Raw genomic sequence first — 53,072 nt, forward strand, 5'->3', positions numbered from 1 at the left:
TTCCGCTTCTGTTGTTTGTCCTGGCATAAAGAATGAAAGATCATATGTGTTGTTTGTTTGTTTTTCGCTCATGTTTAAAAACTCCCTTTGATTTGTTTTTTTGAATACAAAAAAGCACATCCATTTTTTGAATGTGCTTTCCAATCTTTTCATGTATAATAGATATCGTACAATTGAACGGCTTACTCAAGGGTGGTCTGGCTCATCCCCGTTAGAAAGGGGGTGATGCTTATGTCAACGTTTCAAGCGATTTCGCTCATGCTTTTATTTGGGATGTTTATCCTTGCATTGTTGACTTACGTAAAGAAAAAATAGACCTCCCTTGAGCTCTGGACAAGTTAAAGGGTAGAGTCTATTTTCAAAATACTTTATCTAGCTTTCGGATTAAGCCAGCCCCTTGAAGGGCCTCATTGTACATTGCCAGGATGTTGACGCATCCTGGCTTCTTTTTATTTTATGCAAATTTCTTTGCTTGTAAACATTGCTTCTCAAAAAAATTAATGACTAACGTCATTATAACAGACGGGGTCAAATTTGTTAACTTTGTTCACACTTTTTTTCAGTTGTTTAGAAACTATCCTTCAGCTTCTCAGGAAGATCAAAGTCCTCAAACGTGAAAGGAACCTCTTCTTCAAGTGCTTCTGAATCCACATCAAGCCCCGCGATCTTTGCAGAATCAAAGTTCACATCAAACAATGTGACACGCTCAGTGCCACGAGCGGATGATTTGTCATCCAGAACAGCTTGAATAGTGAAGTATGGGTCTTCCCCTTTCTTCACATAGTTGAGCATGAGCTGTACAAAACGTGATGTGACTTTATAAAAAGTCGCTGTACCAGTACCATTCGCACCGGTTGTCTTGTGACCGGTCATGCGACGGCCCATAACGTTAACTTCTGATTTGTTTTTCTCCACGTTCGCTTCAAATGTTTTAATAAACGCCAATTCCTCACCATCGAGGAATAAGCGTCCTTCCTTACCTGAAATGGTATTCTGCGCTTTAAAAGCCATCTTATTTCACCTCTACATTGAAATAGAATTTTTCAGCTGCATCAACAGGTTGAACAGCTAGATCAATCAAGAAACCGTCACGATCTTCATTTAAAGCGATCGTAATATCTGTTTCAGAGTCAAAGCCAGTGATTCCAGATCCATCTTGGAGCTGCGTGAGATATTGCGTGATGAGTGTTTTCACCAGCTGCAGCCCATCATCAGATGCAGGAATGTCATTGCCATTTGCTTTGCGTAATTTAATCAAATTCTTCAATTCACGAGTGAGATCGTTGTTGATCGCATCGAGCACTCGAATGATTTTGTTTTTCGCAAATGTCTTGTTCTTCTCGGTTGTATAAGTCGTTAAGGAGTTAATGTCCTTCTCAACGCTCACTGTGCGATCACGCGCATCAAACGTGAACAAGAATTCGCCTTGTGATAAACGGTATTCCACTTGATCATTATCAAGACGCTCTAACGTATCAACAGCCCCTTCATATTCCACAAAGGTTAATGACTGATTGAAGTTGGCTCCTGCCGCTGCACCGGCCACCCATGCAGTTGCTTTGGCTGGTGTGATCTCTGTGCCGTCTTCTAGCAGAACGCCACTTGTGACATTGATAATTCCCTCGTGATCAGCTTCATAATTCGGTAAAACACCTTGCACTTTACGACCTTGGTCATCACGCAGACGCTTGACGAAAGCCACAAATGTCGCTTTTAACTGCTCGCTAGTGTTATTAGGTAGCGCAATTACGTCAAAGTATTCTGTTTCAGCTTTTTCAAGGAATGCTGTGTAATCTGCCACGCTTGGCACACCGTTTTTCCCACCGCTTAGTGTGACACCAGCGGTGATTGTCACTTCACCTTCACCAGAGAACGAAACATATTTGTTTTGCTTCAGCTCTTTGACATCAGTGACAACCTGCTTATCAACAATGTCTGTACCAACGTAAGTCACCACATCACGCTTGGAGCTATCCAATACGTTTTCAGTGACTTGGATCGTGACCTCATTCCCTTTCTGTCCACCATAATTAGCAAGAACGTTGAAATTCTCGCTGATCTGAGCCTTTGCAGGTTCACCCTCATTCAAGCGATATAAAAGAACCGTCTGTGCTTTTTTCTTCGCTTCTCGGAAAAGAAGAAGCGACTTGTCATCGATGTTTAATCCGACTTTTTTATTTAAGTCCTCGATGCCTGAGATAGAGATGAACGTCTTAGGCTCTCCCCAACTCATAGTGATTGGGAGTGCAACGGTGCCGCGATCACCTAACGTGATACGCTGCTGTGCTGTGGTTTTGAAATTGAAGTAGATACCAGGACGCTTTTTCTCTGATCCTGGTGTAAAAGTACCTCCATTCATGCTTAAACCTCCTTAGACAAAAAAGCATCAATCTGCTTCTTTGCTTCTGTTTTTGTAATTGGTTGATCTTTGATATAAAAAAGAGCACCTTCAAGGATTTCAGGCTTTACGCCAAACAATTCCTTGCTGTGCTCTTTCAAGGCTTCAAATGAAAATGCTGCTTCTTTAGGAATAACCGGTGCAGCTTTTTCTTCTTTCACCGGCTCGCTTTTATTCTTGGCCACTTTTTATCACCCCATCTGAAAAATTTATGTCGTCTAGGCTTGGTTGCTCGTCTCGGTTGTACCAATAGGCACTATCCCATGTGAGGACAATCGTTGCCACACCTTGATCACCACTCCTAGTTTCCGCTCTCTTAATGCGGACATAATCATCAAGCGGTTCACCTTCTTCACTGACCATCTGAATGATATTCCGATCCGCTGATAAGGCATCTACAATCGATTCAGCTGCATCATGAGCCTGTCCAGAATCTTTGTGAAACACTTTAATATGCAGCGTGTATGTTTTGAGGAACGTTGAAACAGTATCGTTTCTTGTATTGACCCATGCTGCTGGAAAGTACATGGATGGGACCTGAAATTGTTCAGGAATTTTCTTTTCGTAAACCTTCACCGGAAACTGCTTGTAACAATAATTCATGATGGCGCCGACTTCTTGATTCATCTAATCACCGCCCAAATTTTTCATCGATCCATTGCTGCAGCTTGCGATCTAGTGATTGTTCAAACATCTGCCCGAAGATGCTTAGAGCATTATCCCAATAGCCGCTGCCCTCAACCCACTGGAACTTTAGAAGCATTCCTGTTTCAGCGTTTGGATCGTATTCAAAACGATCACCAACCCATCTGCCAGGAACCCATCGTCTGTCCTGATTTTTACTAGGATCAATCGTAAAGTGTCCATCGTTTGTGTAAGATGCATATTCCAATTTGGTCCCTACATCTAGGGTGAGACCGCCACTGCTCATCGAAAAGACGTTTTCTTGGTCTCCTTTTTGGAATGAGTTAAGCAAACGCCGAGCATCTACTGTTTTTGTACGAATGACCTCATCCTGAACAATATCTAGGAACTCATAGCCCATTCCTTCAAGCCATTCTTCATATTCTGCTTGCAAGCCGCCATTCACCGCAGCATTCAAGTCCTCAATAAACTGATCTAAACCATCAATCCTCAAAGGCTTTCACTCCTCATCGCTACCACCTCAATGTGGTGATTTTTGATCTGTCTGGGCTTTTGGAGTTTCAATGTCACGCCTTCCCATACCACTTTGTCATTTAGACGAACATCAGCAGTAATAGGAAAATGAACAAGGTACGATTGATGAATGGTTGCGTTTGGCTCCTGCTGTGTGATGGATTGGTTTTTCTCCGTAAAATAACATGGCTGCGCAACTTGATCAGGCTCATCAGGATATGAAAAGAGCGGCTGCGCATCTTGGACAGGTATTCCATAGCGATCTTTTGACAGCTGCTCTGTTTGCAAGTGATATATATCGCATCGATCCGTTAATAACGATTGATAGCTCATAGCGATCTCAACCTCATTCTTACACTTGCCGGATCTTCCGGTGGATCAATTGGCTCAATGAAATCTATCAACAGGTTATACACATCTGGCTTTGTAACGGCGTTCCCGTCTGCCAGTGTGTAAGAGTAGTCGCCAATCTTTTCTGACTTATACCCTTTGATGATTGATTCATCACCGTTGATCAACGCGAAGAACTGCGCCATTTTAATCAATGCGATCTTCGCCTTTTCAGGAAGTGGCTGATATTTTTCACTTGTGAAATCATGACCTACGATCTTAAATACCTCAGCTTCAGCTTCGATGATGTCACTTTCCAATAGTTCATCCGAGCGGTTTTTCACGCTCTCGAATACGGTATACGCCCTAACATCTTCAGGAGAGATCAGCATCAGCCTTACTCTCCTGTTTTTTCTTGTTGCTGTTGATGCTCAAGGATGAAGGCAATTCTTTCACTCTTATCTTTGAGCTGAGTCGGATCGCCGCCAAGATCAATAACAATGGCTTCTTGTTCAGTTTTGTTCATGCCCTTCAGTTCTGTTTCAGTGTAAATTTTTACTTCTGATGCCGGTTCTTCTTCCTCTTTCACCGGCTCATCCGTTTTTGGATCATCAGCAGGAGCTTTTACTTCCTTACAAGCAAAAAACTCATTGCCATCGAGATATTGAAATACCTTTTTCTCAATCTCTTTCTCCTGATTTAAATGAAAGACATGCCCCATCACAGAGTATGTCTTTCCTTTGATCAAAGCCGCTGTATACATGTTTATCACTCCTTGACCTTAATGATCTTAGCAACAGCATCCTCTTCCTCAAATTTGCTGTCCAGCTTCGCAGTCAACACAATGATGAATTTACGATTACGGATGTCTTTATCAACCTCAATACGGATATTACGAGAGAAGCCCAAGATGATGTTTTTTGGATGAGTCAATAAAATGTCTGAAACATCTGTGCCGTCCGCATCATACGGTTGCATATTTGCAATTCCTTTGACTGGAACACCGAATGCAGAAGAAAGCCCACCTTGTACTGCTGCATCTCCTAAATTTGTTTGACGATCCGCTACTTTGTCTTTCCATTCGACCTCTTGCCCTGGGGAAGAATAGAAACGGAACTCTTGTGGGACTCGCAAATATTTTGGTGGAACAGCTTTGTATCCTTGTTTGAATACTTGGCGTGTAAGTGGTTCACCAGCAACATCTACGATATGAGATGTCGCTTGCTTGCGGATACCATCAAGCTGCGCAAGGTAAGTATCAGATGACGATGTATCACCATTTAAGATCAATTCTTCAATATCTACTGCAGCTCGTTCAGCCAGCATTTGCATGATGGTGTTTTGCAAAGCATCACCCTCGATGTTGTTTTCAAGTGTGTCATAAGTAATATTCACTTCTGCGATGACTTCTTTTGCATTAAGCTCCACAGTGCTTGTTGTTGGTGCAACTCGATCACTTGCTGGAACTGCTTTTCCTTCCACACCAGGACGCAGAATGCGCTGACCAAAACCGATTTTTTCGATTTTTTGTGCATCGCTATCCATCGGAATGACACGTGCATCTTGCAGCAATGTTGGTGCATTTTGCACCATACGAATAAATGTGCTAGATTGGGTTGGATTCATTAGACCGCCTGTTTTTAACGTCCCAAGCGTCACTTCCGCTTTGTTAATTACCTCTTGATTTCTCACGTTAGTTCCTCCTTTTCTCGGCTTAAAGCAAGCCGCCCCATACCGTTTCAGATTTTTGTACGTCTTGTTGTTGTTGATCTCCTACTCCATTACCTTGCGGACGTGCCTTTTCCAGTGCTTCGACTCTTTCAACAACTGGAGTCAATGCCTTTTCTACAGCTGCGGCCATTTCTTTTGCAACAGCTTCATCTGGTTGATTTTCTTGCGGATCAGTTTGCTGCTCGCCTTCTCCTTTTTCAAGGTCTTCAAGTCGTTTTACAACCGGTGCAATTGTTTCCTCTAACATCTTTTGCAGATCTTCTTTTTTCACTTCTTCGTTCTCCTCCTTCTCTTCCGCTTGACTTAACAGATTGTCGATAGCGGCTCTTGCATTTTTTAGCTCATTCAGGTTAGCAGCTGAAAACTTTCGGCCAGCTTTTGCGACTTCTTCAGGTGGGTCAGTTTGGATCCCCGCTAAGTCATCAGTAAGTAGAATCTCTTGTGTGATTTCCACAAAGTCTTCCAGTGCTGCTCTTACTTTTTCCGGATCAGTTTCTAAACCATCATCCTCGTAAGAATCCCATTTATACAAAACGGAATTCAGTGCATCTTGTGCCGCCCAAAACTCACGACGCATGCGACCTTTGTCGTATCGGTTCTTTACTTCTCCTTTAAGAAAGAAGTTTTTGAGCAAAGAAAAAAGCCCCTTCTCATCAGAAGCTGGCTTGTGATCCTCTTGTTTTCCTATATCCGCTGTTCCGGCCATTGAGTATCCGGTGATCTCACCCTTTTGAATCTGTTCCCAGATTTCATCAGATGCCTTTGTCACAAGGACCCACGATCCTTTCTTGATAACATCATCGCCCATTTCAAAGTCAGACAGAGCAATGTACGATTCAACAACTTCCCCGACACCGCCTTGGAAATCATGCTGCTTGTCGATCTCACGTGCATCCTTCAGGAACCCATGAGCGGCTTTTTCGATCTCTTCTGGTGTCATGTAATCTCCATGTGCATCTTCCACATGCGGCTCATATACAATTCCATATACAAGACGCTGCGCATCATCAGCTTTGGCAATGACCTTGATTTCTTTCTCAAAGTCATTTTCTTTTTCTGATTTCATAAAAAAGAACTGCTTTTGATTAGCAGCCTTGTCCACGTATGAAACGTGTGTGATTTTTGCATTAATCAATTCGCGTGGCAATTCATTCACCTCCTTTCATAGTATTTCTAATTGTAGGGAGATAACCTCACTTGCATCTAAAAACTTAATAGCTTGTGATTCAGATATTTGATCATAATTTGATAATATAGAAAACAATTCATGTAAATGAATAAGTGAATCTCTTGTTTTCAAGTCAATAATTCCATATTCAAATAGATCATCAGCTAAATCACGCGAATCGTGATAAGAAACATCAACATTGTGCTTCTCACATAAATCAACTAACCTACTTGTGACGTATCGATACGCTAACACGACGGGGAATCTCGGACCTTTTAAATTAATTTGTTTTCTTATTACATCGAAATCATCTTTCGCTGCTTCTAGGTTTTCCATTTCCAATTCTACGTTTGATGGAACTGAACTAATTGTAAACTCGTTCAGTTTTTTATCAATTAATTCAAGTTCAAAATCTTTGTACTTTATCTTTGCTATGTTTTTAATAAGTTCAGTAATTGGTGTCTTCAATATTAGGATCGCAACAAAAATAAATATTGGCCAAATGATCGTGTTAATAATTGATGAAATGAATTCTAAAACATTCATGTATTCCCCTCACTCCCAAAGTAATGAGGATATTATACTATTTCATTCCATGTTTTGTAAGACTCTTCTTCTAATCTCTTCTTTTTCCTCAGCTGACAAACCAAGAATAACAGGATCGACCACAGGCCCAACCGCACAATGACAATTTACTCGCTCTTTTGGTGTGAGCTGTGTATCTCTCGGAAACATGCACCGCTCTCCGCTACCTGGTATCTCAAATTCATCATCAAGCGGGATGATCGTGCCGTCCAGCTGCACATGACTTTCTCTGGACTGATTCTTTTTCCCGCCGCTATGCTTCCACTTCTTCCCCGTTACAGCTGGAGATTGCACATATGACTCATGTTGAGCGACAGAAGACGCGGTCAACACCTCTGTAATGGCTGTTATACGTGCACGTTTGCGACTGAATTCAGGTAGGCCCTTCAGCTCCAATTCAATTTCTTGGATAGAGCGGCCTTCTTTTATTCCTTCCTTCAGCGTTTGCTCAATGGCCATATGAGTATTCAGCTTCATCAGCTGCGCCAACTCCTGCGACCACGATTCAATCCACTGTTCAGTTTTCTCAGAAAGCACCTTGAATGGAATATCTGCATCGATGGAATGCATGATCTTCTCAGCCAGTTGTGTGACGGTAAGAGTCAGAAAGACAGCAGTTTCTTTTCCGAACAGCTCCGCAAATTCATCTGAAGTGAATAGATCATTATTAAAAAACGCTAGAATTGATTCTAACGTCTCCGAATCGTCCTTGGATATAAAACCATTCAGAGCATTTAAAAACGTCCTGCGTTGCAATCTGAGAAGTTTTGCGGTGGTTTTCTCGTACTCTTCCACCAAAGAGGGAACGTCCTTCAGTTCAGGGAAATCAGCTACAGCTGCTTCTAGTTCTTTAACCTCATCCGATTCCGCTTTTTGCACAAAGGTATTGATGTTTTTTATCAGCTGATCAATCTTGCTCATTTGCTGATCTCCTCTAGTTCATCCCTAACATCTTTTAAGAGATGGACCAGTTCTTCCTGAGAACCTGCTGACTTTTGAAGAACCGTATCAAGCAAGCTAGTTGATGCCTTTGGCTTCGCCTCAATTGGTCGGTGATATTCTTCCTCTGGCCATTCTTCTAATGTTTTCCCAAGAATACGGCCAGCCAGATCACGCAGGTCATTCGGTGAAACCGCTCCTGCTTGAATAAACGGTGTAAGAACCTTTGCAATTTCGAGCGGATCACGAAAATCAGGACCATTTAATATGAGTCGCACATGCCAGAGATCAAGATCAGGAAGAAAGAGTGTATTGAGCTTGCCAGTGATGATCATTCTTTCCGGCTGAAATACCTGTTCTTCAGTTGTTTTACGAGCGGTGTCAGCTGTCGCCTTGTTATAGTCCTGTGATTCGCCTGTGTAGATTGGCGGAAGACGGAATGAGGAACGTATCTTGTTTCTCGTCTTCTCATCATATTCAAGGAACAGCGCATCCTCCTGGAGAATCTCGGCCAGTGATTTTATATCCACCTTTACATTAGCCGGCTCTTCATCGTTCGATATTTCATCCTTCTTTGGAATCCCTTCAACTTCAAGTAACAGGAACTTATGTGCATTGTCTGATCCCTCAATGCCGTTCATGTATTCCTGTAACTGTTCGTACGAGGATTCAGACAACATGCCATTTTCCACTGTGATGGCGGCCGGCACATGACGACCTTGTTTAAAGTACAGATAGTTCAGTTCTTCAGCTTTGCGCGCTCCATACATATTGACGATGTTACCAATCCAACGAGGAACACCATATGTACCGCTGCCAATCTTGAAGTGGATGACTTCTGTTGCTTGAAGCGGTTCTGGTGTAGCATCATCGTACTTGCCTGTTTCACAATTTAATATGCGCGGATCACCATACTCCTTGAAAAAGACTTTCTTCTCATTGATGACCTGCACATACTTCCTGAATCTCTTCTTCCGCTTCAATGATTTCACTTGTCCACTTTCTGTGTATCGGAATTCGACATCAACAGAATCACTCAGCTTACAAACTCGTAAGTATTGTGCATCTAGGTACTCAATGCCTGCAGGCTTCCCTGTACCTTCTCGAAGCACTTCGACAAATCCATTACCTGTTTTCTCTCGGTCTTCTATCACATAACCAAGGACCACTTCGGCTGACTCATCGTAGTTCATATATCTGGCGAACTCTTCAAGTTGGGTCCATTCTTTCTCAGCTGCCTTTTTCTTTTCCTCTGATGCATTCTCAGCATTAAAGTCGAAAGTGTATTCAACTCCCAAGCCGAAACCTAGAATGTTGGTTTTATACGCATCGATGCATTGTTGAAGAATGGTAGAATACTCGGCCATTTGTTTGAGCTCTTTGATATTGTATGGCGGCTCGATCACATCATCAGCATCGTAATTAAATCCATCATCATAAATCTGCTTAGTGGTTTCAGACACATTGGCCTTCATCACTGTTGCTCTGACAGTTTTCATCAGCGTGACCTCCTTTCTCTGTTCGGGCGTGTCCGCTCTTTTGGTTTCTCTTTCAGGTCGGTTACCTCATAATCATCTAGCGCATACCAGATGGCTGAAAAAGTATGAGGATCAATCTGAAACTCGTCCTCTATGATATTGCCGCGCTTGTCTGTCTTGTACGTGAGCGGCTGAAGCTCATAGATCGTGTTTTTGCATGAGTCGGAACAAATGATTTTCTTAAACCGCTTGATCTTCTTGGTGTACTGCAAGCGTGATCCTTGGAACTTATGAGCGGCCACCATGTTGTATCCCATCTTCCTGAAGTATGCGATGGTTTTCGGTTCAGCTGCATCCGCTTTGATCAGCTCTTTTGTTTTTGTAAATTCGATGAGCTCTTGTACAGTTTCATCATCGGTTGTGCCCTTTTGATAATACTCCCAATAGATATATAGATATTTCTTCTCGTGATCGACGGCCAGTCGAATCAAAGCGTTATAAGACTCTACGAAACCAAAGTCCATGCCCGCTCTAAGCAAAGGACGATTAATATTTGATATGGCCAACATCACATCTTCATGTGGCTGCACCTCGAATTGAGGAAGAACACGAATTCCGTTAATGCCAAAATGACCTTTTCGGGCTATTCGATAAAGGTCGGGATCGTATTCCTTTAGTTCATCCAGCTGCTTGATATAGCTCACAGGTAGAAATAGGTTATCTTCGGCCGTCGAGTGGTGATAGTACGTATCATTGATAGCGATCGTTCGTTCTTTGTATAACCTTTCATCATCCAGGATGAAACGGTTGTTTTGATCGTCCTTAAAGAAATGTCTGTACGTCCAATTATCCTGCCCGACAGGGTTCGTTGATAGTATCATGTGCAAATCCAAAGTCGGGTGACGCAAACGACCAAGCAGCTCCTTGAATCCCTCATACTTAACCTCGGAACATTCCTCAATCCAAATGATCGAGATATTGTTGATCGACTTCAGCTTGGCTGGCATGTCCAAGCCTTTGAAAATGATCCGGCTGCCATTGTGAAATTTAAGCATGAGCGGTGATGTCCGGCACTGAATGACATGATCAAGCCCAAGATCATTCACGATCTCTTCAAATAAAGAAAACGTTGAATCCCTGTGTGTGTCATAGACTTCACGAATCACAAGGGCTGTCCTCTTTTCATCCAGTAACTTTAAGATGAGTTTCAAGGCAATGTGATAGCTCTTAGATGATCCATAACCGCCCACTAGGAACTGAAACTTCTGATCCCAGTCAAAAAGAAAGTCCTCAAAATGTGGATTGACTTCTTTCTCCATCATTTGAACCATCAGTCATCACCTTTATTCTTCCGCTTAATTGTTATTTGTACAGAATCATCGACAGGTCGAGCGGTGATCCGCTCCAGCTCTGCTTCTCGTGTTCTATTAGCGAGATCGAGACCACGCAGCCTCAATTCATATTCAGACATAGTTTTCATTATGTCGACTTTCTGCCTAATGGCTTTATCACGTTGTGCGGTCACACGTGTCAGAGCGTCTTCTATGCTCAATATCTTCTCCAGCAGCGGTGAGTCTGTCTCCTCGATCTGGACCACTGCTAGACGTTCATTAGTTATCGGAACAGCTTTAATCAGACCATTTTTATCTGGAGCCTGAACAACATCTTTCATTTTCCGCATTTGCTGCAAGACTGTCCGCTGCTTATCAGTCAATCCATTCTCGTATTTAGTGATCAAGCGCATCATTCTTGTTTCACGAACGCTCAACAATCGTATTGATAGATCAATTTGGTACAAAGGATCAGTCTCAACTTCAGTAAAAAGCTTCTGTTCCTTTTCATCCATGTACTCAAACATGATCGTTTCATATTCACCGGTCTTGAATGAATTCTTGTTCCCTTTAGGAGCTGCACCACCCCTATTGCCTTTAGCATTTTGGTTGCCAGGTGGCGCTTTACCTCCTTTATTACCTCTGGCGTTCTTACTCCCTTTCGGAGCACCAGGACGTTTAGTAACGTTACCATTGGATTTCCCTTTTGGTTTAGTAACGTTACCATTCAATTTCTCATCCCAAGAGTCTTGGTTCTTCCATTTTCGGATAAGCGTTTGGGAACACTCTAATTCTTCAGCAATGTCTTTCAGTAAGCGGGTTCCATTGCTTGCCTTCCACAATTGGAATGCCTGATCTCTTTTAGGATTTCTCGGTCTAGCCATTACATATCACCCACCTCCGAGCTGCTGAATTAAGTTTGAGTTTGTTTTCAAATATCGTCATGCTTCTGAAGATCGATGTCGAGTTCTATGAGCTTTTTCAAATCTTCTACTGATGATAATTTGATGTTACCTTCTTTAAAATCTCTCACCCATTGAGAGATGCAAGCCTGTGCAATTTTGCGGTAGTTCTCTTTTGATTTATCTATACCTTCAGCCTGTTCAGCTTGAAGGATCATAAGCATTTCCATCTTTTCTTCGTCAGAAAGGGAACGTGTGTTTGTATTTTCTATTGTCATTCTCCCTGTCCTCCATTACAATAGTGGATGAGAGCGTGATATTTCCTACAAACGCGGCCGCGTCTTGATCACGCTCTTAGGCAGGGAGTTTCTTTGCCTTTGAAAGGGAGGGTGTTGTCAGCACCCTCTTTTTTTATGAATAAGTTTACTGACTTCTATCCAAATTAATCCCGAACACAATAAAAAGGAGAGTTTTAAATGGAAGTCAAATATTTATCAGACAATCTAGAATTTAAAACACTTGAGGTTTCAGATCTACCCTCTTCATCTAAAAATGGTGGTGCCATAGAGACACATCCGACTGATATCTCAACAGAAGAAGAAACTTCTGCTAAAAAGGTTTGGAAATACCCATTTGTCACTATAAGTGGAGTTCCAGAAGTGAAAGTAGAGACTCGTTATAGACGCGTTAGTGTACCTGGTGACGGGCACATCGATGTTCCATATCCAGTTACCTGTACTAGGAAAGGGAAACATTGGTTAGAAGCGAAAGTTTTCTATCCCTCAGACTTAGCTGAAGATGCTATAAAAATTGTTGAAAAGTGTGCTGAACAAGCAGCTATTAAAGCCGCTGCTGTTGTTGTAGTTGGTTGCTTGGACCCAACTCTATTACCCCCAGCAATTCCATCAGCTAAGGTTATATTTATAAAAGAGTTTAAAAGCTGTTTAGCTGAAGAAACTTTTAAATTAGTCGATTATGATATTACCTATGAGCATGAATCTGGAGATTGGTCCTGCTAAATAAAGGGGGTCGCCCCCTTTATTTTAAAACCATTGCAAATATATCTGTTCCGCGATCCGTTTCATCATCACTGGAGGCACACTCATGCCGCAGACATACTGCACTGAAGCATCCATAAAGTCATAATCCAGTGGGAAAGATTGCATCAGAATAATATCCCTTTCAGAGATATAATAAGGTTCATCGTATCTAATAAAGACAGAACCGCTTGCTAGTGTTGGCGGAACTAAACTGTTTTTAACTAGAACTGTATTGAAATTCCGCTCTTTACCTTCTGTTCGTTTAGTGATATCCCCAATGTTGCCATCGGACGGCCGCCGCTTAATCCATCTTTTATACGTTTTACTAGATTCATTCAGCCTTGATCCATGACCACTTCTAAACTCTCCATATGTGATCGGCGATTCATTAAAAGCCAATTTCAATGGTGGTAAGTTCAGGTCCTTTCTGCGGCCAATGAAAAAGACCCGCTCTCTTCTCTGCGGGACTCCCATTGTGGCAGCGTTCAGCAAGAACAGCTGGACGTCATACCCTATTTCTTTTGCACGCTCTATGACAAGTTTCACATACCCTTTAGCTTTTCCTTTGATCATGCCGCTTACGTTCTCAGCTACAAAGGTTTTCGGCTTCAATCGCTCTACAGCATCCAGGTAATGAAAGAACAGATCGTCTAGTTTTTGGACAGCTTGTCCCTCTCTGAACGCCTTTTCTTTTCCCCAATCTTCTTCCCTTTTACCTGCAGTTGAAAATACGCTGCATGGTGGCGATCCATCGAACACATCAAGATTCTTTAGTTCTTCAGGAATATCTGAGAGCGGGATCTGGTTAAACTCTCGAATGTCCATGAGATAAGGATATTTCGGTTTGTGATTCTTTTTATAAATTTTCATCATCTGCGGATCGATCTCACAGTTTCCCAGCAATTCAAACCCTGATAATTTGTAGCCCATTGATGAGCCACCACCGCATGAGAATGTACTGAATACTCTCAGGCCATTGGAAGGGACGTTTTTAAGATCACTCAATTTCCATCTGTAGTTCACGCTGTCACCTACTCATTGAAAGAGAATCCGCACTTAGGACATGTATGCTCAAATTGATCATCTCCATATTCATCAAGATCGATCTCATGACTCTCAGATACTGCTCCACCTTGACCTGTATGTTCCAAATCATTCAGAACATCCTCTAATTCTGCGTCACTGAATCCAGTTAGGCTTAGATCATATCCTGATCCCTCTAAATCCTTCAGCAGTTCAGTAAGTTTATACTCATCCCATTCACCGTCTATCTTATTCAATGCGATATTCAGTGCTTTTTCATCTTGTTCATTAAGTGATACGACGGATACAGTAATATCACTTGGATTTTCCTCCATCAATACTTTGAAACGTTGATGACCTCCTACGAGATGGCCAGTCCGTTCATTCCAGATGAGCGGATCAACGTATCCAAACTTTTCTATAGATTGTTTTAGTGAATCGTACTCGGGATCTCCTGGTTGTAGATCAATTCGGGGGTTATATGGTGATGGGTTAATTTTATGTACGGGAATTGTTTTGATATTCAATGTTGTTTCCTCCTATCAAACAAATGATGCCGCCCTAGAGGCGGCATCAGCTGCTTATTTGATGTAAAATTCGCTAGTGTAGAATGTTCCAAGGGTTGCCACATGATTGCCCTTTTTGTCGTAGCGTTCTACGTCCACTCTGAATCGATAAGTGCCTTTCTTGTTACCGAATGATTCTTTGATGTCAAATTGATCATAAAGTTTTTCACCTGGGTTAAGCGGGTTCGGGGAATTTGTTTTAATTGTCTCCCACTTGCCATTAACCTTTCTTTGTGGAATAAGGTTGGGACCAGCACTAAAGTCGTTGTGGTTTTGTACCGCAATTTTTACAACCTTATCCTCTCCGATTTTGTGATTTGCTTTTGTTGGATTTGCAGATACGCCAAATCCTGATGCCATGCTCATCATCTCCCTTTTTATATCTTTGCGCTCCTATCCCTCACCAAAGCACCTGCAGCCATACACCCAAAAGACGACTGTTCCCAAAATTTATCGTTTTCTCCGGATACGGCCGCCTTGTCGTTGGTACGTTTCGCGTCTCGTTCCCATGATTTCTTCCCAATCCCTATTCGTAATGGGATCAGCATCGTTCCCCTTCTTTCTAATAGAACCAGGAGCAATGCTTTTAAATTGCTTTAATGTCTCTTTAGAAACAGAATCCCTGATCTTCATTTCACTCGCTCCTTGCCGAATAAGCACCACCTTACGCTATTCGCTTAAATAGATTTTGATAGTTTTTGAATGATGACTACACTCCGAGAGGATGCCAAGTACAGTCAATCATCTAATAAAATGAAAAACTGTCCTCGATACGGCCGCCGCAGACCAGCTGCTATCCAGGCTCAGAATGTCCCTCTCGTATGGCCACATTCCTCAACACCTTTGTTCCGTATCCAGATACGCCATTGATAAGGGAAAGGCGCGTCTCCCAATAAAAAAGCGGACACCAATCAAGGCACTTAGAGTGCTCAATGATCAGCGTCCGCAGGTTCTTCCTTCTGGACAAAATATTCACGTTCGTTTTGCTTGTCTCTATCATACGATGATCCACTTAGGAAAAAAGGTCCCCTTTTTATCCCCCTTTTTGTCGGCTTTTTATCGGTTTTTTATCGGCAATGTAAATAAAAAACAGCACTCATATGATTCCGAGTGCTGTCGAAAGGTTAAACGTCGCTTGCTTCTTCAATTTATAATATCGGTCTTTCTTCAGACCCAGTTCTTCACACACCTCCAAATCCTTTACCACACGTGATGTCAGGTATTTCATACGGATGATGTCTTGCTCTATTTCGTCTAGGCTATTTTCTAGCGCTCTTTCTATCTGCCGGACCTTCAGTTCATTTAAAACTTCCTGATTTCTAAGAGAAGGAAAAAGGCCTGTTGCACCGTTTGCCTCCTGTTCCTTTCTGTTTTCTTCCTTCACCTTTAGGGCTCTATAAACCTTCAGCTCCTTGATCAAAGCATTCCGGACTTGTTTTTCATCGATCCCTGGCAGTAAACACAATTGTTCTGCTCCCATTTCCTCAACCTCCTATAAACAATGAAAGACATAGACCAGGGCAATTTTGCACCGATCTATGTCGTTTGATTTATTCTTCTATTTGCTGAAAAGCTAATTCAATCTTTTCAAGAATCCCTTTTTCGATTTCAGTTAGGTTATGGCCGTGCATTTTTGTGTGTAGAATGTTGTCCTTGATAGCATCAAGTTCTGATCTATCAAAATTAATAAATTCCTCATCGCTAAATAAGATGATGTCGTCTTCTCTAAGCAATAGGTGATCAGCCAAATCCTCAGCAGTGGTAATAGATGCTTCTTCTATAATGGACAAAACGAATTCTCTAACCATTAAATTTGAGATTTTCATTTCCGCACCTCGAAAGCTGGCGTGTAGATATGGCCTTTAACGCCTGTCCAATTTTTATATTTATAGATGGTCATCTTGATCCGGTGCGTGCCGGATGTATGATTGACTGTGTAAAATTCCTTTGCTGGCGTGGCGGTCTTGAACGATCCAACGAGACTAAACCGTTGATCTTTCCAAGTGCCTCCTACTCGTTTTTGCAAAGTGAAGCGGTAATAGACCGTTTCACTTCCTGTTTTACGTGCTGTCACGTCGATTGATTTAGCTCTCGGCGTGTAAGAATTGGCGTCAGTTGATACGCTGATTGTGTGTCCGGCCACTGTTTTATATCCGCTCGTTACTGCCGCAGTAGACGGCGCACAAAGCACCGCAGCTACAATGATAGATAGTGTGATTAGTAGTTTTTTCATTTGTTATACTCCTTTTTCTTGTAGTTTGTATAATTTGTTAGCTTCTCTTGCACCGGCACGCATAAACGCTTCTTTTAAAACATTTTCGTTTACAGCAAGCTCTTGGCGCTTCGCTCTTTTGACATACCGATAATCAACAAAAACACCGATATGACTTGGTATCTCATCTTTTACCTTTTCGTAAAGGTCCTTTGTTAGCACATAATAGTTGTAATGACCGACAAAACTTTTTTTGGCGCTAGATCGAAAATCCGAAAGAGATACTTTGATTTCAAATGCTCTCCATATGCCTTTCGTGTCAAAAGTCAGATAGTCAATTCGCTCATATCCCGCTCGACCATACTCATAGCCGATGGTCACTTCAAAACATCCATACATACTTTGATTTTCTTGAGTTTTGGCATGTATCTGCCTCTCTAATTTCAGTGTGAGGGCTGACTTTGCCATCATTTACTCTCCCTTTTCAATTCGCCAATTTTAGAATATATAGCAGCCATCACTATGCCTGTTTTAGTGATTTCAGGATCATTAGCAATTAACTTGTTTTGATTTAACCTTGCTAATTGCTGTCTGGTGATAAGTTGCAAATTATCTAGTTCTATATTGAGCTTGTTCCCGTCTAAAAATATTAAACAGTGGCCACTTGGGATTGGTCCGTTTTCTTCTTCCCAAAGCACTTTATGTTTATGTTTCCATCGCTTTTGCCAAGGACCATCATCTGACACTTTGATCAATATATATCCGTCTCGATCCACTCTTTCAAAACCTACAGGCTTGTAATTTAAAGGCTTGTGTCCTGGCTTGAAAGATGTTTTATTCCCGCCAACATTATAAATGCCTTTTGTGCCTTTATTGAGCGGTACATGCCCTTTAGGGAAATAACCGTTTAAGCCGCTAGAGATTTTACGATTATTCTTCCATGTCTTCACTTGTTGCTTAGTAACATTTAAACCAAATTTCTGATTGATCAAATCTGCTAGTTCTTGATTGAGTAAACCTGCAGCATGTGAACGGATGAAGGATTCTTGTTCTTCATTGAATAACCTCACCTTTATCCCTCCAGCATTTTCGGTTTCTCAAGATCTTTTGATTTGTACTCTGTATGAAACTTTTGCGCCTGTAATACTAATGCTCCATTAGAAATTATGCGATTGGCCACATCAGTAACAGCTTTGGAACGTTCAATTTCTTCTTGAAGTTCCTCACCTTTTAAGTCTTCGTCACTCAACCGCTCCAGCTGCGCAAATAAATGGTTATTTAAGTCCCCTAATGTATTTCTCATCTTCATTCCCCTTCCGATTCCGTTTTCAATTCAAATCCCAGCCCTATAGCTAAGTTATAAACAGTTTTTGCATGTTCGGCATAGTTGGCAGGGGAATCATGTTTTAATTCCCAATCATTTGAATAATTCTGCTTTGCTTCTCGATATAATGACAAAAACATGTCATAATGCCTCTGCAATGTTCTTTCTTTCTGCTGTTTATATTCCTGAATATTTTGCACTAAACAATCGATGACATAATCCTGAGAAACGACCATTTCATAATCAATTCCAGGACACTTAGATGCACAAATGCCTTCGCTGTTTCGCATGATCACTTCGCCGGACGATAGAGTTATTTGAAATGCTTTATTTTTGGTCATCGTGCTTCCTCCTTTAGGTCTGCGTATTTTGCTATATGCCCGCACTGATTAACCCAAGTATGAACACTCCCATGAAATCCGTCTTCGTTATGCTGGGTGAGTTGAGGAACACCCATTTCGCATCCACATGTCGGGCATTCCCAAAGCACATTCATTTTTTTGAATCCGACCAAGCAACCATTCGAATCACGATCGGGAATAGTTATTTTTTTGGTGTTCATTTCAGTTGGCCCCTTTTCAATTTAGTTTAATGAGAATGATGGAACTGCTTGAAATTCAATTTTTTTACGTTGTCTGGACCAACCGTTTATAAACGGTTTTGAATCCCTGTAAAGACCCTCAAACATTTCTTTGAGAAAATCTCTATGAAACTGCCATATCATTACATCTTCATTCAACAATTTTGAAGGATCGTTAAGTTCCCATAAACCCCAATCATCCCATGCAACGCTTTCTAACCAGCTTGCTAGGGCATAATCTGATTCAAAGACGAAGAAAAGACCGCCATCAATTGAGTATAGTAAAAACAATTCATAGTACCTGTTAAATTCCGTAATATATTCTGGTAGCCTACCTTTTATAAATTCAACCGCTTCCCTAAGCGTTTCAAATTCCTTTAACACATGTTTACTCATACCGTGTTTCCTCCTAAGCCGCTAGGCTGTTTAATTTCCTAGTAATCCAGCGATCGTTATAATCGCTATGATAGCCAGCAGCGTGAATATGACAGGCCCGTTCGATTCATGCTTCTCCATCAATAATCCCTCTGCAAATCTTGTATATCTCCTTGATAAAAAGTCTGTTGCTTAATGACTTCAAAAATAATTGGCCGTTCTCCTAAGTGAGTACAAGAGCCGTACATATTAATTAATGCGTTTCGCATTTCGTCCTCACTAGGATAGTGATCCCATCCTCCCAAAAGTCGTATGCCTTGTACGTTTAAATAGAAAATGCTTCTCAGTTTCATAATGATCTCCCTCTCTTTTTTCACTCTGCTCGCTTGGCCTGTTCATTAAATCGGCGCAGCAGCTCATCTTTAATTGTTTCAGCTTTTGTTCTTTGTCCTTTGATGTAAGGGCTATTGATGCGATCACCAGATAGCACCGCATCCCCTATTCGTCGTTTGATGTCATCCAGAGCCATCCAAAGCCCTTCATATGACATGTTTTCAGATGGTTTAAACTCCATATGATCCTCCCTCAGAACAGTGTCAGCTGTTCCTGATGTTGTTCTTTTTGCTTTATTAAAAAATGCCTGGCTTCAAATGCTCCATAGTGTGAGCCAGGACTATCAAATTTTGATACATAATAATGAGCGGCACCGAGAGGAAAGAGAAAGTATTCTACACCCTTTTCTAGCGGTGTAAACTTATCAGTGAGACATATTCCCTTCAAGGTCATGCCACGATTTCCCATGGCAACCGTTCAACCCTTTTCATACTTCCGGCACAGCCGATTTTCCCAAGATTCCGGCGTGCTGCTGGATAGGATTGATATGTGTCATACTCGCTCCATTTCCCGTTTGCTAATAGAGTAGAACGCCAATAGGCAACATATCCGCTCGCTGTATTGACGATACAAAATTCAACATGAGGAGATTTTGAATACCAGATTTCTTTCATTTTGACTGCCTCCCTGCAGGAGCTTCCTCCTGCTATTTTATTTTGTGTGAACTCGAATAATTTAAATTTGTGAATTGGCCGTCACGTGTAGTGATTTCCGTTTTCCCGTAAATAGGTGCTTCCACCAAGAACACTTCATCGGAATGGCCATCTAGGATAATGACTTTCACTTCTCCTTTGGTCATAAAGTTATCAATGGAGATGTTAGAGTCTATATGTTTGTAAGGATTATTCATGCGCACAAGGCCTCCCATGTTATAATGAATTGTCGAGATTCATTAGAGCCGGAGCCTTGTGCTTTGGTTCTTTTTATTTGTCCTGAAGAGCTTGTAAATCACGTACACACATTCTAAATAGGTGTTCGTCATTTAAGTCTAAGGACAAGTCAATAAGAGCTTTCAAATCATCTTCAGTAATTGTTACATCTAAGTTTTTAGCCCAATGTTTAGGAACAGCTGTAGACTTACCCTTAAGCGGCTTCACTAAAATATTTTTGTCAGTAACTTTAATTACGTAACCAGATATATGAAACATTCTCCGTGCAACTTCACCCAAAGCTTCCACCCAATCGCCTTCTACAATCTGTTTCATTTCTTGAAGCTCCTTCCGCACTTCGAGCAGCAAGGACCATTAAAAACACGAGTGCTAAAATCCAGCCAATAACCACGACGCACCGAAACTATGTTTATACATTTGAAGCAGAAGAAGTATTTATGTTTGAAGAAAAACTTGATTTTATTAATCATCTGACAACCCTCCATCCTTTCCTGATCCGACTGTGTAGTTCATATTTTTTAAGTGGTTCGTAGAGGTGGACGTGCTGTCCATCCTCTTCGCGATAAAGCAAGAACCACCGTTTTGACCGTTTACGTGCCATCTTATGCAGCCCCGTCTTCCTCATCTTTTTGATCATCTTTAGGAAGATCATTTTCATCTGGAACGCTATCATCTGAACCCTTTTCGTCTTCAGATGCTTCTTCATTCTTGGTTTGCATCGGTTCAGCTTCGTTGGCTTGATCCTGCTTCCAGTCCCACCATGTTTCAGCGAGCGGAGCAACCGCTGCTCGGTAGTCATTGATCAGATCAACGATTGCACCGGAGGACATTTCAAGTTCAGTGGCCAACTTCCGGTATGATTCACCTTCAATGCGACGCTTCGCGATCTCTGACATATTTTCAGGAAAACCGTCCAGTTCTGGAGCCATACCTTCAACGATGAATTGATCCACCACTTCACGCTTAATCTCCATCGGTTTTTCTTCAATTTTTGGTTTTTCTGCAGGTAAGCCCAATTCTGCCTCTAACTGTTCCGGCTCAGGATCAGCTATGTGAACCACGCCGCTCTGGTCTACTTGATAATTTACGATCGGTCGCTCTGTGTTCGCATTGATTTGAACGTTATAGCGGACAATGTCACTTTCAATCTCCACTTTCACGTCCTTATCAATCATTTCTGCAAGGTTTTGAATTCTGTTACCTAGCTCCTTTGTTGGCACTTCCAACACTAATTCTGTAATCCCTTTAGGCTTGTGATTCATTTTTTTAACTTTTCCATTGAAATTTATAAAAGACATATTTGTTCCTCCTCATGGGTTGGTGTAAGAGTAGATACTTCGACTTCAATTCTTGGTGTGCTGCTGTAGAACTTACTTACATGCAGATCAACAATTTGACTATCATCCTGCCAAATTACTTTATTCAGGCCATCTTTTATCCCTTTGATGTAGTTATCAACATCTGGCTTCTTAGCTGGTCTCAGCTCGCCTCTTTCAGCTTCTGCGGACTTTTTCTTGCTGAAACTTTTTAGTAGGGATTTGTAAACTTTAACCCTCAATTCCAGAGGACCTGTAAGGAGTTGTTCGGGACGATGATCACTTGCAGCCAGCTTCACATAAGACTTAAAATCTCTTGATTTTTTCGGATCATACAGCCTTGTCATCCCATTTCTGTGTGCAGCCCTCGGTCTTCCTTGTGCAACTGGCTCAGCGTAAATGGTGAATGCTATTTTCATAGTTTTTCATCTCCTTGAACATAACGACTTTTCGCATGATACAAGTACCCTTCTTCATCTTCATGATCCCAACCGTTTTTCATATCAGCAGGCATGATTTTCACCTTTGTTTGACAGTTGTCACATGCGGTGTATCTAAAGCCCTTATAAACCTGCTTGTCCTCTTTCAATCCACACTCAGGGCATTGAAATTTAGTCTTCCATTTCATGCGGTCAGGTTCTGGATCTTCCTTTTGAACAAGAGCTATGCTTTTGACTTGATCCATCACGCTCATGTGTTCCCCGATGCTCGCATTCAAAGTTCGTTCATTATTCAAAAGAGCAGTTGATCTCGGTCTCACTCTTTTTGGCTCTGTTGCTTTTGAGGAAACAGGAGTAGCTTTCTTTTCATCGTTTGACTTAGACATGGATTGATCTTGGTGAAATGGCTTGCTGTGATTGGTCGCTTTGTCAGTATGAGTTGGTTCTATCGCTCTGTTAACTGATGATGTGGCAACGGCTGAAGCCCTTTGTCTTTCGTTTGGATTAAAAGAACCTCTATGCATGTACATGTCTAGTTTAGTGATCAACTGACCGAATTCTACAGCGGTGTAATTATCTGCTTCAAAATTCACTTCTTTACCCGTAGTGCTGTCTTTGATTTGTAATTTAATCACTCTGCTTCCTCCTCGATCTCCATTCTGGCGTTGTAAGTTTCAATATCGTTCCCTCGCTCACCCTTGACTGAAATGACTAGCATTTCGAGATCATAGAGTGATAGGTTTTCAAGATTTTCATTCTCACTTGGTTTATATCCAATACGCTTCAGTTCTTTGAGCAAGAACTGTTTGCGCTGTTTGCTATTGATTGACATGTTCATTCCTCATTTCACATAGCGGCTTCCATTTGCCGCGCTAGAGTCAAAAACTTTCCGTACTCTTTCACAAATGCTACGTTAACCGTTCCCGTTGCACCGTTACGATGTTTAGCAAAAATGACTTCAGCAATATTTTTAACTTCACTTTGCTTGTCATAATAGTCATCACGATAGAGGAACGTAACGATATCGGCGTCTTGCTCAATGCTTCCTGAATCTCGCAGATCAGACATCATAGGTCGTTTATCATTTCGACTTTCTACGCCGCGTGAAAGCTGCGACAACAAGATAATGGGAACATTGAAACTTCTGGCCATATTTTTAAGTTCTCTTGTAATCTCACCAACCTCATGGTTTTTGCTCTCGTATTTACCAATTGGTGTAATCAGTTGAAGATAATCAATAATGACCAAATGATTCTGATCTGGGTGATCCTTCTTTGTCTTACGGATTTTAGAGCGAATGTCTGCGACGGTTTGAGTGGGGTGATCATGAATATAAATGTCTAATTTTTCGTATTCACCCATAGCTTTGCTGGCTTTATCATAATCATCTTCACTAAAGAACCTCTTTGGATTTCTCCACTTTGTAATCTCAATGCTTCCAATGCTACTTAACATGCGATGAGTCAGTTGAGTATCAGACATTTCAAGCGAAAATATGTCAGTTACTCCACCTTTTTGAGCGTTATTACGACCAAGATTAAGAGCGAACGCTGTTTTACCCACCGATGGACGAGCAGCCACGATAATTAAATCGCTTTTTTGCCAACCGCCTGTCATGGCATTCAAATCCGCAAGACCGGTGTTGACTCCGGTCAGATCACCATGATCTTCTTCCATGCTCATATATATATCTGTTAGAACATCCATTTTCGTGCGAGTCTCTTTTACACCAACCTCTTGAGCTTCAATGGTTTTTTGATAAAGCTCAGTGATGCCCTCATCAGTAGGAGAACTGGCAAATGCTAAAGCAGCACTCTGCACATCTCTAAGTCTAAAAGCCTCGTAAATTAATGTTTCATAGGTTTCAAATGAATGAGTAGATGGAACAGCACTTGCTAGGTTAGTTAAATATTCAAATCCACCAACTTCATTCAAAGTGCCTCCCATAGCTGCAGCGATATTGGCCAATTCAACAGGCTTACCTAGCTTGTCCACTTCCCTCATCGCTTCAAAAATTTGCTTGTGACGCTTTTCAGCAAAATGCTTAGACTCTAGGGCTGTTTCCTTGATTAGATCGCCTTCAAGGATGATGCAACCCAATAAAAACTGTTCAGCCTCTACGTTTCGCAAATTTTGCATTTTGTTCCCACGCTTTCTGCTTCTCTAGAAACTCGTTTTTCTCTTGTTGATGTACTTGTATCTCCGCAATAGCAGGAGGGAAACGTTTTTCAGCAATATGTTGATCAACTTTTTTTGAAACTGCCTCAAACGGTAGTGCAGTTAAATGCTCTAACCAAATCCTGATTCTTTCTTTTCCAACGGTGTCAGTAGTAAGTTCAAATCTCGGATACGCAGCTGCTATCCTGGTTAAGATGATCATCGCTTGTTCTTCAGTCATGCTAATCCTCCTCCAAATTTAATGCCTTTTTCTTTGGCATAAGCCTCTAATGCTGATAAGTTGTCTTGTTGTTTCTTAGGTTTAAATTCAGATACGTTGCTAGGTTGATTGTTTTTGGCATGCCATCGATCAAGAATGCCCTTCTCCAGGTAAGAAAACGATTTGATGCCATCCGCTCTATGTCTTGGTCGGTATTGATCAAATATCTCGTCGATCCACACCAATATATCTTCAAGGGGTATGTGCTCCTGAATGATCCTCTCAATGGCCTGTGCATCATTAGGAGTGATCATCAATCCACCTTTTCGAGACAAGTATTTATCTTCGATTTGTTGGAAAGGAGAATCATTTCCTACTGGTGACTTCTCCTCTTCTTCTTTTAATTCTTTATTTCTTAAATTCTTTACATTCTTGTTTGTGTCTGCAATCGGTCTATGATCGGTCTGCTCGTGGTCTGCTTGCGGTCTAACTTTGGTTTCTTTTTCTTGATAAACGCTGTAATTACAAATGGTTATGGTGGTTTTCTTACGGTCTGATTTTTTAATAATCATCTCGTCGTTTTCGAGAAGTTTCAGAAAGTTTCTAGTCTTGGCTTTCCCCCACTTCCACCGATCCATTAGTTTCAATTCTGAGGTGATTAAACTTCCTTCAGGAACATGAATTATTTCCAGTCCGAGCTTCACCTTTGCGTCTTTATGATTTGCCATCATTAAAAGGTCGAGCCATGCCTCATATCTTGAAAAAGTTCTATCTTCTTCATAGAGCCAGTGATTTCTAATTGCTCTATGTAATTTAATCCATCCAGTAGACAAACAAATTCCTCCTTCCCAACTATTTGCGTTTGAGTCTACAAATAGCGTATTTGCCTTTGATGTCGATCAATTCGAGATGCGGTTCATACTTGGCCATATATGTCGTGATATACATCATCAATACCTTTTTCCGCATCTGCGGAGCGGCTGACATCGCCAACGTAATAAAACAATAGGGATAAGCTGTTTTAAAAAGCTCGCTCATTTCGGAACATAGACAACCTTTCCTGTTTGTTTTGCTAATTCTTGTTTGAATAGTTGCTCATCACTGTTTGTGTCAGATAGGTGCAACAACCATATTTCCTGCACTTTTGACAAGTCATTTGCAGCTAGGAATGTCTTTACATTCTCAAGGCTGAAATGCGACTGTATGAGGCGGTTACGCATGCTTTTGTGAATGCTTCCATTTTCGATATTTGCATCCAAAATGGACTCTGCGTAATTGCACTCAACCATGATGTGCGTGAGTCCAGGAAACTTGTATTTGATGTAATAGGTGTCAGTGGCAAAGAGGAGCTTGTCTCCATCCTCATTAGCCAATAGGAAGCCATACGGCTCTGATACGTCGTGTTGAACATCAAAGGGCATAATAAGCCACGTGCCGATCCTAAACGTCTGTCGGGCTTTTACAAGATTGATTCTGTGATGATTTTCAACTCCAAGAGCTTTTGCCGTTCCATGAGACATATAACAGTCGATTCCTGCACGCAAAACATCTTTCAATGCCTTGCAGTGATCACCATGCTCATGAGTGATGAGACAACCAGCGAAACTCATATCGAAATCAAAAGCACGTTGCATCTCTTTGAAAGTGATACCACACTCCAAAAGGAGCGGGGTTTTACTATCAGTCACCCGATAGCAATTCCCCTTACTGCTTGACGATATAGCTTTGATCTCAATCAAAATGGTGGCTCCTCGGTTAAAGCTGAAGGTTTTGAGTCAGATGGCTGTTGCTTCTCTTCTGGCTCCTTTATCGGTTCTTCTGGAACGGTATAATCCATATCAATAGTTTCTGAATTCGCATTTTCATTTACTTCACGAGCAACTGTTTCAGTTGTGTCCGGTGTTTGTGTTTCTTCGTCCGTATACATGTTTCCAAGAGAATTAGGAAAGGCTTCCCTTAAAGCATTAACAATGGCTGTTTTGCGGATCATGTTCATCGGCATCGTTTTCCAAGTTGATTGACCTTTGCTGAACTCATCAAAACTTATCCGAACCGGTGTAGGTGTTTCACGATCTTTTCGATAAACAGTGGCCCATCCACCTAACAATTTGTCATTTGGTAGTTTAATAGCACCCTCTATATCCACCATTTCACCGTCCCGTTCAACAATAATTCCTGCACGTATTCCGGCGAATTCTTCATTGTTTTCAGCACGCTTCATAAATGCTTCTTTTCCAACAATAATTTGTGCTGGCGATCCCTTAAATTTCACCAGATATGCCTCATTCAAAAATGGATTGAGTTTCTGGTATTTGCATAGGTTGATAAACATGACCACTTCTTGATCCGTTACATCTGCATTACCACGTACTAAGTAGGTTTTCACCGTATTCCCTGTGAGTTTTACCTCTTCTCCATTCACAGCAAATACTGAAGGTTTTTCCATCAATTTTGTATTTGGATTTGATTGTTGATTACTCATCCGTATCCTCCTCATAAATAAATCTGACCTTTTTGCCTTTATGCTCTCTTAGAAAGGTCTTTAGGATTTCAGCAAAATCCGATGGACCTTTTAAGTCTCTTTCCAAGATTGCATCTTCAGGACATTCAGAAAGCGGACGAACGTCCATGACCTGTTTACCATCAATCAGAAGTTTTTCACGTTTGCAATCTTCCCAACCTATACCTGAAAGAACTTTCACCTCTACCACTTCACTCATGCGATCACCTCACAATCTACAGTCAGCAAGTTGTCATCAGTTTCAACTCGCAGCTCCTTGTCTTGCTTAGAAACGATCAAGCTGATAACTTGTGCATTGACCGGTATAAGATTTGTGACCGCCTCGCTGTTATCAACGAAGATCGGAGCAGAAATACCATAATGCTCATTTAACGTATTAATGATGTCTAAACCGACGTTAATACGTGCCGCATTGTTTAGGCCTTTAGAGTAAGGCACGCCTTCATAGAGCGTTTCACAGGTTTCTGTTAAACCGCCGTTGACTTGCTCTTCAAAGAGCTTGAAGCGGGCAAATTTGAATTTGCTGTTTATCCGTTCTTCCATAAGGTTCATCTTGGTTCTGATGAACTCTTCAATCAGGTATGACTCTTTCTCGATCTCATTGTAGTCATCAGCCATTTTACGTTCTTCTTCCTTTAGCTCCTCAATTCGGTTGAGGGCTTTTTGAGCTTGATCGATGCGAGAAAGATCATTGCGGATCAAGGTCATTTCCTGCTGTTTTTCCTTGATCTGCTCGTTAATCGTTTGAACAGCTCCACTTGTCTCCTGCTCATCAGACTGGATCTCGTTATTGATCTTTTCAAGCTCCTCTACCTTGTCTAGATACATTGGATTATCGGAAAGCGGAGCAATAGACGCTTCAGCTTGTTCCATATTTTCTTTCAGTTTTTCTAAATTTGAAGCCTTAAATTTCTCTTCCAAATTCAACTTTTGAAGTTGCTCATCAACTTCATACAGCTCATTTTGCTTATTGTCATATTCAATTCCTAATTGCTTTCCCTTATCGGCTATGCGCTCAAGGAAGGCGCTTTTTTGCAAATTGAATTTCTCAATAGCAGCTTGAATTTTTTCTTCCGGCAATGATTGTCCACATGTTGGACAATCTGTTTGATGATCCTCAAACGATTCTTCGTACTTTTTAGACCATTCTTCTCGCAACTCAAAGCGCTCTTTATCTATTTGAGATAGAAAAGATGTTAAGTGCTCTTTCTTCGTGATCAAATTACTGAGATCATTCTGGATTTGAGAAAGATCGTTTTTCGCTTTGTAGTAGGCTTCTTTTTTCTCATTCACTACCTGAAATCTTTTTGAGTCATACTCATTCATAATTTGTTGCAGATCGCCTTCGAGCTGAAGCATACGCTTCTTACGATCTGCACCTGCATCAGATCTGATAGAGCGGACTTTATCTTCCAATGCCATAAGTGATGACTCAAGAGCTTTTAGCTCTTCTTTCAGTTGTTCATGGTTAAGATCACTGACATCATCAATAGAACGATTGATTTCATCGATCCGTACCGGATATTGCTCCAGGAGTTTAGTGATCTTTTTACGTTTTTCAGCAAGGATGCGCTTTTGTTCATCAAGACTTTTTCCATCTAAGATGGATTGAAGCTTTGACAATGAATTGTTTTTTGAAATAACGTCCTCATCAGTCACAGCACCACCGATCTCCATGAGAACGTTTAGGCGATCCTGCCACTTCATTTGTTCGTTGAAATAACTTGGGGACGTAATGAGTTTGAAAATATCCTCAGAGATAATGTCATTGACCTTCTCAGTGAACTCTTTTTTCTTAACCGGCACGTCATTGACGTAGTAGTCAGTCGTATGGCCAGAGAAGACTTGCTTTGCTGATCCCCGTTTCTTGGTCCATTTCTCTGAATAGACCTTTTTCAACTCAACCGACTTTCCATCAATTAGTAAGACAGCCGATACCTCATGATCCACGCCGCTTACTGCTTTGTTATCTTTTGAGAGCGTCTTGATCTCAAAGTCTTTTTTGTTTTGGCTGTCTTTATCAAAGAGCAGCCACGTGAAAGCATCAAACAACGTTGTTTTGCCTGTAGCGTTATCACCATAGACCTTTGCACTTTCTCCACCTGTTTCAAGGGTGAATGATTTAACACCCTTGAAATTTGATAGATGGAGTTCTGATAATTTGATTGTCTTATTCAATACTCTCACTGCCTTCTTTAAAATTTCTTTCAAGGTAGGCAAAACCATCGCTTGTCAGAGAAGCTCCGAAGTAAGGGAGTTGATCTACCCCTGTTAATTGAGCAACACTAGGATCATGCTTCTCTAATTCATCACCTGTAATAATTTTGATGAATGATGGATCGAAAGACTGAACCTCTCTTAACAAACGTGCCTCCATGTAGCCCCATATCGTTGCACCCGAACCGATTCTTCTCATAATTTCCAAATGATTATTTGTGAGTTTCATATCAATGCCTCCATTGATTTACAGTGTCAACCTGCTATAATAGGGGTTGACACTTTATTCTGTAATTTTTGGAAAAGGTTCACTTGTGGGAGTGAACCTTTTTAATTTGCATTCACAAAGGTAAAATCGAGTTGTTCCTTCAGATAGCGTTCCAAGTTATCAACGAGGATCATTTCACCCGCATTTCTATCAATGACATACTCATCATTTGAGAAAATCTCATCCCCGAAGTAGTCAGTTCCAACAACATCAACCACTTCAACGCCTTTTGGGTATCCAGTGGCATTTATTTGAGTGATCATTGGATGTTCAATGTTCATGCTAAAACACCAACCTTTCTTCGGATCGCATCAGCAGTGAGCTTTTTATATTCTTCAAAAGCCTCTTGATTCGGGAAAAAGAAAATAGGTTCCCCATGAAAAGTAATCACAATTGATCCTCCAACTTTCGTTAAACGGACTAGATCGTCACGTTTCTCTGAAAAGGGTTGAATAACAGGTTTTTCTCTCATTACTTTTTCCTCCTATTAGTTATTGATGCTTATTCGCATCGTCCGACTGCGGATGGTGCATGATTTGAGGGGATGGTGTGTGTGCATTGTCCATCCGCAAGCCGGACGACAAGAATAAAACTTGTCGTGCTCTTTAAAGAGCGATATAATAAATTCGATCATTTCGATATTCGATTTAAGCAGTGAGTGTAGGAGCTTGCTGCTTTTTTCTTTGTTCTAAACCCATACGTGACTTCAATTGCGTTTCAGTTTGAGCCAGTGCAATTTCGCCTTCCTCGCTGAATCGCTCATTGCATACCTCAATAACTTCCTTTGCTTTCATTAAGCGACTTGCTACGAATACAAATTTCATTTAAATCAACCCTTTCATTTTGTTTTTTAGTGATTTTGGATATGTTACTGGCTTAATCTTTGCAGCTGCCTTCAACAATTTCACCGTTGATTGTTTTTCATATTGCTGAATTTGTTTTAAAGATTTAGCAATATCTTTGTGAGCTGCTAATGCCGTATCTATATCCGCACGCTCTAATGCTTTCATTAATCTTTTTTGCAGTTGTTCAATACAGATCATTTCAGCTGTTATCCCTTCATGATCAATGCTCTTGAAAATCGCTTTTCTCATCTTCATCCTCCAAACAAAGCCATAATGGCGGTAATTTGCTGTGTGACTGCCAGTGGATCAATGCCGCATAATGTAGCAATCATTGCTTCTTTTGCATTAGTTGCTTCCATCCACCTGACGTATGTAGGAACATCAAGTACCTTCTGATCATTTTCGATCTTCGATATGCAGCTTCGAGAGCGGCTAAGCATTTCCGCAAGCTTCTCTTGGGAAATGCCTGCCTGCAATCTTGCTTTGCGAAGCACCACACCCAACTTCACAACCTCCCCACCCCCTTTCAATGTTCCTATCTGGAACATGTTCCGAATTGGAACAGCAAATCTCATATATCCGCTGTATTCTAAGGTGGTAAATTCTTAATCAATCACTGGCTGAAAGTTGGATTCCATTTGTGACATTTGCCATTCTTCAAGCACTTCTCTTTTAAAGAAAATTCTTTTTCTTACTCGAAAGAATGGTATTTGCCGCTCTTTCACCATTGTGTAAACCGTGTCATGATGGACTCCAAGAAAATCAGCCGTTTCTTGAACGTTCATAGTTGATTTTGTTGGCATTTTGAGAACCTCCTTCAGAACTTGTAAACCATAAGAACCGCAAAAATCATTTTATTAACCGGTGTTCTCTTTTTCATTTTGTAACTCTTGTGTACCACTTGACTCAAAAAAAATATCCCTTGGATCTTTATTTAAAACACTTGCAATTCTCAGCATAGTAAAACCAGATGGCTCTTGTCCGTGAAGCTCAATTTTCGTAATGTTTGCGCGAGACATTTCAGTTCTTCTTGCCAATTCAGATATTGACATTCCAACACCTTTTCTGATCTCACGTAATCTGTTAGTGAAAACCATGTGTTACACCTCCTTGAACAAATAGTAACACAAGGTTTACAGTAGTGTCAATCATGTTTTACACACTTTCTGTTTTAAAGAATTTAAATATAATGTAAACTACGTATTACAGGTGATGCTAATGTCCAAACTTGGAGAATATTTGATAAAAGCAAGAGGAAAACTGTCTCAAAGAGAAGCTGCCAAACGAATTGGCATAAGTCATACCTACCTTGGGAAAATTGAAAACGGAAAAGACCCAAGAACAGGTAAAGACATCAAACCAACTCCCGAAACACTCAAATTAATCTCTAAAGCATATCAATGTGATTACGAAGAATTAATGATCAAAGCTGGTTACATCGATGAGAATGAGACAAGTAATTCTGAAGAAGGTCCTAAACTTACTGAGCATCAAAGAAAGATTTATGAGTGGGCAAAATCCCATGACGGATTATTCTTTGATAGTAAGCCAGAAGATGTTGAGGAATTAATTGAAGAGTTTGAAGTAGTGTATGAGTTGTTTAAAAAGAGAAAAGAGAGAGAGAAAAAACAAAAAAAATAATTCCTTTTAGGGGGGCAATTATGATGAAGAAAACAATATTTATAATTTGCCTATCATTGTTCGTTCTCTTAGCTGGATGTAACTCCACTAAGACGACGGATGATGTGTCTTCAGCAAAGTCAAAAGAAACAGTTTCAGAGAAAAAGCAAAAAGAAACTAAAGAAGAACCAAAAAATGAAAGTTATAAAGATGAAGAAACAGGAGAATTATACAATTTTATAAAAAGCCAAGAACAGATAGAGCCACAAAAAATGGGGCCACTAAACATAAATTTTGAAAGTGTCAGTTTATATAAATTAACAGAAATTCCTGAAGATCGATTAAGTGATTATCAAAGTCTAACGGATATTGAATTGACAAATCCTTTTCATTTTATTGATGTTAAATTTTCTGTAGAGAATACAGATAAAGAAACAATCAATTTTTCTGGTATTAGTCACTTGATTTTAGATACTAAAGAACAGATTAAAGTCAGTAATAATAACCTTTATACTGACATGGATCAATATGATATGAAACTATTCGGGAAAGCGAAAAGAGAATATCAAATTGCTGTACCTATAGAATCTGATGTTTCTAAAATCAAAAGCGTTAGAATTGTGATGAGTAAGCCATTTGACGAAAATTTGGATAATGTCTCCGAATCAAAAGAAATAACCGTGAATTTAAAATAAATGCTCGATAAGAGTATTTATTTTTACCTAAAAATAGAACACCAGTTCCCAAAAAATAATTGAAGGAGCTTATTAAGTTGAAATATATCTATACTCATTTAGAAGATAACGTTAATAGACTTTATGCAGAAATGAAAATCTTAAGTCCTTCTGAACAATCTATTGATACTATTTCCGAAAAATTAGGAATTGAAGTTTGCTATAAAGAAATTTCATCGAGAGCGATAATAAATCAGGGTACCCAAATTATTATCTTAGATAAGAGATTAAATAAGAGCATTATATGGGAAAAGTTTTGTCATGAAGTTGGTCATATTCTTTTTCATAAGGGTAATCAACTGTTGATGCCCGACTCCTTTAGGTTATATCAAGAATGGAAGTCGAATAATTTTATGTACCATTTTGCAGTACCAACTTTTATGTTGAGATCTGCAAAGATACCTATGGATCCTGATCAAGCAATTCAATTTATAACTAAAACTTTTAAAGTTACTCCCACATTTGCGAAGCATCGGCTAAACCTTTACAATCAAAAAGTTTTTTCTCAGACAAGGAGCGTTTTATATGGCTAGCATTGAAAAAAGAGGTAGCAATTCTTTTAGATTAGTTGTTGAAATCGGATATGATGCTAATGGTAAAAGGTTAAGGAAATATAAAACTATTCGTATAGAAGATCATAAACTGTTGAAAACAAAGAGAAAATTGCAGGAATACCTCTCAGATCAGCTTTATCAGTTCAAGATGGAAGTCAATTCTGGCGAATATATCGAACCAGAGAAACTAACCTTTGAATCCTTCATCAATAAGTGGAAAGAAAAAAAGCTTTATCAAAAGAGCGGAAAACCTTACTCTTTGACAACCTCAGATGTTTATTGGCGTCACTTAAAAAATCATATTCTCCCTGTTTTTGGACATATGAGGATAGAACGTATAAAGAGTTTACATATCGTAGACTTTTTAGATGATTTATCAAAGGATGGAGCTAGAAAAGACGGTAAGCCAGGAGGATTAGGAGAAAGAACAATATTAGATATCTTTAAATTACTGCAGGTAGTTTTTAAAACCGCAGCTGAAGAATGGAAGATTATCAAGATTGATCCAATGAAGGGATTGCCCTTGCCAGTCAACGAGAAGAAAGAAATGAACTATTTTGAAGCAGATGAAGCTGCTCAATGTATTAAGATTCTATATGAAGAAGTTGATATTAAATGGAGACTTTATTTCTTAGCAGCGATGATAGGAGGATTAAGACGAGGCGAAGGTCTTGCACTTGAATGGCATTTAGATGTGGATTGGGATGCTGGTGGATTTAAAATTAATCGTTCACTTTCAAAGACAATTCAAGGCAAACCGCATGTGAAAGACCCTAAGTCTAAAAGTTCAAAACGGTTTGTGCAGATGCCAGATTGGTACATGAATGAACTGTCTCTTTACTATCATATGTGGAAAAGAGAAAAGGAAAAGCTTAATGATGCCTGGGAAGGTGGAGATCACCAATACATTTTTCATAGTGGTCTTGGTAAGCCTTATTACTTTACTACTCCAACTACAAAGTGGAACCGCATTACACAAAAGTATAAAATAAAAAATATCCGTTTACATGATCTACGTCACACTATGGTTGCTTTATTGATGGAAGCCGGCGAAAGCATAAGTGCTATTCAAAGACGTGCCGGACACGCTAGCGCCAGAACAACATCTGATATATATGGCCATGTAACAGATGAAATGAAAAAGAGTGCAGCGAATCACTTTAACAAGTTTGATCCTAAACATCTGAGAAACACAAATTCAGAGATAGGAAATTTCCGTCCCCAAGTCGTCCCCAAGGTTAAAAATAATGCATAATACAAATTTGAGAGATTTCTCATCAAAAATAAAAAAATAGCCTTCCCCCTTGTATTCTAAGGGGGAATTAAATATAATAATATTTGTTGAAACATCCCGGGGCATTAGCTCAGCTGGGAGAGCGCTACGCTGGCAGCGTAGAGGTCAGCGGTTCGATCCCGCTATGCTCCATTATCAAAAGCCTATCCAATGATGGATAGGCTTTTTCATTTGATTTTACTCATAAAAGATTATTTGTCTGGTTCTTGAATTTGATAACCAAAGACTCCTTTTATCTCAATATCCCCACAGCCTTCTTTTTTGGTCAGTTTAATACCATGGGGTCTATAAATGTAGCGCCCACTTGATAAAATTCGGTCTGTTGCACTTAGATCATATTGGTTACCTGTATACTCTTTGACTGATGACGGAAAATCCGTTCCTGATAAAGATGTTCTGTAGAGTGTCACCTCTAGAGTACACCCCTCTGCATTTAGTATTGAAAATTGGTAGCCGTGAGTAGATGGATATTGTTCAGGATTATTTTGACCTCCTGGTACCCACAGATCTTTTTCCTGTTCCGTCATGATGAAATCAACTTCTACTTCTCGATAAATGGTCTTAGCTGCAACCTTTTCCATATTAAAATGTAACATGACAATGAAACAAAGAGACATCATTACACATATCCGCTTCATACAACCCCTCCATTCATTTTTACCATTATACAACAAATAACACCAAAAATGGTTTTATTTTACTTTTTTTATAATAGATAAGGGTTGATTCATTCCATATGTGTTAACTTTCTATGACCTTACTTAATGTTTCTTTGGTCTTTGGACCATATATGCCATCCGGGGTTAACCCATGCATCATTTGAAATCGAGACACTGCATTTGCAGTCTTGGGTCCGTAGTACCCATCGATTCCATTGTTGATCGCTCCCTTATCAGGATAGAAATAAATCGATGCTAAGGCTTGTTGTACGGTTTTTACAGCTGACCCTTTTGTAAGAGGCTTCGTCACTTTTAAAATACCTGCAGGCAAACTGTATGTTTTTTTGACCTTGTTGGTTTTAGATGTTGATCTCGTTGATATGGTTTTGATAGATGTTTCTTTCACCGGTTTAGCTGTTGTCATTTGACTTGATGCTGATGCAATACCCGCCTTGAAGCCATCCCAACGATTTAACAGCTTACGCGGACACTCTTTCCCGCTCCAATGCTTATGCGGCACCACGTTTGATAAAGGAATTCCTAAATCCCCCATCAGTTTTCGAATGAGCCATTGGGCGTTTTTAACGGCTTGTTCAAAGTTACCGCCTGCATTTTCACAAATTTCAATTCCAATTGATTTCATATTGCCGGTTCCCCTGCCATCTCCTGCGTGCCAGCCATTTTCGTTTAAAGGTAAATGCTGATAAATGACCTGATCATCGACCGTGTAGTGCCAGCTAACCCCGGTACTTGCCCGAGCAACAAATGCTGCATGATTTGCCGCATCAGCCCCCCGTCCAGTGTTCGATGTATTATGCACCGTAATATAGAGCGGCTTCATCCTGTTTCCTGGTCTGTTGCGATTTTGTTTTGGGATGAGTGCTTGAATGATCTTCACCATATTGTTTCTCCTTCAAAAATTATTTTGTTAACCCTCTTTGTTTCAGGGCATCTTTTTGCAATTGACCTTTATAGGTCACATAATTATTTTTAAACCAAGCGATCACGGCAGTGACCATAGTGAAAATTGTGGAACCTGCCACATATAGTGCCTCTCCTGCGGTTTGCACTTGCTCCTCGCTAATCGGCAGCACTGTTTGTCCAAACATGACAAGCGTTTGGTTGATAAGCGCAATAAAAAGAAGCACTGTGCGAATCACAGTGCCTTTGTCGAATGTTTTCATGATGTTTTCCTCCTATTTTAAATTCCGTTCAATTTTATCGAGCTTGTCGATCACGACGTCATACTTCTCACTAAACTTTGCTAACACATCATTTTGCGCCTCGATTTGCTCATTGAGTTTGTTTTCTCTTTCCTTTGTTGTGTTGAGAACATAAAACAGAATCCAGCAAAAGAGAACGGCGAATGGGCCTTGTGTCATCAAGTTTTGAACGACATCTACTTCCATTTGAATCACCTTCTTTCCGGCAAAAAAATAAAGCCATTAGGCTTTGTATATTTCTCCAGTTATATCTTATAATCTTGTAACTACCATAGTGGAATTGCTTCATTCATTTCAATACGTGTTACCCTTGACGAATCATTTGCAATTAATCCATCTAATTTTAAACTACCATCTTTAGATAAAGACATCCTAGCAGATCCGTATGAACCAACCGTCGCACAAGTGAAAACGGTTAAAGAGGAAGGTTTATACGTTAAACGTGCAATTTCTGTTTCATTAACCGAAACTATTTCAAATGATCCTCTCAAATATAAAATATTTTGTCTGACAGAATATTTCAATGGATTAACTGAATATTGATTTATATTACTATTTAGATTTACATTATACCAGGTAGCATTTAAATCTGTAGACGTGAGATGTTTTTCCCATTCAGTCCATGTATAGTCAGTTTTCCTAATTCTATAAAATGAGTTTAGACCATTGACTGCATCATATATAGTTTGTAGCAAGGTATTCCCATAACTTATCACTATCATAAATGCTCTTTTGATCTCTTTTGGACCATTAAGGCCTGCATTATAAATGAGATACATTCCTGTTTCTATAATTTCGTTATAGTCGGTGGTCTCACCTATACTTTTATAAAAGGGTTGACCGTTATCCCTTGTTATTTTATGAAGTTGACTGTTGTTCCATTTATCTTGTTCAGCTGCTGTCGGAAGCTGTGTCCAATTGATAGATATGTGGTTAGAATAATAGTAAAAGTAATATGCACTGCCGGATGTATCTATTGCGAAACCTGTTCCAATATTATTTTGCCCCACTGTCTGTATCCCTCTAATTGCGTATTGTGAAGGGTTATCCTCAATTCCACTGGGCGCATAGAATGTACATGTTCCTTTGTCTTTAATGGAATCAAAAATTCTTGAACCAACAGAAATATTTAAAAGTTGTGTTCCATTATCACCTGTAATTTTATACAGCTGCGACTCATTCCATTTCTTTTTTTCTACTTCTGAAGAGTGTTGGCTTGGATCATTGATGTGAAGAGTTATTTGTTCTGACATACCAGTGTCGTTATGAAGCAATGTTTCCAACATATCATTGAATAGATCTGCATGAGCTTTATCACTCGTTTCAAAAGGACGAGGAGTTTTTATCTCCAATGTGTTCTCTCCTTTCTATAATTGCATAAGTTGTCTGAATGAGATTGAAACAGAATTCAGCAAAAGAGAACGGCAAAATTAAATCTATTAGGCTTCGTACATTTCTCCAGTTATATCTTTATAGTCATTTGCCGAGATCCAGCCAATGCTTACATAAAATGCAACGTCCTCTGGGCCGTAACACTGCCAGTCCCAGAATTGTTTGATATCTGCTACAGTTGGAAACATCATTCTGATCTTCCCCCTTTCTGCATAGCCAATAGCTGTGTTAATTGTTTTGACAATAAAGCATTTTGTTTCTTTAAAAGTTCTATATCACTTGGCGGGAGAGGGGCTGGTTTTAGGCTATCTATATACTCCTTTGTCGCTAATTCATACCATTGTTGTTTTTCCACATCAAATGCAGCTTTATAAAAAGAAGGATTATTGGGTGGTGCAATTGTTGTACAGTGCTCTGGAATAATATAATTTCCTTCATCATCCCTCTCATACACTTCTATTGGTCTGACCAATTCATTTTGATGATTATATTCATAGACTTGGATCATTTTGATCACTTCCTTAATTTAATGGGATGACCGTATCTAGATAATAACCAGTTACAGAAATGTCATTTTTCGACAGTAAATCAGTTATCTTTAGATCTCCTGTCTTATATATAAGTAGTTTACTATGACCAGTTGTACCTAATACTGGAACTGATACTACTAGGCCTTTATATGGTAAGCCCAGTAAGCCCGAAATTGGAATCTTTCCACAGATAACTTCTATATTTGCTTTTAGGTGGCCTCTCAACAATAATAAATTTCTTCATCTAGTATATTCGACTGGTCTATCTCCATAGAGGAACCATTGTCAAGCGTGACATTTAGCCACTTGACATTTTAAAATTCAGCATCAGTTACTATTTTTTCCATCCTTTAAAAAATACCGTAAGTATGAACCGTTCCGAACCAATGAGTGTTGTCATAACTCCTGCTGACATGAATGGTCTTTCTACCATTTATAGTTTCTAAAACGTCAATATTAAACCAAGCTGAATCATTTTCAGTAGGCATATTTACTAACTTAGATCCAACAGCAAAATAAAACCCTGAAGGTAATGTTAATATATCTGTGTCCATTCGCATAGATAATCTTGTCCCATTGGTATTCAATAAATGATGATCGTTTAGTCGCTTCCACCCACTCCATTCTTGTTTATTGCCTGTAACATCAGTTGTTGAGCGATTAACATAAATATCTCCTGTATTGTTTACACCAAGTATCTATACATATATATTTTCACTGAAAACAGATAAAGCCCTCATTGAACTAAATGTCGGTAAATCTTCATGTCCCTCCTGAATATACCAAGAATGTACACCAGGTAACGTTGTTAATCTCTCCAATATACTTGAATCATTTGCATTAAATTCTCTCATACGCTTTCCCATCGTCAGCAGTGATTTTAGATAACTGTCCTGCGTCCCATTTATTTTTTTCATTTTGTGTAGGCATTTACAGCCAATTAATCGCCATGTCTTTCACATAATAGGAAAAACAGAAAACGTTGCCTAACGTATCAATTACGATTCCAACACCAATATTATTTTGACCTACAAGCTGGAATCTCCTTAATACAGCGTTGCCAATAGCAGGAGAATCAACTACCCCAACACCTCTAGGCGCATAGAATGAACAGGCACCTAGAGTTTTAATTTCGTCATAGATACTGCCGCCAGCAGGGATACTGATCAATTGGGAGCCGTTATCATTTGTCAGTTTATACTGCTGCGAATTATTCCATTTCTTCTTATCTGTACTAGAAATGTGAGGATTTGAATCTTCTGTATGAAGGTTGAATTACTTCAACAGTTCTTGGTCATTTTCAATCAAAATCTTCACCATATTGTTAAATAAATCTTCATGCGCCTTGTCATTTATCTCAAAAGAACGCAGTGTTTTTAAAACCATATCCTCCCCCTTATATATGAATAATGAATCAAAAATCTACGTGAATTTTTATAATAATTTCAACTCTTCTATGTCACGTAATATGTGTGTCATTTGTTTTGTTAAAAATGCAATTTGTTTCTTCAATATTTCAAGATCATTAGGTAAAGGCTTTATTTTAAAGCTATTCATATACTCTTGCGTGGCTGTTTCCTCCCATTGTTTTTTTTTAGGATCAAATTTTGCAATATATGATTCAACAGGAGGTGGTATATCTGTAAAACCTTCAGGTATATCTTCATGTTCATTTACGAGTAGTTTTTCTTCACCTGGTATATAGATAAATTGATCATCATATTTATAAATCCACATATTATTACCTCCTACAACGTACTAAATTTGATTAAAAACGTAATGAATTCTGTTGGATTGGCTGTGTTAGAAGATAATTGCACACACACTCTTCCATCAGTTGTGATCAATGTCCTATGATATTGTGGTGTTCCAGATGTTCCAAGGCTAGAAGCCACTCCAACATAATAGACAGGCTGCTTTGGACGGTAGCCTTCTGGTAAAACAAAAACAGGAATTTCCCCTAATGGACCATCTCTTACAGCTCCATTAATTTCGACTTCGCCTAAAGCATTTTTACTAAACCGAATCGGTAAAGAACTCGTACTGTATAGTTTCCATCCGTTTAGTATTCTAGGTGTGGTCCACGTTACTTCTTGATCTGCTTCAGTAAGACTACGCTTCCAACCTTGCCAACCTAGATTTAAGTCAAGGTAGTTAGTAAACATGTTATTTTTATAGTCTATTGCAATGACCCAACCAAACGTACCTTTGTTGTTACTGTCGGATGAAGTAAAATGATAAAAACCTCTTGAAGCCAAAGCTGAGGGGTTGTCTTGTACACCAGCAGGTGAATAAAATGTACCAAATGTTTTTCCTGTTTCAGTTAATTTATCTAATAAATTTTCTGTCGCTCCCACAGATACACGTACGCCACCCGTGTCATTAGTAATTTTAATTAACTGACTATCATTCCATTTATTTTGATCGGACATATTTGGCAGAGGCGTCCAACTAATAGAAAGATCACTGGACCCATATAGAAATGTATAAGCATTTCCCATTGTATCGATCGCAAATCCTGTTCCTGCATTCGCTTGCCCTACCGTTTGAATGCCTCTTAAAGCATTCGTTGTTGGACTATCTTCTATTCCACGAGGAGCGTAAAATGTACATGTTCCTTTATCTTTAATAGCATCATAGATCTTACCAGAAGCTGGAATGCTGATTAAATGTGTCCCATTGTCTGCAGTTATTTTATAACTTTGAGAATCATTCCATTTTTGTTTCTCCAATCCAGTTACATGTTGAATCGTATCATTTTTATGACTAGTGAACTGTTCTAACAGCCCATGGTCGTTTTCAAGTAAGACTTCAACCATTTCATTAAATAGGTTTGCATGAGCTTTATCACTAGTTTCAAATGTTTTTGGTGTTTTCAAGTCCATTTTTGACTCCCTCCCTTAATAAATATCATCAATCTCAAAAACAAATTCGATGTCGCCGTCTTTTTGTTTGTCTGTCATGGTTCGGATGGCGGTGAATTTGCCCGCTTCGTCGACAAGGGCTAGTTCATTGATGACTTCGCCTGCGAGTTCTCCTTCAGCGATGGTGCAGGTGTAGCGGATTTTTGCCGGTTCCATGAAGGTAAACGAGTCAATATTTTTTTGAATCAGTTCTTTTTTGAGTGCTTGTTCGGTTCCGTCAAGAGAGATTGGTTTTCCATCCTTTGTTCCTCCACTTCCGAACGCCATTTTGACGACTTTTGTGAGTTTTGTTCCTTCTGCTCGTGCCTTTGCCATTTGTTGACGTGCATATAGTGTGGTTACGGTTAATTGATCAGCCATTGTGATCCTCCTTATAGGTCTATTTTTTTAGAAGTTGCTGCTAGCATTTTTGATCCATCAAGCGGAATGGATCCATCGAGAATCCAATAATGCTCCTTGATCAGTAAACTGCCGCCTTGTTCATTTTGAACATGTACTGGTAAGCGGAACGTCATCCTCTTTTTCGTTTGATGTGAAAGCTGGTTCTTTGCGCGCAAAGTCAGCGTAGCTGCTTGCTTCGTTTCATGCGATGCTCCAGTCATGACATAATTCATACGATATGCTGTTTCTTTCTCTTGTTGAAGCGGCATTCTCATCTTTAATGAATGCCGAAAACGAGCTGGGACCTCCGTAGTACCTCGTATCCCGCTGAGATAGAACGTTCCATTTAATACGAATTCACCATTGAGTAAAATTGGAATATGATCGAAAAAGCCCACTCTGCTTCGCAGTGTGAGCCGCTGGTGATGATCATTTGTTTCATGAACATCTGTATGATGAATGGCGGTGAACGTATACGCCAAATGTGCTGGCTTTAACGTTTCGAGTATTTCGACGATATATCTTGTGTTTTGCAGGTCATCTAGGTTGACACGCAATGCAAAATGATAACGGTTGATTGTAAGACGGATGATTGCACTCGGATTTTTAAGAAATCGATTCACAGATTTCTCTAATGACAGATACGTAATTGGTGGAATGTTCGACATCATATTGAGTAATCGTGCCCTGCGCAGCTCAATCGAATCATCTGACTCTCGCTGCACCTTGAGCATTCTCTCCCACCGATTCAATCCCCACGTCGCTGTTAAAGGGAAGAACTGATCCGTTACATCAAAAATGGATTCGTCCAATTGTTCAAACTCTGGCGCCTCCGTTTTTAGTAAATGATCCACATCATAAATCTCTGTGAAATATGGCGGCAAGTAGTTTTTCATTTCATCAAGTTTGCTCAATAACCTTCACCTGCCTCAGACGTGGTATCTCAATGTCCTGTAATACTAAGTTTTTTGACTCCCCATTCAATAAGACGTTTGCATAATCGGACACGCTCTCTGAATGGTACAAAATATCATTTAAGGCGGACATTCGAATCGTACTTTTTTCAAATGCGATTGATTTTAACAGTGCTTTGACCTTTTCTTCTATTTCTTTTTGCGCTCCTTCAAGTGTCCAGTCCATCTGAAGTTCGACGGACACTTCTATGTCAATATCCAGCCACTTGGCACTTTCCACGGTTGCTTTTGAACCAATAGGAGCTTGCCCTTCTCCTTCTCCCGGTACAGGGTCAATATACTCCTGGACCCTTTTGACAAGAAGCTCAGAGGCTACATCTAGATTGCCATCTGTGATGACAATTTTGACCGTTCCCTCTCCATTCCATAGCGGGAACACTTTCGCTCTGCCGACACCAACCACTTCCTCGGCCCACTTTTTGTAATGTGCTCTGTTGGCACTGACAGCCTCTCGCCTTGCGCGTATTAAATACCGATCGTATAATGACGCATCATCTTCTTCCTCTTGCCCTGGTATCACCAATTCCTTCATGATCATCGACTCTAGACCCGGAATTGTATCAAGCGATAGCAGCGGCTGACCTGTTAATTGCCCATTGCCGGCTGTACCTGTTGTCTCGCATTCTAGTGTACCGTCCTTTGAAAATTGAAAATAAACATCTTCAATAAAGAATCTTGATCCTGCTGGAATGTTTACGTTCTCTGGTTGAATGGTTACGGACCACACCGCTGTGGTGGCTGGCTTTCGTTCAATCCCTACTTCTGCTGCTCGTCGATCTAAAAATTCCCCCTGTGCTGTATCAGCAAAGACAAGCTCAAACACTTGATCAAGCCAAATATACGACTGAGCGAGTTCAGCAGCAGCAGGTGCCAAGGCATTCCAAATGACGCTGTTTTCTCTTTTATCTATGTCATCTGGCAGCCTGTCCAGCATTCTTTCCATCAACGCCTCATACGTTTGCTCCTCAAACATCTCCCTCCATCACCTCCTCTATTTCTAATGTGCCTTCATCTGTGACAATGGTTAGTTTGACTTGAAAGGCATCATTTTGCTTCGTGACCTCTATCTCTTCAATATGATCAATCCGCTCATCAACGACCAATGCTTCTTCAAGCAATCTTGGAATCTCCATTTCTTTGTATTCATCAGTTGCTTCAGTATCAGTCAATAGCTCCTGAATTTCAGTGCCAATATCGTGACTGTAAATGGGATGTGCATAGCGCTCTGTTCGCAATGTCATATAAATAAATTGACGGATCGATTCAATGCCTGTAATGGCTTCATTTGTCAGCCTGCCATTTTCAAAATCTATGCGATACGTCGTCGAGGTTTCTACCTCTTCATCTTCCTCTGTTTCCTCGATTTCTTCCTCTGGTGAAAGTGCCACGTTCATCACCTCCCTTACAATTTGTCGATGATGTAAAAGGACTGCCCTCCTGCCATTGCGAGTACCATAATGCTGTCTCCCCTTTTCAACTCATCATCCTCACCCTTATTTAAGCGTTTAGGCCAAATAAGCAGTTCTTCTGGAATGATCAGCTTACTATTTTCATTTAATCGGATGTGAAGAGGCGAAGCCATTGTGACCTCTCCAATCACCAGATCAATTGGAGAAGCTGCATCTACTGCATTGACAGCGAGTCGTTTAATTGCTTCACTTAATCTCATGCTTGATCACCCTTTGGCATGGAATTTTTCTCAACGACGTCAATTGTCATGGTGTGCTTCACTCCATTGAATTCATGCTTGTCTTGATCGATCCAGTAGGTTTTTTTGATGTTGATTTCAGGGATTTTCAAATAGATTGGCAGACCGCTTTGCAGTTCAGGGATTCCGAGTGCTTGTATGCTTTTCACTTCTTGTTTGACGCCTTTTTTTTCAGCTAGGCGTACTTTCGCTCTTTTTTGAAGCTGCGGCTGGTTGATTTGACCTGTGACCGTCTCCACATGCTGTAAAATGCCGTACTGACTCTGACCCGCTTTGTCCTGTTCGATCACCACAATATCTGATTTGCTACCTTTTTTCTTATTCTTCCCCTGTTCGTCTACAGACGTGCGCATCTTCACACGTGTTGCTGTCTCTTCAATGGAGGTGCTGTACTGATAACCGATGAGGTTGACGCCTGATTCAATGACCCACACGTCCTCTGGATCGGGCCAAGCTCTCAGCCCCATCTTGCCTTTAGCAGAATAAATTTGATAATTTCTACCGGTTTGCCGCTTCGTTTCCTTCAATGCTTTTAAAATGATGTCATATAAACTCGTGTCATTTTTAAAAACGAGAGACTTCATGATATGTCCTGTATTTGCGATGGATGTCATAGGAATTTGAAAGTCTGCCCCGATCCGCCTCAAAATTTGATCTGCCCGTTGATTTGAAAAAACATATACATCTTGGTTTTTCACTAAATATTGGAGCATATCGTATGCGGTAAAGGTCAGCTTTCCTTCAACAGGCGTCCTAGAAAACACGATGCCTCTGAACAGCTCTTTTCCTTTCCATTTAAAAAGAACCGTGTCTCCTTCTGAGACACGGTAATATGTTTGACTGCCTTGCTTTGTGATAATATTCGCCTGAATAGAGCGAGGGGCCTGATACCTTTGCCCCTGAAGTGTCACACTCTCTGTGACAAGCTCATACATCGTGCCGCTTCTGATGGCAAAAAGCTCAATCAATGTCAGCCCCCCTATTGTGGTATTTTCAATTTTTGCCCTGGAAAAATCCAATATCCCGGCTGTTTAATATTGAGTTTACTTCGTTTGATCATCGCTGCTTTATTGGCATTCCAAATACGCCGCCATTTTGTACTATCGCCATAAAAACGGCCTGAAATGGCCCAAAGAGTATCTCCTTTTTTGACAGTGTACAATTTTGGTGGTGTTTTTGAGGGTCTTTTCTTTTTGGTTTGTTTCGCTTTTTTCTTTCGTTTGATTTTCCTAGGCGATGCGGTTTTATATTCCTTTAACTCGATCGTAAATTCATGATCACCTATGTCATAAGACCCTTCCTTGTGAGTGAAGCTCTCAATGCTGCACGTCATATTGATTTTAGTCCCTGTCACAATCAGTCGCACAGACTTCTTTGAACGCATCATTCGTTCAATTTTCGCTATTGCATTCTCTGGTGATGGAATGCTTTTATATTCAGCAATTGGCGAATATTTCTTAGGAAATAATGAGGTGAATGATACTTGTTTAGCCGATGGTACATCAATAAAAGTCAGTTCTCCAAAGGAGGAGACCTTCACTGTTTCATTTTGTACATTATTTGTGATCTCAAGTTCGGATGGAAGCACAGGGAATCGCAACTTCTCCTTGCCTTGGGAAATCCACAATTGATACACTGATTTACCCATCGATCACGACCCCTTTCGTTCCTGTCTGAAGCTCTACTTCCAATTCGTCTACAAGCATTTGTCTAATTTTTTCGACCAGCGATTGCTGATCCTGTCCATTATGGAAATGCTGATCACCATTGAACTGGATGGTGATTTGTTTATTGCCTGACGTTGTTGCATTCCCAGCTGGCTGTGCTGAGGTGACTTGCTGCATCTGTGATTCTGGTAAAGGAGCAGATGCATTTGATGGATCATAGACTTGCATCCCAAGTGCCTTTGCTGCCTGCGTCAATAAATATCTCCCGCGAATGCCTCTTTCTTCTGGAATAATCCATTCGCGTTTGTTTCCTTCACCGACTCTAGCTACCTGCTCCTGAGTAATCAGACCGCCATTGGCGTAGCCTTTATAAGGACCGCCTCTTCTCATACTCCGTAATCCCGGTGTATTGAAGACTGTTCCATATCTGCCCTTAATGTAGTTAATGGCTGCTACGGCATTATGAATTGGGTTCCAAATATCATTCATGCCCTTTCCTTTATTGGAATGGAAGGTCGGTCCAATGGTTTGCATTAACCCTTTAGAAGGCGTTCCCTTCTTGGCGTTGGAATCCCACAAGTTGATGGCTTTCGGGTTACCATTTGATTCGTGCTGAGCGATTGTCATAAGACCTGGAAGCCAGCTCATCGATGTACCAGTCGCCATCAGAGCTGCCATGAGCCACTGCTGAACACTAAGACCTGAAGCACCCATACCGCTGAACGCTCCGATTAATGAACCCGCTTGATTTTCAGCAAACTTTTTCACATCAACTGAATCGAGCCCTTTGACGACACCGATCGATGCGAATTTCCCTAGACTCATCATGACACGCGAAGGAGAATGAATGTCTAGTTCTTCTCTAAACGCCTGTTCCACTTTCTTCGCCATTTCTTTGGCAGCTTGTGTGACTTCACTTGCTTTTGAACGCATGCCGCTATTGAAGGCGTCGATCATTCCTGAACCCCATCCTGGTGATTCTTGTTTGGCCTGCAGGAATGGTTGTTTGACGTGTTGGTCTACGTATTGGCTTGTGCCAATTGATGTGGCATTTTGACCTGTTGCAAAGCCACTAACCGTTCCAGAACCCCAAGTTGGTGATGCTGTCATCACTTGTTGGTATGGTGCTTTTACACGACTTTGCAAAAAGCTGTCAGTTCCTGTTGGTGTCATTTGCTGGCTAGTAGCAAATGCCGATACCGTTTGTTGTCCGTACTTTCCTGAATCTGATGTCATTTGATTAAATGGCTGCTGAATGTTTTTTTGCTTCCATTGGTCAAGTGAAACCACCTTTTGATTCAGCCCTTGTTCAAAATCATGATTAAATTGCTCACCTATGCTGGCAGATTGGATGTTTCCATTCATTGAAACCGTTCCACCAATTGAACCGGCAGAAGCAGTTGGAGCTGCTGGAGCATTTGGCGATATTGGAGCTGGAGAGCTAGAAACTGGACTTGCTGCTCCGCTGCTGCTTGGCACAACAGACATTCCAAGATGAGAAGCAGCTTGTGCAAGCAACATCTTCCCACGGCCCCGGTTATTTTGAGTTGGAATGACAAATTCGTTACCCGCTTCACCAATCCATGATAAGGTAGGTTGGGTGATATAGCCGCCTGTGGCTTTTTTATCAGGATCTCCAAATAAATGTTTTACTACAAAATTAATGCCATCGCCCGCTTTGTCAAAAATCTTTTTAACCCAGTTAAATGCTTTAGAAAAACCATCACTTATGGCACCTGCCACTTTTACGATCGGTGTCTGAATATTATCTTTAAACCATTTAGATAATCCATCCCATATATCTGTCACCACTTTATACGCTTCTTCAAACTTCTTCCCAATGCTATCTTTGATGGTTCCAACCGTTTCTACAAGCGGATTCCATACATTGTTCATAAACCAAGAGGATACTGCTCCAAAAATTGATTGAATGGTTTTCCACGCATTTGATAATGCTGTCCAAATCCCAGTAGCGACTGTAACAACTGTGCTGCTTAGCGGTGTCCACACATTCTCAATAAACCAGCCTGCTACTGCACTGAATGTTTCTTGTATCCACGTCCAGGCATTGACTAGACTTGTCCAGATCGTGGTTGCTACTGTAACGACTGTGTCGCTTAGCGGTGTCCAGACATTTTCGATAAACCAGCCCGCAACTGCACTGAATGTTTCTTGTATCCATGTCCAGGCATTGACTAGACTTGTCCAAATCGTGGTTGCTACTGTAACGACTGTACCACTTAGTGGTGTCCAGACGTTTTCGATAAACCAGCCTGCGACTGCACTGAATGTTTCTTGTATCCATGTCCAGGCATTGACTAGACTTGTCCAGATCGTGGTTGCTACCGTGCCAACCGTGCTGCTTAATGGTGTCCACACATTTTGGATAAACCAGTCTGCGACTGTAGACCACACTTCAACAATTTGATCTTTGATTTCAATGGCTTTTTGGCCAATCTTCTCAAATCCACCGCCATCAAACCATTTTCCAATTGTTTCACCGATAGATTCTCCGCCCATACTGCCAGCGATGCCGCCTACTAGGCCGCCGATGGCTGTGCCTACTCCTGGTACTATACTTCCAATAGCTGCACCTGCTGCTGCACCTGCCATCCCTCCGGCGATGCCGCCTCCAGTCGCACCGATCTTTTCACCAGCATTCTCTTTTTTCATACCAATTAGATTTGTTGCACTAAGTACACTGCCTAAAATAGGTACTTTCTTTAATAATTTGCCGCTCCCTTTACCGATATTTTTCAACGCATCCCCTAATTTACTTGGAGGTCTTCTATTCATTTCGGTTCTTGTTGTGGCATTTGGATTTCTAGGTTGTCTTGGTGATTGACCATTTCTATTTTTGGTTTTAGTAGATCCTCCCCTGCTTAAACCTCTTGCACAACAAGGACAACAACTATTGCGAAACAAACCTTTACCACCTCGCGGCTTAGATTTCTTATTGGGAGCTGAATTTGATGGTGTGGATGTTGGTGCTGTTGTTGGTGCCGTTGTTGGTGCTGTTGTTGGTGCCGTTGTTGGTGCCGTTGTTGGCGCTGTTGTCGGCGCTGTTGTTGGCGCTGTTGTTGGCGCTGTTGTTGGCGCTGGAGTGCTACTTCCATTCGATTGATCACCTGCACCAAAGAGACGATCAAATACATTGGTCACCAATTCATCTAGTTTTTTTTCAGGATTAAATTTAATCTTCTCTTTTATTCTTCCGATCACATCTTGCTTGTACTCTTCCATTTTATTTTCAACCCAAGGAAGTGCCTTTTCGTCCCAAAACTTTCTAGGACTTAATTTTTCTTTCAGCTTGTCTGCAACATCACCTGCATATTTTTGAATTTCACTTAATCCTTTATTAGCAAGGCTCTGGAGCCAACCCTGTTTAGGTTCATCCGTTTTAACTGGCGGACTAACAGCCTCAGGTTCTTTTTTTATATTTTGTTCTTTCACAACTGACTCTGCCTGATCTCGTTTTTTCAACTTACTCTTTGCATTGTCTTGAACAGATACTCTGATCTCATGTTTAGCCATTGTCAAGCTTTTGAGTGTCTTTTTGATTCGTTGAATGGCAGCGGTGGCTTGGTCAACCATGTTTAATCTCATATAGTACGTTCTGTTCATGAGCTGAAGGATTGATTTTTTGATTGATGACATTTTTCCTGACAACTGATCATTCAGTTTGAACGTCAGCAGGATTGGACTTGCTTGTGATTGTTTCAAGCGATCTATACTGGATTTAATGACATCTAGTCCTTTTGCTTGAATCGATATGATCATCTGTTTCGGTATCATGTTCAGCTGGTTTGTTAATGATTTGAGATCACGATAGATTCCTTGATCTAGCTTCATGGATAATACAGAAAACCTTCTCATCGATAAATTAAGGTTCCTTAGCTTCTTTTCATCCATTTCCAGGCTTATTTTCACCGGTTTTCTAAATGGCTTTAGCTGCTTCTCAAACGTTTGAAATCGTTTTTGAATGCGCAATAGCTTCTTTGATACTTTGTCTTCTAATTCAAATCGTGCAGTGAGCTTCGCCAGTTTATTTCCCTCCTTTCTTTGCTTCTTTTTCTAGCATGTCGAGTTTGTAGCTGATGAGTCCGAATAAGAATGCCTTAAATTGTCTTGGTGCTTCGTATAAATCGAGGAGTTCTGATGGGGAATAGTGAAGCTCGTGCATGGCGTAATATAAAAACACCGCTTCCTTATCCCCATCTTTTATTAGTTTTTTGCTGCGTCTTCTAAATCTTCAATTTCGTCTTCGAATCCATTGATTTCAATGGCCTTGTTTAACCAGTTTGCGTATTCACCGCCGACAGATAAAACACGTTTTGCAACTTCAACTGGATCTTGTGTGCTGTAGGCTTCTCTTAATTCCTTTGAGCGGAAATCTGGATAAATCGTCGATTCAATGGCAATTCGTGCGTAGAAGCGCTGGCTGTCTAAGTCTTTCACACGGCCTCTGCCTTTGACATTTTTGAACGTGGTGTTCTCTTTTTCCAGTTCATCAATACGTTCCGTGGTAATCGCTTTGAAGACAAAAGGAATGACATTCCCTTTTTTATCAACAAAACGCTTAGAAATTGGTACTTTGACCTCTTCCGCTTCTACTGTTTGTCCTGGCATAAAAAATGAAAGATCAAATGTTTGTTTTTCGCTCATGTTTAAAAACTCCCTTTTGTTTGTTTTTTGAATGTAAAAAAGCACATCCATTTTTTGAATGTGCTTTCCAATCTTTTCATGTATAATATAACTCGTACAATTGAACGGCTTGCTCAAGGGTGTCTGGCTCATCCCCGATAGGAAGGGGGTGATGCTCATGTCAACGTTCCAAGCGATTTCCCTAATGCTTTTATTCGGGATGTTTATCCTTGCTTTGTTGACGTATATAAACAAAAAATAGACTCCCCCTTGAGCTTTGGTAGGTGAAAGGGAAAGTCTATCCTTAAAACTATCTAATTGATAAGCCAGCCCCTTGAAGGGCCTCATTGTACATTGCCGGGATGTTAGCGCATCCTGGCTTCTTTTTATTGTATGCAAATCGCTTTGCATGTAAACATCATTTTGTGTGTCATTGAATGCAATGTGCATTACAAATGCATTCATTTTTCATTACATTTGCATTATAGCATATTTGGTTTTTATTTAGCTAATTAATTAGCTAATTTCCTCCACATTTCTTAGAAAGAATTCTTCAGCTTTTCAGGCAGATCAAAGTCTTCAAATGTAAATGGAACTTCTTCTTCAAGTGCCTCTGAATCGACATCTAGTCCAGCAATTTTAGCTGAATCAAAGTTGACATCGAATAATGTCACACGCTCTGTGCCTCGGCCTGATGATTTATCATCAATTACCGCTTGAAGAGTGAAATAAGGATCTTCCCCTTTTTTCACATAGTTGAGCATGAGTTGAACGAAACGTGACGTAACTTTATAGAATGTTGCCGTTCCTGTTCCGTTTGCCCCAGTTGTTTTATGGCCAGTCATTCGGCGGCCCATTACGTTCACTTCTGATTTATTTTTCTCCACGTTTGCTTCAAACGTTTTGATAAAGGCAAGCTCCTCACCTTCTAAGAAAAGACGACCTTCTTTACCTGAGATTGTATTTTGTGCTTTAAAAGCCATCTTACTTCACCTCCACATTGAAATAGAATTTTTCTGCTGCGTCTACTGGCTGTACTGCTAAATCGATGATAAATCCATCACGATCTTCATTGAGGCCAATGACGATGTCTGTTTCTGAGTTAAAGCCTGTAATGCCGCTTCCATCTTGAAGTTGTGTGAGATACTGTGTAATCAGTGTTTTCACAAGCTGCACACCATCGTCTGATGCTGGAATGTCATTGCCATTGGCTTTGCGTAATTTAATCAAATTTTTCAGTTCAAATGTTAAATCATTGTTGATTGCATCTAGCACACGGATGATTTTGTTTTTCGCCATTTGCTGGTTCTTTTCAACCGTGAAGCTTGTCAAAGAGTTAATATCTTTTTCAACGCTCACCGTGCGGTCTCTTGCATCGAAAGTGAAAAGAAACTCTCCTTGTGATAAACGGTATTCTACTTGATCATTATCAAGACGCTCTAATGTATCGACTGCGCCTTCGTATTCAACAAAGGTCAGTGACTGATTAAAATTCGCTCCTGCACTTGCTCCTGCGACCCAAGCTGTTGTTTGAGCAGGCGTCAGTTCTGTTCCGTCTTCTAAAACAACACCGCTTGTGACATTGATGATTCCTTCTTGATCAGCTGCATAGTTAGCCACAACGCCTTGCACCTTACGTCCTTGCTTATCACGTAAACGCTCAATAAATGACGCGAATGTTGCTTTTAATTGCTCACTATTATCGACTGGTAGTGCAATGACATCAAAGTATTCCGTTTCAGCTGCTTCTAGGAAAGCTGTATAATCTGCGACACTTGCCACACCGTTTTTCCCGCCGCTTAAAGCCGCTCCAGCAGTAATGACCGCTTCGCCTTCACCAGAAAATTGAACGTATTTGTTTTTCACAAGATCTTTGACATCTTTGACCACCTGTTTATCGACAATATCTGTTCCAAGATAGGTGATGACGTCACGTTTTGTGCTGTCGAGTACATTTTCTGCCACTTGAATGGTGATCTCATTTCCTTTTTGACCACCATAATTGGCTGTGACCACAAAGTTTTCTGCGATTTCCGCTTTGGCTGGCTCTCCTTCGTTTAGACGGTAAAGCAAGACCGTTTGCGCTTTTTTCTTCGCTTCACGGAAAAGAAGAAGTGACTTATCATCAATGTTGAGCCCGACCTTTTTATTTAAGTCTTCCATATCGGAAACGGAAATAAAGGTTTTTGGTTCTCCCCAGCTCATGACAAGAGGAAGTGCAACTGTTCCTCGCTCGCCTAAAGTAATTCGCTGCTCTGCTGTTGTTTTAAAATTAAAGTAAATGCCAGGACGCTTTTTCTCTGTACCTGGTGTAAAAGTGCCTCCGTTCATCCTTTAAACCTCCTTGGACAAAAAAGCATC

Annotated in this window: 84 protein-coding genes and 1 tRNA gene (2 of these 85 only partly in view); 9 read left to right on the top strand and 76 right to left on the bottom strand. The window is 40.5% G+C overall.

The features are described from left to right. Positions 1-72 carry the 5' end (the start) of a phage tail assembly chaperone gene (locus LCD34_RS05265; protein WP_056702424.1) on the bottom strand. The gene continues 378 nt to the left of window position 1, outside the view, so 72 of the gene's 450 nt are visible here — the first part of the coding sequence; the start codon lies at positions 70-72; its stop codon lies off the left edge, out of view. A 186-nt stretch (positions 73-258) separates the two neighbouring features. On the opposite strand from LCD34_RS05265, the gene LCD34_RS05270 reads away from it, so the two are divergent. Then, positions 259-315: a putative holin-like toxin gene (locus LCD34_RS05270; protein ID WP_234712501.1), complete on the top strand. Its 57-nt coding sequence runs from the start codon at positions 259-261 to the stop codon at positions 313-315. A 252-nt stretch (positions 316-567) separates the two neighbouring features. On the opposite strand, the gene LCD34_RS05275 is transcribed toward LCD34_RS05270, so the two are convergent. The 16 genes from LCD34_RS05275 to LCD34_RS05350 are packed head-to-tail and all read right to left on the bottom strand — an operon-like array spanning position 568 to position 12,298. After that, the gene (locus LCD34_RS05275) at positions 568-1,011 is read right to left on the bottom strand and encodes a phage tail tube protein (RefSeq protein ID WP_008361958.1); all 444 of its coding nucleotides are present in this window, start codon (positions 1,009-1,011) and stop codon (positions 568-570) included. Position 1,012: 1 nt separating this feature from the next. Continuing rightward, a complete protein-coding gene (locus tag LCD34_RS05280) occupies positions 1,013-2,359 on the bottom strand; it encodes a phage tail sheath family protein (protein WP_224558618.1) in 1,347 nt (448 codons plus the stop codon). Positions 2,360-2,361: 2 nt separating this feature from the next. Continuing rightward, positions 2,362-2,559 carry a hypothetical protein gene (locus tag LCD34_RS05285; protein ID WP_165379370.1) on the bottom strand — a complete coding sequence of 66 codons (198 nt, stop codon included), beginning with the start codon at positions 2,557-2,559 and terminating at the stop codon, positions 2,362-2,364. Positions 2,560-2,569: 10 nt separating this feature from the next. Continuing rightward, positions 2,570-3,025: a DUF6838 family protein gene (locus LCD34_RS05290; protein WP_224558619.1), complete on the bottom strand. Its 456-nt coding sequence runs from the start codon at positions 3,023-3,025 to the stop codon at positions 2,570-2,572. Positions 3,026-3,029: 4 nt separating this feature from the next. Next, positions 3,030-3,536: an HK97 gp10 family phage protein gene (locus tag LCD34_RS05295; protein WP_224558620.1), complete on the bottom strand. Its 507-nt coding sequence runs from the start codon at positions 3,534-3,536 to the stop codon at positions 3,030-3,032. Then, positions 3,533-3,889 (bottom strand): DUF3599 family protein, encoded by a 357-nt coding sequence (locus LCD34_RS05300; RefSeq protein ID WP_224558621.1) that lies wholly within the window; start codon positions 3,887-3,889, stop codon positions 3,533-3,535. The genes LCD34_RS05295 and LCD34_RS05300 overlap by 4 nt, the downstream gene beginning before the upstream one ends. Further along, positions 3,886-4,278 (bottom strand): DUF3199 family protein, encoded by a 393-nt coding sequence (locus LCD34_RS05305; RefSeq protein ID WP_224558622.1) that lies wholly within the window; start codon positions 4,276-4,278, stop codon positions 3,886-3,888. Before LCD34_RS05305 ends, LCD34_RS05300 begins: the two co-directional genes overlap by 4 nt. 5 nt (positions 4,279-4,283) lie before the next feature. After that, entirely contained in the window at positions 4,284-4,649 is a 366-nt protein-coding gene (locus LCD34_RS05310; protein ID WP_224558623.1) for a YqbF domain-containing protein, read from the bottom strand. A 5-nt stretch (positions 4,650-4,654) separates the two neighbouring features. Beyond that, positions 4,655-5,578 (bottom strand): phage major capsid protein, encoded by a 924-nt coding sequence (locus LCD34_RS05315; RefSeq protein WP_216889094.1) that lies wholly within the window; start codon positions 5,576-5,578, stop codon positions 4,655-4,657. 22 nt (positions 5,579-5,600) lie between these two features. Next, on the bottom strand, positions 5,601-6,764 hold the full coding sequence (locus LCD34_RS05320) for an XkdF-like putative serine protease domain-containing protein (RefSeq protein ID WP_224558624.1): 1,164 nt from the start codon (positions 6,762-6,764) through the stop codon (positions 5,601-5,603). Positions 6,765-6,779: 15 nt separating this feature from the next. Continuing rightward, entirely contained in the window at positions 6,780-7,331 is a 552-nt protein-coding gene (locus tag LCD34_RS05325) for a hypothetical protein (RefSeq protein WP_224558625.1), read from the bottom strand. 42 nt (positions 7,332-7,373) lie between these two features. After that, positions 7,374-8,291, bottom strand: a complete 918-nt coding sequence (locus LCD34_RS05330; RefSeq protein ID WP_224558626.1) for a phage minor head protein — start codon at positions 8,289-8,291, stop codon at positions 7,374-7,376. Further along, positions 8,288-9,808: a phage portal protein gene (locus LCD34_RS05335; protein WP_224558627.1), complete on the bottom strand. Its 1,521-nt coding sequence runs from the start codon at positions 9,806-9,808 to the stop codon at positions 8,288-8,290. The genes LCD34_RS05330 and LCD34_RS05335 overlap by 4 nt, the downstream gene beginning before the upstream one ends. Beyond that, complete coding sequence (locus LCD34_RS05340; RefSeq protein WP_224559361.1) at positions 9,808-11,106, bottom strand: PBSX family phage terminase large subunit; 1,299 nt, start codon at positions 11,104-11,106, stop codon at positions 9,808-9,810. Before LCD34_RS05340 ends, LCD34_RS05335 begins: the two co-directional genes overlap by 1 nt. An 11-nt stretch (positions 11,107-11,117) precedes the next feature. Beyond that, on the bottom strand, positions 11,118-12,002 hold the full coding sequence (gene terS / locus LCD34_RS05345; protein ID WP_224558628.1) for a phage terminase small subunit: 885 nt from the start codon (positions 12,000-12,002) through the stop codon (positions 11,118-11,120). Positions 12,003-12,049: 47 nt separating this feature from the next. Continuing rightward, a complete protein-coding gene (locus LCD34_RS05350; protein WP_224558629.1) occupies positions 12,050-12,298 on the bottom strand; it encodes a hypothetical protein in 249 nt (82 codons plus the stop codon). 198 nt (positions 12,299-12,496) lie between these two features. Between LCD34_RS05350 and LCD34_RS05355 the strand changes: the two genes are divergently transcribed. Continuing rightward, the gene (locus tag LCD34_RS05355) at positions 12,497-13,039 is read left to right on the top strand and encodes a hypothetical protein (protein WP_224558630.1); all 543 of its coding nucleotides are present in this window, start codon (positions 12,497-12,499) and stop codon (positions 13,037-13,039) included. A gap of 24 nt (positions 13,040-13,063) precedes the next feature. Here the strand turns inward: LCD34_RS05355 and LCD34_RS05360 are convergent, their stop codons facing one another. The 36 genes from LCD34_RS05360 to LCD34_RS05535 form a co-directional block, all read right to left on the bottom strand. Continuing rightward, positions 13,064-14,032 carry a DNA cytosine methyltransferase gene (locus tag LCD34_RS05360; RefSeq protein ID WP_263490756.1) on the bottom strand — a complete coding sequence of 323 codons (969 nt, stop codon included), beginning with the start codon at positions 14,030-14,032 and terminating at the stop codon, positions 13,064-13,066. Between the two features lie 59 nt (positions 14,033-14,091). Further along, a complete protein-coding gene (locus LCD34_RS05365) occupies positions 14,092-14,610 on the bottom strand; it encodes a ParB N-terminal domain-containing protein (RefSeq protein WP_224558632.1) in 519 nt (172 codons plus the stop codon). Positions 14,611-14,664: 54 nt separating this feature from the next. Further along, the gene (locus LCD34_RS05370) at positions 14,665-15,009 is read right to left on the bottom strand and encodes a structural protein (RefSeq protein ID WP_224558633.1); all 345 of its coding nucleotides are present in this window, start codon (positions 15,007-15,009) and stop codon (positions 14,665-14,667) included. Between the two features lie 90 nt (positions 15,010-15,099). Continuing rightward, the gene (locus LCD34_RS05375; protein ID WP_224558634.1) at positions 15,100-15,282 is read right to left on the bottom strand and encodes a hypothetical protein; all 183 of its coding nucleotides are present in this window, start codon (positions 15,280-15,282) and stop codon (positions 15,100-15,102) included. 463 nt (positions 15,283-15,745) lie between these two features. Beyond that, positions 15,746-16,129, bottom strand: a complete 384-nt coding sequence (locus tag LCD34_RS05380) for an ArpU family phage packaging/lysis transcriptional regulator (protein WP_148960592.1) — start codon at positions 16,127-16,129, stop codon at positions 15,746-15,748. A gap of 70 nt (positions 16,130-16,199) precedes the next feature. After that, positions 16,200-16,475 (bottom strand): hypothetical protein, encoded by a 276-nt coding sequence (locus LCD34_RS05385; protein WP_224558635.1) that lies wholly within the window; start codon positions 16,473-16,475, stop codon positions 16,200-16,202. Next, the gene (locus LCD34_RS05390; protein WP_224558636.1) at positions 16,472-16,882 is read right to left on the bottom strand and encodes a hypothetical protein; all 411 of its coding nucleotides are present in this window, start codon (positions 16,880-16,882) and stop codon (positions 16,472-16,474) included. Before LCD34_RS05390 ends, LCD34_RS05385 begins: the two co-directional genes overlap by 4 nt. A 3-nt stretch (positions 16,883-16,885) precedes the next feature. Then, positions 16,886-17,329 carry a hypothetical protein gene (locus tag LCD34_RS05395; protein ID WP_008360825.1) on the bottom strand — a complete coding sequence of 148 codons (444 nt, stop codon included), beginning with the start codon at positions 17,327-17,329 and terminating at the stop codon, positions 16,886-16,888. Then, positions 17,329-17,931 carry an HNH endonuclease signature motif containing protein gene (locus tag LCD34_RS19630; RefSeq protein ID WP_008360823.1) on the bottom strand — a complete coding sequence of 201 codons (603 nt, stop codon included), beginning with the start codon at positions 17,929-17,931 and terminating at the stop codon, positions 17,329-17,331. Before LCD34_RS19630 ends, LCD34_RS05395 begins: the two co-directional genes overlap by 1 nt. A 2-nt stretch (positions 17,932-17,933) precedes the next feature. Beyond that, entirely contained in the window at positions 17,934-18,164 is a 231-nt protein-coding gene (locus LCD34_RS05405; RefSeq protein ID WP_008360821.1) for a hypothetical protein, read from the bottom strand. Between the two features lie 2 nt (positions 18,165-18,166). Then, positions 18,167-18,526, bottom strand: a complete 360-nt coding sequence (locus tag LCD34_RS05410) for a hypothetical protein (RefSeq protein ID WP_008360819.1) — start codon at positions 18,524-18,526, stop codon at positions 18,167-18,169. 242 nt (positions 18,527-18,768) lie between these two features. Next, positions 18,769-19,161 (bottom strand): hypothetical protein, encoded by a 393-nt coding sequence (locus tag LCD34_RS05415; protein WP_008360815.1) that lies wholly within the window; start codon positions 19,159-19,161, stop codon positions 18,769-18,771. 119 nt (positions 19,162-19,280) lie between these two features. Beyond that, positions 19,281-19,493, bottom strand: coding sequence for a hypothetical protein (locus LCD34_RS05420; protein WP_008360812.1), 213 nt, complete (start codon positions 19,491-19,493; stop codon positions 19,281-19,283). Between the two features lie 20 nt (positions 19,494-19,513). Then, the gene (locus LCD34_RS05425) at positions 19,514-19,714 is read right to left on the bottom strand and encodes a DUF6877 family protein (RefSeq protein ID WP_008360810.1); all 201 of its coding nucleotides are present in this window, start codon (positions 19,712-19,714) and stop codon (positions 19,514-19,516) included. 208 nt (positions 19,715-19,922) lie between these two features. Then, positions 19,923-20,147, bottom strand: coding sequence for a hypothetical protein (locus LCD34_RS05430; protein WP_224558637.1), 225 nt, complete (start codon positions 20,145-20,147; stop codon positions 19,923-19,925). A 32-nt stretch (positions 20,148-20,179) separates the two neighbouring features. Next, positions 20,180-20,383, bottom strand: a complete 204-nt coding sequence (locus LCD34_RS05435) for an XtrA/YqaO family protein (protein ID WP_138277977.1) — start codon at positions 20,381-20,383, stop codon at positions 20,180-20,182. 73 nt (positions 20,384-20,456) lie between these two features. After that, the gene (locus tag LCD34_RS05440; protein WP_224558638.1) at positions 20,457-20,738 is read right to left on the bottom strand and encodes a hypothetical protein; all 282 of its coding nucleotides are present in this window, start codon (positions 20,736-20,738) and stop codon (positions 20,457-20,459) included. Between the two features lie 287 nt (positions 20,739-21,025). After that, positions 21,026-21,721 (bottom strand): hypothetical protein, encoded by a 696-nt coding sequence (locus LCD34_RS05445; RefSeq protein ID WP_224558639.1) that lies wholly within the window; start codon positions 21,719-21,721, stop codon positions 21,026-21,028. Beyond that, a complete protein-coding gene (locus tag LCD34_RS05450) occupies positions 21,709-22,158 on the bottom strand; it encodes a RusA family crossover junction endodeoxyribonuclease (RefSeq protein WP_224558640.1) in 450 nt (149 codons plus the stop codon). The genes LCD34_RS05445 and LCD34_RS05450 overlap by 13 nt, the downstream gene beginning before the upstream one ends. After that, positions 22,155-22,814 (bottom strand): hypothetical protein, encoded by a 660-nt coding sequence (locus LCD34_RS05455; RefSeq protein WP_224558641.1) that lies wholly within the window; start codon positions 22,812-22,814, stop codon positions 22,155-22,157. Before LCD34_RS05455 ends, LCD34_RS05450 begins: the two co-directional genes overlap by 4 nt. Beyond that, the gene (locus LCD34_RS05460; RefSeq protein WP_224558642.1) at positions 22,811-23,011 is read right to left on the bottom strand and encodes a hypothetical protein; all 201 of its coding nucleotides are present in this window, start codon (positions 23,009-23,011) and stop codon (positions 22,811-22,813) included. Before LCD34_RS05460 ends, LCD34_RS05455 begins: the two co-directional genes overlap by 4 nt. 14 nt (positions 23,012-23,025) lie before the next feature. Continuing rightward, complete coding sequence (dnaB, locus tag LCD34_RS05465) at positions 23,026-24,318, bottom strand: replicative DNA helicase (RefSeq protein WP_224558643.1); 1,293 nt, start codon at positions 24,316-24,318, stop codon at positions 23,026-23,028. Continuing rightward, positions 24,290-24,577, bottom strand: coding sequence for a replicative helicase loader/inhibitor (locus tag LCD34_RS05470; protein ID WP_224558644.1), 288 nt, complete (start codon positions 24,575-24,577; stop codon positions 24,290-24,292). Before LCD34_RS05470 ends, dnaB begins: the two co-directional genes overlap by 29 nt. After that, the gene (locus LCD34_RS05475; RefSeq protein ID WP_224558645.1) at positions 24,574-25,389 is read right to left on the bottom strand and encodes a hypothetical protein; all 816 of its coding nucleotides are present in this window, start codon (positions 25,387-25,389) and stop codon (positions 24,574-24,576) included. Before LCD34_RS05475 ends, LCD34_RS05470 begins: the two co-directional genes overlap by 4 nt. A gap of 201 nt (positions 25,390-25,590) precedes the next feature. Next, a complete protein-coding gene (locus LCD34_RS05480) occupies positions 25,591-26,295 on the bottom strand; it encodes an MBL fold metallo-hydrolase (RefSeq protein ID WP_224558646.1) in 705 nt (234 codons plus the stop codon). Continuing rightward, positions 26,292-27,038, bottom strand: coding sequence for a phage recombination protein Bet (bet, locus tag LCD34_RS05485; protein ID WP_008360781.1), 747 nt, complete (start codon positions 27,036-27,038; stop codon positions 26,292-26,294). The genes LCD34_RS05480 and bet overlap by 4 nt, the downstream gene beginning before the upstream one ends. After that, on the bottom strand, positions 27,031-27,276 hold the full coding sequence (locus LCD34_RS05490; protein ID WP_138277968.1) for a hypothetical protein: 246 nt from the start codon (positions 27,274-27,276) through the stop codon (positions 27,031-27,033). Before LCD34_RS05490 ends, bet begins: the two co-directional genes overlap by 8 nt. Further along, entirely contained in the window at positions 27,273-29,255 is a 1,983-nt protein-coding gene (locus LCD34_RS05495; protein ID WP_224558647.1) for an AAA family ATPase, read from the bottom strand. Before LCD34_RS05495 ends, LCD34_RS05490 begins: the two co-directional genes overlap by 4 nt. After that, positions 29,248-29,523: a hypothetical protein gene (locus tag LCD34_RS05500; RefSeq protein WP_138277966.1), complete on the bottom strand. Its 276-nt coding sequence runs from the start codon at positions 29,521-29,523 to the stop codon at positions 29,248-29,250. Before LCD34_RS05500 ends, LCD34_RS05495 begins: the two co-directional genes overlap by 8 nt. 101 nt (positions 29,524-29,624) lie before the next feature. Further along, entirely contained in the window at positions 29,625-29,843 is a 219-nt protein-coding gene (locus tag LCD34_RS05505) for a YqaI family protein (RefSeq protein ID WP_008360775.1), read from the bottom strand. After that, a complete protein-coding gene (locus tag LCD34_RS05510) occupies positions 29,840-30,034 on the bottom strand; it encodes a hypothetical protein (protein WP_008360772.1) in 195 nt (64 codons plus the stop codon). The genes LCD34_RS05505 and LCD34_RS05510 overlap by 4 nt, the downstream gene beginning before the upstream one ends. 175 nt (positions 30,035-30,209) lie before the next feature. Beyond that, complete coding sequence (locus tag LCD34_RS05515) at positions 30,210-30,386, bottom strand: hypothetical protein (RefSeq protein ID WP_224558648.1); 177 nt, start codon at positions 30,384-30,386, stop codon at positions 30,210-30,212. Further along, entirely contained in the window at positions 30,387-30,656 is a 270-nt protein-coding gene (locus LCD34_RS05520) for a hypothetical protein (RefSeq protein WP_224558649.1), read from the bottom strand. 2 nt (positions 30,657-30,658) lie between these two features. After that, positions 30,659-30,904: a helix-turn-helix transcriptional regulator gene (locus LCD34_RS05525; protein ID WP_391509662.1), complete on the bottom strand. Its 246-nt coding sequence runs from the start codon at positions 30,902-30,904 to the stop codon at positions 30,659-30,661. Positions 30,905-31,012: 108 nt separating this feature from the next. After that, the gene (locus LCD34_RS05530; protein WP_008360767.1) at positions 31,013-31,210 is read right to left on the bottom strand and encodes a helix-turn-helix domain-containing protein; all 198 of its coding nucleotides are present in this window, start codon (positions 31,208-31,210) and stop codon (positions 31,013-31,015) included. A 54-nt stretch (positions 31,211-31,264) separates the two neighbouring features. After that, positions 31,265-31,504, bottom strand: coding sequence for a helix-turn-helix domain-containing protein (locus LCD34_RS05535; protein WP_003213298.1), 240 nt, complete (start codon positions 31,502-31,504; stop codon positions 31,265-31,267). A 121-nt stretch (positions 31,505-31,625) separates the two neighbouring features. On the opposite strand from LCD34_RS05535, the gene LCD34_RS05540 reads away from it, so the two are divergent. The 5 genes from LCD34_RS05540 (at position 31,626) to LCD34_RS05560 (ending at position 34,741) form a co-directional block, all read left to right on the top strand. Continuing rightward, the gene (locus LCD34_RS05540; protein WP_216099103.1) at positions 31,626-32,048 is read left to right on the top strand and encodes a helix-turn-helix domain-containing protein; all 423 of its coding nucleotides are present in this window, start codon (positions 31,626-31,628) and stop codon (positions 32,046-32,048) included. Positions 32,049-32,071: 23 nt separating this feature from the next. Continuing rightward, positions 32,072-32,722, top strand: a complete 651-nt coding sequence (locus tag LCD34_RS05545; protein ID WP_224558651.1) for a hypothetical protein — start codon at positions 32,072-32,074, stop codon at positions 32,720-32,722. A gap of 77 nt (positions 32,723-32,799) precedes the next feature. Next, positions 32,800-33,294: an ImmA/IrrE family metallo-endopeptidase gene (locus LCD34_RS05550; protein WP_216099105.1), complete on the top strand. Its 495-nt coding sequence runs from the start codon at positions 32,800-32,802 to the stop codon at positions 33,292-33,294. Continuing rightward, entirely contained in the window at positions 33,287-34,570 is a 1,284-nt protein-coding gene (locus LCD34_RS05555; protein ID WP_216099106.1) for a tyrosine-type recombinase/integrase, read from the top strand. The genes LCD34_RS05550 and LCD34_RS05555 overlap by 8 nt, the downstream gene beginning before the upstream one ends. Before the next feature lie 98 nt (positions 34,571-34,668). Continuing rightward, a tRNA-Ala gene (locus LCD34_RS05560) sits at positions 34,669-34,741 on the top strand. A 59-nt stretch (positions 34,742-34,800) separates the two neighbouring features. Here the strand turns inward: LCD34_RS05560 and LCD34_RS05565 are convergent. From LCD34_RS05565 to LCD34_RS19550, 18 genes are all read right to left on the bottom strand, one after another. Further along, positions 34,801-35,247: a biofilm-forming protein gene (locus LCD34_RS05565; RefSeq protein WP_072368321.1), complete on the bottom strand. Its 447-nt coding sequence runs from the start codon at positions 35,245-35,247 to the stop codon at positions 34,801-34,803. 103 nt (positions 35,248-35,350) lie between these two features. Further along, complete coding sequence (locus LCD34_RS05570; protein WP_224558652.1) at positions 35,351-36,169, bottom strand: N-acetylmuramoyl-L-alanine amidase; 819 nt, start codon at positions 36,167-36,169, stop codon at positions 35,351-35,353. Between the two features lie 19 nt (positions 36,170-36,188). Beyond that, positions 36,189-36,452, bottom strand: coding sequence for a phage holin (locus LCD34_RS05575; protein WP_019743388.1), 264 nt, complete (start codon positions 36,450-36,452; stop codon positions 36,189-36,191). Between the two features lie 12 nt (positions 36,453-36,464). Beyond that, the gene (locus LCD34_RS05580; RefSeq protein ID WP_017367922.1) at positions 36,465-36,677 is read right to left on the bottom strand and encodes a BhlA/UviB family holin-like peptide; all 213 of its coding nucleotides are present in this window, start codon (positions 36,675-36,677) and stop codon (positions 36,465-36,467) included. Between the two features lie 80 nt (positions 36,678-36,757). Next, on the bottom strand, positions 36,758-37,843 hold the full coding sequence (locus LCD34_RS05585; RefSeq protein ID WP_224558653.1) for a pyocin knob domain-containing protein: 1,086 nt from the start codon (positions 37,841-37,843) through the stop codon (positions 36,758-36,760). 87 nt (positions 37,844-37,930) lie between these two features. Then, on the bottom strand, positions 37,931-38,074 hold the full coding sequence (locus LCD34_RS05590; RefSeq protein WP_187424748.1) for an XkdX family protein: 144 nt from the start codon (positions 38,072-38,074) through the stop codon (positions 37,931-37,933). Then, on the bottom strand, positions 38,071-38,391 hold the full coding sequence (locus LCD34_RS05595; protein ID WP_148779640.1) for a hypothetical protein: 321 nt from the start codon (positions 38,389-38,391) through the stop codon (positions 38,071-38,073). Before LCD34_RS05595 ends, LCD34_RS05590 begins: the two co-directional genes overlap by 4 nt. Before the next feature lie 952 nt (positions 38,392-39,343). Next, positions 39,344-39,583 (bottom strand): hypothetical protein, encoded by a 240-nt coding sequence (locus LCD34_RS05600; protein ID WP_224558654.1) that lies wholly within the window; start codon positions 39,581-39,583, stop codon positions 39,344-39,346. Positions 39,584-39,847: 264 nt separating this feature from the next. Next, positions 39,848-40,150: a hypothetical protein gene (locus LCD34_RS05605; protein WP_148779641.1), complete on the bottom strand. Its 303-nt coding sequence runs from the start codon at positions 40,148-40,150 to the stop codon at positions 39,848-39,850. An 11-nt stretch (positions 40,151-40,161) separates the two neighbouring features. After that, positions 40,162-41,298: a hypothetical protein gene (locus LCD34_RS05610; RefSeq protein ID WP_148779642.1), complete on the bottom strand. Its 1,137-nt coding sequence runs from the start codon at positions 41,296-41,298 to the stop codon at positions 40,162-40,164. Positions 41,299-41,313: 15 nt separating this feature from the next. After that, positions 41,314-41,697 (bottom strand): phage tail protein, encoded by a 384-nt coding sequence (locus tag LCD34_RS05615; RefSeq protein WP_008344081.1) that lies wholly within the window; start codon positions 41,695-41,697, stop codon positions 41,314-41,316. An 11-nt stretch (positions 41,698-41,708) separates the two neighbouring features. Beyond that, complete coding sequence (locus tag LCD34_RS05620; protein WP_224558655.1) at positions 41,709-42,632, bottom strand: YmfQ family protein; 924 nt, start codon at positions 42,630-42,632, stop codon at positions 41,709-41,711. Beyond that, a complete protein-coding gene (locus tag LCD34_RS05625; protein ID WP_142155841.1) occupies positions 42,619-43,665 on the bottom strand; it encodes a baseplate J/gp47 family protein in 1,047 nt (348 codons plus the stop codon). Before LCD34_RS05625 ends, LCD34_RS05620 begins: the two co-directional genes overlap by 14 nt. Next, a complete protein-coding gene (locus LCD34_RS05630; RefSeq protein ID WP_008344087.1) occupies positions 43,658-44,080 on the bottom strand; it encodes a DUF2634 domain-containing protein in 423 nt (140 codons plus the stop codon). The genes LCD34_RS05625 and LCD34_RS05630 overlap by 8 nt, the downstream gene beginning before the upstream one ends. Positions 44,081-44,094: 14 nt before the next feature. Then, on the bottom strand, positions 44,095-44,361 hold the full coding sequence (locus LCD34_RS05635) for a DUF2577 family protein (RefSeq protein ID WP_017358996.1): 267 nt from the start codon (positions 44,359-44,361) through the stop codon (positions 44,095-44,097). Further along, positions 44,358-45,368, bottom strand: coding sequence for a phage portal protein (locus LCD34_RS05640; RefSeq protein ID WP_135226206.1), 1,011 nt, complete (start codon positions 45,366-45,368; stop codon positions 44,358-44,360). The genes LCD34_RS05635 and LCD34_RS05640 overlap by 4 nt, the downstream gene beginning before the upstream one ends. An 11-nt stretch (positions 45,369-45,379) precedes the next feature. Next, positions 45,380-46,048: a LysM peptidoglycan-binding domain-containing protein gene (locus tag LCD34_RS05645; RefSeq protein ID WP_224558656.1), complete on the bottom strand. Its 669-nt coding sequence runs from the start codon at positions 46,046-46,048 to the stop codon at positions 45,380-45,382. Beyond that, entirely contained in the window at positions 46,041-48,863 is a 2,823-nt protein-coding gene (locus tag LCD34_RS19550; protein ID WP_411910432.1) for a transglycosylase SLT domain-containing protein, read from the bottom strand. The genes LCD34_RS05645 and LCD34_RS19550 overlap by 8 nt, the downstream gene beginning before the upstream one ends. A gap of 181 nt (positions 48,864-49,044) precedes the next feature. Here LCD34_RS19550 and LCD34_RS19670 point away from each other — a divergent pair, with 181 nt between their 5' ends. Then, positions 49,045-49,191 (top strand): YMGG-like glycine zipper-containing protein, encoded by a 147-nt coding sequence (locus tag LCD34_RS19670; protein ID WP_224559374.1) that lies wholly within the window; start codon positions 49,045-49,047, stop codon positions 49,189-49,191. Between the two features lie 921 nt (positions 49,192-50,112). Here LCD34_RS19670 and LCD34_RS05660 read toward each other — a convergent pair. Together LCD34_RS05660 and LCD34_RS05665 are read right to left on the bottom strand one after the other, a co-directional pair. Beyond that, on the bottom strand, positions 50,113-50,250 hold the full coding sequence (locus tag LCD34_RS05660; protein ID WP_008344097.1) for a hypothetical protein: 138 nt from the start codon (positions 50,248-50,250) through the stop codon (positions 50,113-50,115). Between the two features lie 41 nt (positions 50,251-50,291). Continuing rightward, positions 50,292-50,732: a phage tail assembly chaperone gene (locus LCD34_RS05665; protein ID WP_008344099.1), complete on the bottom strand. Its 441-nt coding sequence runs from the start codon at positions 50,730-50,732 to the stop codon at positions 50,292-50,294. A 184-nt stretch (positions 50,733-50,916) separates the two neighbouring features. On the opposite strand from LCD34_RS05665, the gene LCD34_RS05670 reads away from it, so the two are divergent. After that, positions 50,917-50,973 carry a putative holin-like toxin gene (locus LCD34_RS05670; protein ID WP_229200408.1) on the top strand — a complete coding sequence of 19 codons (57 nt, stop codon included), beginning with the start codon at positions 50,917-50,919 and terminating at the stop codon, positions 50,971-50,973. 277 nt (positions 50,974-51,250) lie between these two features. Here the strand turns inward: LCD34_RS05670 and LCD34_RS05675 are convergent, their stop codons facing one another. The 3 genes in view from LCD34_RS05675 to LCD34_RS05685 are tightly spaced (at most 3 nt apart) and all read right to left on the bottom strand, a layout consistent with a single transcriptional unit that may run on beyond the window. Further along, positions 51,251-51,694 carry a phage tail tube protein gene (locus LCD34_RS05675; protein WP_003213309.1) on the bottom strand — a complete coding sequence of 148 codons (444 nt, stop codon included), beginning with the start codon at positions 51,692-51,694 and terminating at the stop codon, positions 51,251-51,253. 1 nt (position 51,695) lies between these two features. Beyond that, a complete protein-coding gene (locus LCD34_RS05680; RefSeq protein ID WP_017367936.1) occupies positions 51,696-53,042 on the bottom strand; it encodes a phage tail sheath family protein in 1,347 nt (448 codons plus the stop codon). A 3-nt stretch (positions 53,043-53,045) separates the two neighbouring features. Then, positions 53,046-53,072 carry the 3' portion of a hypothetical protein gene (locus LCD34_RS05685; RefSeq protein WP_008344108.1) on the bottom strand. It continues 186 nt past the right edge of the window, so 27 of the gene's 213 nt are visible here — the last part of the coding sequence; its start codon lies off the right edge, out of view — the gene reads right to left on this strand; its stop codon occupies positions 53,046-53,048.

Origin of the sequence: Bacillus sp. RAR_M1_44 (assembly GCF_020165935.1) — a bacterium.
Lineage (GTDB): Bacteria > Bacillota > Bacilli > Bacillales > Bacillaceae > Bacillus > Bacillus altitudinis.

Excerpts from the sequence above, each read along its gene's own strand:
- LCD34_RS05275 (WP_008361958.1), bottom strand. The coding sequence starts at position 1,011 with ATGGCTTTTAAAGCGCAGAATACCATTTCAGGTAAGGAAGGACGCTTA.
- LCD34_RS05280 (WP_224558618.1), bottom strand. The coding sequence starts at position 2,359 with ATGAATGGAGGTACTTTTACACCAGGATCAGAGAAAAAGCGTCCTGGT.
- LCD34_RS05290 (WP_224558619.1), bottom strand. The coding sequence starts at position 3,025 with ATGAATCAAGAAGTCGGCGCCATCATGAATTATTGTTACAAGCAGTTT.
- LCD34_RS05300 (WP_224558621.1), bottom strand. The coding sequence starts at position 3,889 with ATGAGCTATCAATCGTTATTAACGGATCGATGCGATATATATCACTTG.
- LCD34_RS05305 (WP_224558622.1), bottom strand. The coding sequence starts at position 4,278 with ATGCTGATCTCTCCTGAAGATGTTAGGGCGTATACCGTATTCGAGAGC.
- LCD34_RS05310 (WP_224558623.1), bottom strand. The coding sequence starts at position 4,649 with ATGTATACAGCGGCTTTGATCAAAGGAAAGACATACTCTGTGATGGGG.
- LCD34_RS05325 (WP_224558625.1), bottom strand. The coding sequence starts at position 7,331 with ATGAATGTTTTAGAATTCATTTCATCAATTATTAACACGATCATTTGG.
- LCD34_RS05330 (WP_224558626.1), bottom strand. The coding sequence starts at position 8,291 with ATGAGCAAGATTGATCAGCTGATAAAAAACATCAATACCTTTGTGCAA.
- LCD34_RS05335 (WP_224558627.1), bottom strand. The coding sequence starts at position 9,808 with ATGAAAACTGTCAGAGCAACAGTGATGAAGGCCAATGTGTCTGAAACC.
- LCD34_RS05340 (WP_224559361.1), bottom strand. The coding sequence starts at position 11,106 with ATGGAGAAAGAAGTCAATCCACATTTTGAGGACTTTCTTTTTGACTGG.
- terS (WP_224558628.1), bottom strand. The coding sequence starts at position 12,002 with ATGGCTAGACCGAGAAATCCTAAAAGAGATCAGGCATTCCAATTGTGG.
- LCD34_RS05350 (WP_224558629.1), bottom strand. The coding sequence starts at position 12,298 with ATGACAATAGAAAATACAAACACACGTTCCCTTTCTGACGAAGAAAAG.
- LCD34_RS05355 (WP_224558630.1), top strand. The coding sequence starts at position 12,497 with ATGGAAGTCAAATATTTATCAGACAATCTAGAATTTAAAACACTTGAG.
- LCD34_RS05370 (WP_224558633.1), bottom strand. The coding sequence starts at position 15,009 with ATGGCATCAGGATTTGGCGTATCTGCAAATCCAACAAAAGCAAATCAC.
- LCD34_RS05375 (WP_224558634.1), bottom strand. The coding sequence starts at position 15,282 with ATGAAGATCAGGGATTCTGTTTCTAAAGAGACATTAAAGCAATTTAAA.
- LCD34_RS05380 (WP_148960592.1), bottom strand. The coding sequence starts at position 16,129 with ATGGGAGCAGAACAATTGTGTTTACTGCCAGGGATCGATGAAAAACAA.
- LCD34_RS05385 (WP_224558635.1), bottom strand. The coding sequence starts at position 16,475 with ATGAAAATCTCAAATTTAATGGTTAGAGAATTCGTTTTGTCCATTATA.
- LCD34_RS05390 (WP_224558636.1), bottom strand. The coding sequence starts at position 16,882 with ATGAAAAAACTACTAATCACACTATCTATCATTGTAGCTGCGGTGCTT.
- LCD34_RS05395 (WP_008360825.1), bottom strand. The coding sequence starts at position 17,329 with ATGGCAAAGTCAGCCCTCACACTGAAATTAGAGAGGCAGATACATGCC.
- LCD34_RS05405 (WP_008360821.1), bottom strand. The coding sequence starts at position 18,164 with ATGAGAAATACATTAGGGGACTTAAATAACCATTTATTTGCGCAGCTG.
- LCD34_RS05410 (WP_008360819.1), bottom strand. The coding sequence starts at position 18,526 with ATGACCAAAAATAAAGCATTTCAAATAACTCTATCGTCCGGCGAAGTG.
- LCD34_RS05415 (WP_008360815.1), bottom strand. The coding sequence starts at position 19,161 with ATGAGTAAACATGTGTTAAAGGAATTTGAAACGCTTAGGGAAGCGGTT.
- LCD34_RS05420 (WP_008360812.1), bottom strand. The coding sequence starts at position 19,493 with ATGAAACTGAGAAGCATTTTCTATTTAAACGTACAAGGCATACGACTT.
- LCD34_RS05425 (WP_008360810.1), bottom strand. The coding sequence starts at position 19,714 with ATGGAGTTTAAACCATCTGAAAACATGTCATATGAAGGGCTTTGGATG.
- LCD34_RS05430 (WP_224558637.1), bottom strand. The coding sequence starts at position 20,147 with ATGAAAGAAATCTGGTATTCAAAATCTCCTCATGTTGAATTTTGTATC.
- LCD34_RS05435 (WP_138277977.1), bottom strand. The coding sequence starts at position 20,383 with ATGAATAATCCTTACAAACATATAGACTCTAACATCTCCATTGATAAC.
- LCD34_RS05440 (WP_224558638.1), bottom strand. The coding sequence starts at position 20,738 with ATGAAACAGATTGTAGAAGGCGATTGGGTGGAAGCTTTGGGTGAAGTT.
- LCD34_RS05445 (WP_224558639.1), bottom strand. The coding sequence starts at position 21,721 with ATGTCTTTTATAAATTTCAATGGAAAAGTTAAAAAAATGAATCACAAG.
- LCD34_RS05450 (WP_224558640.1), bottom strand. The coding sequence starts at position 22,158 with ATGAAAATAGCATTCACCATTTACGCTGAGCCAGTTGCACAAGGAAGA.
- LCD34_RS05460 (WP_224558642.1), bottom strand. The coding sequence starts at position 23,011 with ATGTCAATCAATAGCAAACAGCGCAAACAGTTCTTGCTCAAAGAACTG.
- dnaB (WP_224558643.1), bottom strand. The coding sequence starts at position 24,318 with ATGCAAAATTTGCGAAACGTAGAGGCTGAACAGTTTTTATTGGGTTGC.
- LCD34_RS05470 (WP_224558644.1), bottom strand. The coding sequence starts at position 24,577 with ATGACTGAAGAACAAGCGATGATCATCTTAACCAGGATAGCAGCTGCG.
- bet (WP_008360781.1), bottom strand. The coding sequence starts at position 27,038 with ATGAGTAATCAACAATCAAATCCAAATACAAAATTGATGGAAAAACCT.
- LCD34_RS05490 (WP_138277968.1), bottom strand. The coding sequence starts at position 27,276 with ATGAGTGAAGTGGTAGAGGTGAAAGTTCTTTCAGGTATAGGTTGGGAA.
- LCD34_RS05500 (WP_138277966.1), bottom strand. The coding sequence starts at position 29,523 with ATGAAACTCACAAATAATCATTTGGAAATTATGAGAAGAATCGGTTCG.
- LCD34_RS05505 (WP_008360775.1), bottom strand. The coding sequence starts at position 29,843 with ATGAACATTGAACATCCAATGATCACTCAAATAAATGCCACTGGATAC.
- LCD34_RS05510 (WP_008360772.1), bottom strand. The coding sequence starts at position 30,034 with ATGAGAGAAAAACCTGTTATTCAACCCTTTTCAGAGAAACGTGACGAT.
- LCD34_RS05515 (WP_224558648.1), bottom strand. The coding sequence starts at position 30,386 with ATGAAATTTGTATTCGTAGCAAGTCGCTTAATGAAAGCAAAGGAAGTT.
- LCD34_RS05520 (WP_224558649.1), bottom strand. The coding sequence starts at position 30,656 with ATGAGAAAAGCGATTTTCAAGAGCATTGATCATGAAGGGATAACAGCT.
- LCD34_RS05530 (WP_008360767.1), bottom strand. The coding sequence starts at position 31,210 with ATGCCAACAAAATCAACTATGAACGTTCAAGAAACGGCTGATTTTCTT.
- LCD34_RS05535 (WP_003213298.1), bottom strand. The coding sequence starts at position 31,504 with ATGGTTTTCACTAACAGATTACGTGAGATCAGAAAAGGTGTTGGAATG.
- LCD34_RS05540 (WP_216099103.1), top strand. The coding sequence starts at position 31,626 with ATGTCCAAACTTGGAGAATATTTGATAAAAGCAAGAGGAAAACTGTCT.
- LCD34_RS05545 (WP_224558651.1), top strand. The coding sequence starts at position 32,072 with ATGAAGAAAACAATATTTATAATTTGCCTATCATTGTTCGTTCTCTTA.
- LCD34_RS05555 (WP_216099106.1), top strand. The coding sequence starts at position 33,287 with ATGGCTAGCATTGAAAAAAGAGGTAGCAATTCTTTTAGATTAGTTGTT.
- LCD34_RS05565 (WP_072368321.1), bottom strand. The coding sequence starts at position 35,247 with ATGAAGCGGATATGTGTAATGATGTCTCTTTGTTTCATTGTCATGTTA.
- LCD34_RS05570 (WP_224558652.1), bottom strand. The coding sequence starts at position 36,169 with ATGGTGAAGATCATTCAAGCACTCATCCCAAAACAAAATCGCAACAGA.
- LCD34_RS05575 (WP_019743388.1), bottom strand. The coding sequence starts at position 36,452 with ATGAAAACATTCGACAAAGGCACTGTGATTCGCACAGTGCTTCTTTTT.
- LCD34_RS05580 (WP_017367922.1), bottom strand. The coding sequence starts at position 36,677 with ATGGAAGTAGATGTCGTTCAAAACTTGATGACACAAGGCCCATTCGCC.
- LCD34_RS05590 (WP_187424748.1), bottom strand. The coding sequence starts at position 38,074 with ATGATGTTTCCAACTGTAGCAGATATCAAACAATTCTGGGACTGGCAG.
- LCD34_RS05595 (WP_148779640.1), bottom strand. The coding sequence starts at position 38,391 with ATGATCCAAGTCTATGAATATAATCATCAAAATGAATTGGTCAGACCA.
- LCD34_RS05605 (WP_148779641.1), bottom strand. The coding sequence starts at position 40,150 with ATGTGGATTTATAAATATGATGATCAATTTATCTATATACCAGGTGAA.
- LCD34_RS05610 (WP_148779642.1), bottom strand. The coding sequence starts at position 41,298 with ATGGACTTGAAAACACCAAAAACATTTGAAACTAGTGATAAAGCTCAT.
- LCD34_RS05615 (WP_008344081.1), bottom strand. The coding sequence starts at position 41,697 with ATGGCTGATCAATTAACCGTAACCACACTATATGCACGTCAACAAATG.
- LCD34_RS05625 (WP_142155841.1), bottom strand. The coding sequence starts at position 43,665 with ATGTTTGAGGAGCAAACGTATGAGGCGTTGATGGAAAGAATGCTGGAC.
- LCD34_RS05635 (WP_017358996.1), bottom strand. The coding sequence starts at position 44,361 with ATGAGATTAAGTGAAGCAATTAAACGACTCGCTGTCAATGCAGTAGAT.
- LCD34_RS05645 (WP_224558656.1), bottom strand. The coding sequence starts at position 46,048 with ATGGGTAAATCAGTGTATCAATTGTGGATTTCCCAAGGCAAGGAGAAG.
- LCD34_RS19550 (WP_411910432.1), bottom strand. The coding sequence starts at position 48,863 with ATGAATAGAAGACCTCCAAGTAAATTAGGGGATGCGTTGAAAAATATC.
- LCD34_RS05660 (WP_008344097.1), bottom strand. The coding sequence starts at position 50,250 with ATGCACGAGCTTCACTATTCCCCATCAGAACTCCTCGATTTATACGAA.
- LCD34_RS05665 (WP_008344099.1), bottom strand. The coding sequence starts at position 50,732 with ATGAGCGAAAAACAAACATTTGATCTTTCATTTTTTATGCCAGGACAA.
- LCD34_RS05675 (WP_003213309.1), bottom strand. The coding sequence starts at position 51,694 with ATGGCTTTTAAAGCACAAAATACAATCTCAGGTAAAGAAGGTCGTCTT.
- LCD34_RS05680 (WP_017367936.1), bottom strand. The coding sequence starts at position 53,042 with ATGAACGGAGGCACTTTTACACCAGGTACAGAGAAAAAGCGTCCTGGC.